The 56410-nt window shown below is 57.5% G+C and carries 54 protein-coding genes (2 of these 54 only partly in view); 38 read left to right on the plus strand and 16 right to left on the minus strand.

All coding sequences use genetic code 11. From position 1 onward, the window contains the following. The 3 genes in view from xdhC to xdhA are tightly spaced (at most 13 nt apart) and all read right to left on the minus strand, a layout consistent with a single transcriptional unit that may run on beyond the window. Positions 1-63, minus strand: the 5' portion of a protein-coding gene (gene xdhC, locus ABLO27_RS26595; RefSeq protein ID WP_353037130.1) for a xanthine dehydrogenase accessory protein XdhC. It extends 792 nt beyond the left edge of the window; only the first 63 of its 855 coding nucleotides appear in the window; its start codon is at positions 61-63; its stop codon lies beyond the left edge, outside the window. Between the two features lie 4 nt (positions 64-67). Further along, positions 68-2410 (minus strand): xanthine dehydrogenase molybdopterin binding subunit, encoded by a 2343-nt coding sequence (gene xdhB, locus ABLO27_RS26600; protein ID WP_353037131.1) that lies wholly within the window; start codon positions 2408-2410, stop codon positions 68-70. 13 nt (positions 2411-2423) lie between these two features. Further along, positions 2424-3887, minus strand: a complete 1464-nt coding sequence (xdhA, locus tag ABLO27_RS26605) for a xanthine dehydrogenase small subunit (protein ID WP_353037132.1) — start codon at positions 3885-3887, stop codon at positions 2424-2426. 228 nt (positions 3888-4115) lie between these two features. Between xdhA and ABLO27_RS26610 the strand changes: the two genes are divergently transcribed. Continuing rightward, on the plus strand, positions 4116-5018 hold the full coding sequence (locus ABLO27_RS26610; RefSeq protein ID WP_353037133.1) for a LysR family transcriptional regulator: 903 nt from the start codon (positions 4116-4118) through the stop codon (positions 5016-5018). Positions 5019-5622: 604 nt separating this feature from the next. On the opposite strand, the gene ABLO27_RS26615 is transcribed toward ABLO27_RS26610, so the two are convergent. Next, a complete protein-coding gene (locus ABLO27_RS26615) occupies positions 5623-6885 on the minus strand; it encodes a urate hydroxylase PuuD (RefSeq protein ID WP_353037134.1) in 1263 nt (420 codons plus the stop codon). A gap of 106 nt (positions 6886-6991) precedes the next feature. Here ABLO27_RS26615 and ABLO27_RS26620 point away from each other — a divergent pair, with 106 nt between their 5' ends. Continuing rightward, positions 6992-7909 carry a LysR family transcriptional regulator gene (locus tag ABLO27_RS26620; RefSeq protein ID WP_353037135.1) on the plus strand — a complete coding sequence of 306 codons (918 nt, stop codon included), beginning with the start codon at positions 6992-6994 and terminating at the stop codon, positions 7907-7909. 98 nt (positions 7910-8007) lie between these two features. On the opposite strand, the gene ABLO27_RS26625 is transcribed toward ABLO27_RS26620, so the two are convergent. Then, on the minus strand, positions 8008-8586 hold the full coding sequence (locus ABLO27_RS26625; RefSeq protein ID WP_353037136.1) for a YceI family protein: 579 nt from the start codon (positions 8584-8586) through the stop codon (positions 8008-8010). 152 nt (positions 8587-8738) lie between these two features. On the opposite strand from ABLO27_RS26625, the gene ABLO27_RS26630 reads away from it, so the two are divergent. After that, a complete protein-coding gene (locus ABLO27_RS26630; RefSeq protein WP_353037137.1) occupies positions 8739-9215 on the plus strand; it encodes a MarR family winged helix-turn-helix transcriptional regulator in 477 nt (158 codons plus the stop codon). A 94-nt stretch (positions 9216-9309) separates the two neighbouring features. Here ABLO27_RS26630 and uraH read toward each other — a convergent pair whose 3' ends face one another. Then, positions 9310-9663 (minus strand): hydroxyisourate hydrolase, encoded by a 354-nt coding sequence (uraH, locus tag ABLO27_RS26635; RefSeq protein ID WP_353037138.1) that lies wholly within the window; start codon positions 9661-9663, stop codon positions 9310-9312. Between the two features lie 150 nt (positions 9664-9813). Here uraH and puuE point away from each other — a divergent pair, with 150 nt between their 5' ends. The 4 genes from puuE (at position 9814) to ABLO27_RS26655 (ending at position 14466) form a co-directional block, all read left to right on the plus strand. Then, entirely contained in the window at positions 9814-11229 is a 1416-nt protein-coding gene (gene puuE, locus ABLO27_RS26640) for an allantoinase PuuE (RefSeq protein ID WP_353037139.1), read from the plus strand. Beyond that, positions 11226-11735 (plus strand): ureidoglycolate lyase, encoded by a 510-nt coding sequence (locus tag ABLO27_RS26645; RefSeq protein ID WP_353037140.1) that lies wholly within the window; start codon positions 11226-11228, stop codon positions 11733-11735. The genes puuE and ABLO27_RS26645 overlap by 4 nt, the downstream gene beginning before the upstream one ends. Before the next feature lie 77 nt (positions 11736-11812). Then, positions 11813-13249: a nucleobase:cation symporter-2 family protein gene (locus ABLO27_RS26650; RefSeq protein WP_353037141.1), complete on the plus strand. Its 1437-nt coding sequence runs from the start codon at positions 11813-11815 to the stop codon at positions 13247-13249. Positions 13250-13695: 446 nt separating this feature from the next. Continuing rightward, on the plus strand, positions 13696-14466 hold the full coding sequence (locus ABLO27_RS26655; protein WP_353037142.1) for a KilA-N domain-containing protein: 771 nt from the start codon (positions 13696-13698) through the stop codon (positions 14464-14466). Positions 14467-14621: 155 nt separating this feature from the next. On the opposite strand, the gene ABLO27_RS26660 is transcribed toward ABLO27_RS26655, so the two are convergent. From ABLO27_RS26660 to bhcA, 5 genes are all read right to left on the minus strand, one after another. Next, entirely contained in the window at positions 14622-15605 is a 984-nt protein-coding gene (locus ABLO27_RS26660) for a type I glyceraldehyde-3-phosphate dehydrogenase (RefSeq protein ID WP_353037143.1), read from the minus strand. A gap of 13 nt (positions 15606-15618) precedes the next feature. Then, complete coding sequence (gene bhcD / locus ABLO27_RS26665) at positions 15619-16584, minus strand: iminosuccinate reductase BhcD (RefSeq protein WP_353037144.1); 966 nt, start codon at positions 16582-16584, stop codon at positions 15619-15621. 129 nt (positions 16585-16713) lie between these two features. Continuing rightward, a complete protein-coding gene (gene bhcC / locus ABLO27_RS26670; protein WP_353037145.1) occupies positions 16714-17889 on the minus strand; it encodes a 3-hydroxy-D-aspartate aldolase BhcC in 1176 nt (391 codons plus the stop codon). Between the two features lie 17 nt (positions 17890-17906). Continuing rightward, positions 17907-18863 carry a beta-hydroxyaspartate dehydratase BhcB gene (bhcB, locus tag ABLO27_RS26675; RefSeq protein WP_353037204.1) on the minus strand — a complete coding sequence of 319 codons (957 nt, stop codon included), beginning with the start codon at positions 18861-18863 and terminating at the stop codon, positions 17907-17909. Positions 18864-18874: 11 nt separating this feature from the next. Next, entirely contained in the window at positions 18875-20065 is a 1191-nt protein-coding gene (gene bhcA, locus ABLO27_RS26680; protein ID WP_353037146.1) for an L-aspartate--glyoxylate aminotransferase BhcA, read from the minus strand. Between the two features lie 168 nt (positions 20066-20233). Here bhcA and bhcR point away from each other — a divergent pair, with 168 nt between their 5' ends. Continuing rightward, positions 20234-21082 (plus strand): HTH-type transcriptional regulator BhcR, encoded by an 849-nt coding sequence (gene bhcR / locus ABLO27_RS26685; protein ID WP_353037147.1) that lies wholly within the window; start codon positions 20234-20236, stop codon positions 21080-21082. Here the strand turns inward: bhcR and ABLO27_RS26690 are convergent. Further along, positions 21063-21935, minus strand: coding sequence for a bifunctional allantoicase/(S)-ureidoglycine aminohydrolase (locus tag ABLO27_RS26690; protein WP_353037148.1), 873 nt, complete (start codon positions 21933-21935; stop codon positions 21063-21065). The genes bhcR and ABLO27_RS26690 overlap by 20 nt on opposite strands. 341 nt (positions 21936-22276) lie before the next feature. On the opposite strand from ABLO27_RS26690, the gene ABLO27_RS26695 reads away from it, so the two are divergent. Both ABLO27_RS26695 and ABLO27_RS26700 read left to right on the plus strand, forming a co-directional pair. Then, positions 22277-23035, plus strand: a complete 759-nt coding sequence (locus ABLO27_RS26695; RefSeq protein ID WP_353037149.1) for a substrate-binding periplasmic protein — start codon at positions 22277-22279, stop codon at positions 23033-23035. 164 nt (positions 23036-23199) lie between these two features. Next, a complete protein-coding gene (locus tag ABLO27_RS26700) occupies positions 23200-24834 on the plus strand; it encodes a methyl-accepting chemotaxis protein (protein WP_353037150.1) in 1635 nt (544 codons plus the stop codon). A 91-nt stretch (positions 24835-24925) separates the two neighbouring features. On the opposite strand, the gene ABLO27_RS26705 is transcribed toward ABLO27_RS26700, so the two are convergent. Continuing rightward, positions 24926-25522 (minus strand): helix-turn-helix domain-containing protein, encoded by a 597-nt coding sequence (locus ABLO27_RS26705; protein WP_353037151.1) that lies wholly within the window; start codon positions 25520-25522, stop codon positions 24926-24928. 285 nt (positions 25523-25807) lie between these two features. Between ABLO27_RS26705 and ABLO27_RS26710 the strand changes: the two genes are divergently transcribed. The 8 genes from ABLO27_RS26710 (at position 25808) to ABLO27_RS26745 (ending at position 35109) form a co-directional block, all read left to right on the plus strand. Continuing rightward, entirely contained in the window at positions 25808-27406 is a 1599-nt protein-coding gene (locus ABLO27_RS26710) for an ABC transporter substrate-binding protein (protein ID WP_353037152.1), read from the plus strand. Positions 27407-27496: 90 nt separating this feature from the next. Next, positions 27497-28438, plus strand: a complete 942-nt coding sequence (locus tag ABLO27_RS26715) for an ABC transporter permease (protein WP_353037153.1) — start codon at positions 27497-27499, stop codon at positions 28436-28438. A 56-nt stretch (positions 28439-28494) separates the two neighbouring features. Beyond that, on the plus strand, positions 28495-29301 hold the full coding sequence (locus ABLO27_RS26720) for an ABC transporter permease (protein ID WP_417714863.1): 807 nt from the start codon (positions 28495-28497) through the stop codon (positions 29299-29301). Continuing rightward, the gene (locus ABLO27_RS26725; RefSeq protein ID WP_353037155.1) at positions 29298-30299 is read left to right on the plus strand and encodes an ABC transporter ATP-binding protein; all 1002 of its coding nucleotides are present in this window, start codon (positions 29298-29300) and stop codon (positions 30297-30299) included. Before ABLO27_RS26720 ends, ABLO27_RS26725 begins: the two co-directional genes overlap by 4 nt. Then, entirely contained in the window at positions 30296-31291 is a 996-nt protein-coding gene (locus ABLO27_RS26730; RefSeq protein ID WP_353037156.1) for an ABC transporter ATP-binding protein, read from the plus strand. Before ABLO27_RS26725 ends, ABLO27_RS26730 begins: the two co-directional genes overlap by 4 nt. Continuing rightward, positions 31284-33116, plus strand: coding sequence for an aminopeptidase P family protein (locus ABLO27_RS26735; RefSeq protein WP_353037157.1), 1833 nt, complete (start codon positions 31284-31286; stop codon positions 33114-33116). Before ABLO27_RS26730 ends, ABLO27_RS26735 begins: the two co-directional genes overlap by 8 nt. 233 nt (positions 33117-33349) lie before the next feature. Beyond that, on the plus strand, positions 33350-34336 hold the full coding sequence (gene denD / locus ABLO27_RS26740; RefSeq protein ID WP_353037158.1) for a D-erythronate dehydrogenase: 987 nt from the start codon (positions 33350-33352) through the stop codon (positions 34334-34336). Continuing rightward, positions 34333-35109: an SDR family oxidoreductase gene (locus ABLO27_RS26745; protein ID WP_353037159.1), complete on the plus strand. Its 777-nt coding sequence runs from the start codon at positions 34333-34335 to the stop codon at positions 35107-35109. Before denD ends, ABLO27_RS26745 begins: the two co-directional genes overlap by 4 nt. Positions 35110-35190: 81 nt before the next feature. Here ABLO27_RS26745 and ABLO27_RS26750 read toward each other — a convergent pair whose 3' ends face one another. Continuing rightward, a complete protein-coding gene (locus ABLO27_RS26750) occupies positions 35191-35727 on the minus strand; it encodes a DUF2165 family protein (RefSeq protein WP_353037160.1) in 537 nt (178 codons plus the stop codon). Between the two features lie 169 nt (positions 35728-35896). Here ABLO27_RS26750 and ABLO27_RS26755 point away from each other — a divergent pair, with 169 nt between their 5' ends. The 6 genes from ABLO27_RS26755 to ABLO27_RS26780 all read left to right on the plus strand — a co-directional run bounded on the left by ABLO27_RS26755 (position 35897) and on the right by ABLO27_RS26780 (position 41707). Then, positions 35897-36574, plus strand: coding sequence for a FadR/GntR family transcriptional regulator (locus tag ABLO27_RS26755; RefSeq protein ID WP_353037161.1), 678 nt, complete (start codon positions 35897-35899; stop codon positions 36572-36574). A gap of 83 nt (positions 36575-36657) precedes the next feature. Further along, positions 36658-37854, plus strand: coding sequence for a CynX/NimT family MFS transporter (locus ABLO27_RS26760; protein ID WP_353037205.1), 1197 nt, complete (start codon positions 36658-36660; stop codon positions 37852-37854). A 93-nt stretch (positions 37855-37947) separates the two neighbouring features. Beyond that, a complete protein-coding gene (locus ABLO27_RS26765; RefSeq protein WP_353037162.1) occupies positions 37948-38667 on the plus strand; it encodes a spermidine synthase in 720 nt (239 codons plus the stop codon). A 129-nt stretch (positions 38668-38796) separates the two neighbouring features. Beyond that, positions 38797-39642, plus strand: a complete 846-nt coding sequence (locus ABLO27_RS26770; RefSeq protein ID WP_353037163.1) for a Rossmann-like and DUF2520 domain-containing protein — start codon at positions 38797-38799, stop codon at positions 39640-39642. A 333-nt stretch (positions 39643-39975) separates the two neighbouring features. Beyond that, complete coding sequence (locus ABLO27_RS26775) at positions 39976-40539, plus strand: EF-hand domain-containing protein (RefSeq protein ID WP_353037164.1); 564 nt, start codon at positions 39976-39978, stop codon at positions 40537-40539. 106 nt (positions 40540-40645) lie between these two features. Continuing rightward, entirely contained in the window at positions 40646-41707 is a 1062-nt protein-coding gene (locus tag ABLO27_RS26780; RefSeq protein ID WP_353037165.1) for a hypothetical protein, read from the plus strand. 59 nt (positions 41708-41766) lie between these two features. Here ABLO27_RS26780 and ABLO27_RS26785 read toward each other — a convergent pair whose 3' ends face one another. Continuing rightward, positions 41767-42315 carry a cysteine hydrolase family protein gene (locus ABLO27_RS26785; RefSeq protein WP_353037166.1) on the minus strand — a complete coding sequence of 183 codons (549 nt, stop codon included), beginning with the start codon at positions 42313-42315 and terminating at the stop codon, positions 41767-41769. A 95-nt stretch (positions 42316-42410) separates the two neighbouring features. On the opposite strand from ABLO27_RS26785, the gene ABLO27_RS26790 reads away from it, so the two are divergent. Further along, positions 42411-43355 (plus strand): GlxA family transcriptional regulator, encoded by a 945-nt coding sequence (locus ABLO27_RS26790; RefSeq protein ID WP_353037167.1) that lies wholly within the window; start codon positions 42411-42413, stop codon positions 43353-43355. Positions 43356-43403: 48 nt separating this feature from the next. Here the strand turns inward: ABLO27_RS26790 and ABLO27_RS26795 are convergent, their stop codons facing one another. After that, on the minus strand, positions 43404-44063 hold the full coding sequence (locus ABLO27_RS26795) for a GntR family transcriptional regulator (RefSeq protein WP_353037168.1): 660 nt from the start codon (positions 44061-44063) through the stop codon (positions 43404-43406). Between the two features lie 155 nt (positions 44064-44218). On the opposite strand from ABLO27_RS26795, the gene ABLO27_RS26800 reads away from it, so the two are divergent. The 13 genes from ABLO27_RS26800 to ABLO27_RS26860 form a co-directional block, all read left to right on the plus strand. After that, positions 44219-45019, plus strand: a complete 801-nt coding sequence (locus ABLO27_RS26800; protein ID WP_353037169.1) for a transporter substrate-binding domain-containing protein — start codon at positions 44219-44221, stop codon at positions 45017-45019. A gap of 158 nt (positions 45020-45177) precedes the next feature. After that, positions 45178-45840 carry an amino acid ABC transporter permease gene (locus tag ABLO27_RS26805; protein WP_353037170.1) on the plus strand — a complete coding sequence of 221 codons (663 nt, stop codon included), beginning with the start codon at positions 45178-45180 and terminating at the stop codon, positions 45838-45840. 10 nt (positions 45841-45850) lie between these two features. Further along, positions 45851-46513, plus strand: a complete 663-nt coding sequence (locus ABLO27_RS26810; protein ID WP_417714860.1) for an amino acid ABC transporter permease — start codon at positions 45851-45853, stop codon at positions 46511-46513. Next, complete coding sequence (locus ABLO27_RS26815; RefSeq protein ID WP_353037171.1) at positions 46510-47232, plus strand: amino acid ABC transporter ATP-binding protein; 723 nt, start codon at positions 46510-46512, stop codon at positions 47230-47232. The genes ABLO27_RS26810 and ABLO27_RS26815 overlap by 4 nt, the downstream gene beginning before the upstream one ends. 86 nt (positions 47233-47318) lie before the next feature. Beyond that, positions 47319-48278, plus strand: coding sequence for a dihydrodipicolinate synthase family protein (locus ABLO27_RS26820; RefSeq protein ID WP_353037172.1), 960 nt, complete (start codon positions 47319-47321; stop codon positions 48276-48278). Next, positions 48269-49201 (plus strand): proline racemase family protein, encoded by a 933-nt coding sequence (locus ABLO27_RS26825; RefSeq protein WP_353037173.1) that lies wholly within the window; start codon positions 48269-48271, stop codon positions 49199-49201. The genes ABLO27_RS26820 and ABLO27_RS26825 overlap by 10 nt, the downstream gene beginning before the upstream one ends. Before the next feature lie 13 nt (positions 49202-49214). After that, positions 49215-50645: an aldehyde dehydrogenase family protein gene (locus ABLO27_RS26830; protein WP_353037174.1), complete on the plus strand. Its 1431-nt coding sequence runs from the start codon at positions 49215-49217 to the stop codon at positions 50643-50645. 194 nt (positions 50646-50839) lie between these two features. Further along, entirely contained in the window at positions 50840-51901 is a 1062-nt protein-coding gene (dctP, locus tag ABLO27_RS26835; protein ID WP_353037175.1) for a TRAP transporter substrate-binding protein DctP, read from the plus strand. Between the two features lie 62 nt (positions 51902-51963). Then, positions 51964-52503, plus strand: a complete 540-nt coding sequence (locus ABLO27_RS26840; protein WP_353037176.1) for a TRAP transporter small permease subunit — start codon at positions 51964-51966, stop codon at positions 52501-52503. After that, on the plus strand, positions 52500-53810 hold the full coding sequence (locus ABLO27_RS26845) for a TRAP transporter large permease (RefSeq protein WP_353037177.1): 1311 nt from the start codon (positions 52500-52502) through the stop codon (positions 53808-53810). The genes ABLO27_RS26840 and ABLO27_RS26845 overlap by 4 nt, the downstream gene beginning before the upstream one ends. 2 nt (positions 53811-53812) lie before the next feature. Further along, entirely contained in the window at positions 53813-55060 is a 1248-nt protein-coding gene (locus tag ABLO27_RS26850; RefSeq protein WP_353037178.1) for an NAD(P)/FAD-dependent oxidoreductase, read from the plus strand. Positions 55061-55070: 10 nt separating this feature from the next. Further along, positions 55071-56174, plus strand: a complete 1104-nt coding sequence (locus ABLO27_RS26855) for a cis-3-hydroxy-L-proline dehydratase (RefSeq protein ID WP_353037179.1) — start codon at positions 55071-55073, stop codon at positions 56172-56174. 9 nt (positions 56175-56183) lie between these two features. Continuing rightward, positions 56184-56410 carry the 5' end (the start) of a trans-3-hydroxy-L-proline dehydratase gene (locus ABLO27_RS26860; RefSeq protein WP_353037180.1) on the plus strand. 799 nt of this gene lie beyond the right edge of the window, so the window shows 227 of its 1026 coding nt (coding positions 1-227); it begins with the start codon at positions 56184-56186; its stop codon lies beyond the right edge, outside the window.

Here is a 56410-nt window from a genome sequence, read left to right on the forward strand (position 1 = left end):
CACGCGAACGACCGGGCTGTTCGCGCTGAAGAATGTGGTGGCTTTGGTGATGAGCGTGCTCATGGTCCTATCCGCCGTTTCTCAGACGCTCGACCGCAAGCAGAACCCGTTCCGGCGTCGCCGGGGCGTCCAGTCGCGGGCATTCCCGGTAGTCAGCAACACTGGCAACCGCCATGGACAGGGCCTCGAACACCGAGATGCCGAGCATGAACGGGGGTTCGCCCACGGCCTTCGACCGTTTGATCGTGCGTTCCTTGTTCACGGACCACTCGGCCAGCGACACGTTGAACTCACGGGGCCGATCCGAGGCCAGCGGGATCTTGTATGTGGAGGGCGCATGCGTGCGCAGCCGTCCGGCGTTGTCCCACCACAGTTCCTCTGTGGTAAGCCAGCCCATGCCCTGGATGAACGCACCTTCAACCTGCCCCTTGTCCAGGATCGGGTTCAGGGAACGGCCGACGTCATGCAGGATGTCGGTCCGCTCCACGCGGTATTCTCCGGTAAGCGTGTCGACGGAAACTTCCGAACACGAAGCGCCGTAGGCGTAGTAATAGAAAGGACGCCCCCGTCCGGCTGCACGGTCCCAATGGATTTTCGGCGTTTTGTAAAAGCCGGCTGCCGACAGATGCACGCGTGCCAGATACGCCTGACGAACCAGGTCGTTGAACGAAATGGCATCCTTGCCGATCTGCACCATGTTGTTGCGGAAGCTGATTGTTTCCGGCTCGGTGTTCCAATGCTCGGCTGCAAAGGTGACAAGACGTTCCTTCAGTTGCTCGGCCGCATTCAGCGCCGCCATGCCGTTGAGGTCGGTTCCCGACGAAGCCGCGGTTGCGGAGGTGTTCGGAACTTTTTCCGTGGTGGTCTTGGTGATCTTGATGCGTTCGAAATCCACCTGGAATGCATCGGCGACAACCTGGGCGACCTTGGTGTTGAGGCCCTGGCCCATTTCCGTGCCGCCATGGTTCAGATGGATCGATCCGTCATTGTAGATGTGGATCAATGCTCCGGCTTGATTGTACCAGGTGGCCGTGAAGGAAATGCCGAACTTCACCGGGGTGAGGGCGATGCCCTTGCGGATGATCTTCGACTTGGCATTGTGCTCCAGAATGGACTGGCGACGAGCCTGGTAGTCGGAGTTCTCTTCAAGTTCCTTGATCAGGCGCGGCAGGATGTTGTCCTCGATCTCCTGGTGATAGGGGGTCAGGTTCCGTCCGTCGGTCTTGTCGCCATAGAAATTGGCCTTGCGAATTTCCAGCGGATCCTTGCCGAGCGCGTAGGCGATTTCTTCGATCATGCGTTCGGCTGCCACGACGCCCTGAGGCCCGCCGAACCCACGGAAAGCGGTGTTGGAAACCGTGTTGGTTTTCATGGGCTGGCTGCGCAGCAGCACATTCGGATAGTAATAGGCATTATCCGCGTGAAAGAGAGCGCGGTCCGTCACAGGACCGGAAAGGTCCGAGGAGTAGCCGCAACGGGCCGCGAAGTTTCCTTCGACCGCCTGAATGCGGCCGTCATTGTCAAAGGCAACGTCATAGTCGACGACGAAATCGTGGCGCTTGCCGGTTGCCGTCATGTCCTGATCACGATCCGGTCGGATCTTCACCGGACGGTTCCACTTCTTTGCGGCAACGGCTGCAACGGCGGCAAACAGGTTCATCTGGCTTTCCTTGCCACCGAACCCGCCACCCATGCGCCGGACGTTGACGGTCACGGCGTTGGACGGAACACCGAGGACATGCGCCACCATGTGCTGCGCTTCGCTCGGATGCTGCGTGGAGCAATGCACCACCACGTCGTCGTCTTCTCCCGGAAGCGCAAAGGCAATATGGCCTTCCAGATACATGTGGTCCTGGCCGCCGATCTGCATCCGGCCTTTCAGCCGGTTGTCTGCGGCCTCAAGTGCAGGAGCGGTCTCACCGCGTTCCAGCTTCAACGGAGCGGTGACAAAGGGATAATCCGCTTCCTGGGCACTGACCGGATCGAGAGCGTGAGGAAGGACGTCGTAATCGATCCTGGCAAGTTCGGCGGCGCGGCGGGCAGCGTCACGGTTTTCTGCAACAACAGCGAAGAGTGGCTGGCCGTGGAACTCGGTCTTTTCTGTCGGAAAGACCGGTTCATCTTTCTGGCCGGTCGGGCTGATGTCGTTGTGACCCGGAATATCGTCTGCGGTCAGCACACCAATGACGCCCGGAGCTGCCAGAACGGCGGAAAGATCCATGTCTTTCAATAGGCCGTGGGCAACGGTGGAAACACCCAGATAGGCATGCAGCGTGCCGTAGGGTTCGGCAATGTCGTCGCAGTAATCCGCGCGGCCGGTCACATGCTTCTCGGCACTGTCATGACGGCGGTCGACGTGAACGGCGCCGCTGATGGTCTGATCGGTGTCAGTGATTACGTCGTGTTTCATCGATCTCTCTCAGTCACGCGGAAAGCAGTTCGACCGGCTCGCCAGTCTGTTCGTCATGGGAAAGGAAGAAGCGCTGCAGCAGGTTGCTTGCGACGCTCGTCCGGTATTGCGCGGAGGCTCGCCAATCGCTTAGTGGGCTGAAGTCGGCTTCCAGGGCTTTTCCTGCCGCTGCAAACGTGGCCTCATTCCATGGCTGACCGCGCAGTGCTGCCTCTGCCGCCTCGGCGCGCTTGGGCGTACCGGCCATTCCACCGAATGCCAGGCGGCAATCGGAAACAACCCCGTTCGCGACGGTGACGCTGAAACCGGCGGCAACCGAGGAGATGTCTTCGTCACGGCGCTTTGAAATCTTGTAAGCGGCATTCAGCTGGCCGGGTTCGGCGCGCGGTATGACAATGGCTTCCACGAATTCGTCAGCCGCCCGGTCCTGTTTGCCGTATTCGATGAAGAATGCTTCCAGCGGCAGCGTCCGGCGGGACTTGCCCTTGCGAAGCGTGATGACGGCGCCAAGAGAGATCAGGACCGGCGGCGTATCGCCGATGGGTGAACCGTTGGCAATGTTGCCGCCGATGGTGCCCATGTTGCGGACCTGCTGGCCTGCAATGCGATCCCAATAGGCATCCAGGTGCGGGAAGACCTTGCGAATGGCTCCCTGGGCTTCCGAATAGGTGACGCCTGCGCCGATTTCCAATGCGCTGTCCGTCAGTTTGATCGATTTCAGTTCGTCAAGATTGTTGATGAACACCGCCGGGCCGATGGGACGCATGAATTTGGTGACCCAGAGGCCGACATCTGTCGAACCCGCAACGATCGTGGCATTCGGCCACTCGCTGAGAACGTCGGCAAAGTCGCTGACATTTGCCGGTACGATTGCCCGGTTGTCTTCCGGACCGGTTATGACCCGGCGACCATCGTCAAGTGCCCTGAGGCGATCTGCGATTGCTTCGCGTTCAACCGTCAGGAAGTCATTTGCCGGAGTGCCGTAGCGATTGGCCGCCATCGCTGCCGCAATGATTGGCTGGTAGCCAGTGCAGCGGCAGAGGTTGCCCTGGATTGCCGTTTCGACCTCTTCTTCGGTCGGTTCGGAATTTTCCATCCAAAGCGCATAAAGCGACATGACGAAACCGGGTGTACAGAAGCCGCACTGGCTGCCATGGAAGTCGACCATCGCCTGCTGGATCGGATGCAGACCGCCATTCTCGCCGCGCAGGTGCTCGATGGTGACAACGTGACAGCCATCGAGAGAGGCAAGAAAGCGGATGCAGGCATTGACGGTTTCATACTTCAGGACGCCGCCGTGCAAGCGGCCAACGAGTACGGTGCAGGCACCGCAATCTCCCTCGGCGCAGCCTTCCTTGCTTCCGGTCAGGCGGCGCTCCAGGCGAAGGTAGTCCAGCAGCGTCTTGTCCGCCGGGACATCCTGGACAGCCACATCGGCGCCATTCAGCAGAAACCGGATTTCGTTACGGTGGTTCATCGCGTCCTCGGAGTTTTCTCGTCTCGGTTGGCGACGGTACTGCTCGGGACTGCTGCGAAAAATCCGACTTATCCGGAAATTATTTCAACATTTTATTGAAAATGACCACGCGGCATCCATGCGAAACTGCCATTCATGCCCATATGAGGAATACCGGCGCGTTGTTGGCAGAGCCAGGACAAGACACTGCAACAACACGCGATTTAAGGACAAGAGGGAGAGCGTCAGATGGCCTATCTGGAAAGCCTGCGGGTCTTCACGCGTGTTGTCGAACTCGGCAGCATTACCTCCGGCGGACGCGACCTGAGATTGACACCTGCTGTCGCCAGCAAGCGCATAAAGGAGCTTGAAAAGCACCTGGGCGTGCGTTTGTTCAACAGGACAACCCGCTCTCTGACGCCAACTGAAGTCGGCAAGGTCTTCTACGATTATGCTGTGAAAGCGCTTGAATCGATCGAGGATGCCGAAGCTGCCGTCGCAAGTTTTTCAGACACGCCGCGCGGGGTCATCAGAGTGACTGCACCGCTTGGTGCTGGCAGGCGGATCATCGCGCCACTCGTGCCGCGCTTTGTTGAGGAATTTCCTGCGACGGAAGTGCATATGCGCCTTTCCGACCGTAAGGTCGACCTGATGTCGGACGGTCTGGACGTGGCGTTTTTCATCGGCACGCCGCAGGACTCAAACCTGAAGCTTCGCAAGATCGCCGATTGCCAGCGGGTGCTTTGTGCGTCTCCCGGCTATCTAAAAAAGCATGGCACACCGAAATCGCCTGATGATCTCCTGAGTGAGGATCATAATTGCCTGCTGCTGCGCTATCCGCGTTCACCTGAGTATTTCTGGGTTCTGAAAACGGAAGAGGGACCGAGAAAGCTTCAGGTCGCTGGCAAATACGATGCCGATCACGGCGACGTCCTCACCGACTGGGCTCTGTCGGGATATGGCATCGTCAACAAGCCTCGCTTCGATGTTGCTCAATATCTGCAGAGTGGAGATCTCGTCGAAGTTCTTACCAACACGCCCCCTCTGCCAACCATCTTTGGCTGCCTCTATCCTCATCGGCGCCTGCAGGATCCCAAGATCCGGCACTTCGTCGACTTCGTCATCAAGCACGCGGATGTGGGTGCTGACTGAACCCGCGAGTGTGGACTCCCGCGGCGGGTATCCTCGACTTGATGTTTAGCCTTGGGAGATTGTTGATACTTGTTCGGCGACATAGCTGACAGGCTTTAAATAGCGTTTAGATCGATTTGAGCGACAGGAACAGGGCGAGCCTGTTCTCGCAAAGGGCACCGCGTTCCCCCGTCATGCCGGACAGCGTGGCGCGAAAGCGCTATCGCTTGATCCGGCATCCAGACGTAAGTGTGAGCGTAGCGAACGCCGAAACCGATTAAGTCGACAGATTTGAAGAAGGCCGCACTTCCAGCGCGAAATTTATCTGGATTCCGGATCTGCGTTCGGCTTTGCCTCACTTGTCCGGAATGACGATCCGAGTGTTGGAAGGCCTGGATGCTGAGGTGGCCGAGCAAACAGGCAGGTTACCTGCCGATTGACGTTCGGGCTGCAGCGCAGTTGAGACCCGGGATCCAGCGCTGACGTCTACCACGATCTCATTTCCCGTCAGATGGCGGCTGGATATGTGTGGGCGCAGGGAAACCGGGAAGCATTGACAGTCCAAATCAAAAAAAGCGCTCTCCCTTGCAGGAGAGCGCCTTGTCCGTTTCGTGTCAGCAGGGCCTTACCTTGAAGCTACGCCGAAGGGCAGATCTCTCTTGGCATTGCGGTACCACTCGATCACCTTCTTGCGTTCGTCCTCTTCCATGAAGGAGACGTTTGCAGGAGGCATGGCATTGGTGACGCCTGCCTGGAGATAGATCTGCTGAGCGGCGCGGGCAACGTCTGCCTTTGTTTCCAGAACGATGCCTTTCGGTGCCCAATGGATACCCTCATAGAACGGCTCCCGGGCATGGCACATGGCGCAGCGACCGGGCACGATGGCCATGACATCGTCAATGCCTTCCGCATTGGCATAGACCTGCTCAATCGGTGTCAGGGCGCGCGATTCTGAAACATCGTAGCTGTCCTCGCTCCACATCGGAGCCATGCTGAGGTGAATGATGCCGACGAACAGGATCGCGGTGACCAGCCAGGTCCAGGTCGGATTGCCGGCGCCTGCGTGGTTGGTGTTGAAGTAATGCCGGATCGAGACACCCATCAGGAACACCAGGGCAGCGATCACCCAGTTGTATTCGCTGGCAAATGCGAGCGGGTAGTGGTTGCTCAGCATCAGGAACACGACCGGCAGCGTCAGGTAGTTGTTGTGGGTCGAGCGCAGCTTGGCGATCTTGCCGTATTTCGGGTCAGGCGTCCGTCCTGCCTTCAGGTCTGCCACGACGATCTTCTGGTTCGGGATGATGATGAAGAAGACGTTGGCCGACATGATCGTTGCCGTGAAGGCGCCAAGATGCAGCATCGTCGCCCGGCCGGTGAAGATCTCGTTGTAGCCCCAGCCCATCGCAACCAGCATGATGAACAACAGGATCATGAGCAGCGTCGGGCTGTCACCAAGTTTGGACTTGCAGAGGAAGTCGTAGACAAGCCAGCCGATGCTGAGCGAGGCGGCCGAGATCAGGATGCCCTGCCACAGAGCGAGATCAGCCTTTTCAGGATCGATCAGGTAGAGTTCACCGCCGACCCAGTAGATGATCATCAAAAGGCCCGCACCGGACAGCCAGGTCGAGTAGCTCTCCCATTTGAACCAGACCAGGTGATCCGGCATGTTTTCCGGCGCGACCAGATATTTCTGGATGTGATAAAAGCCGCCGCCGTGAACCTGCCATTCCTCCCCGTGCGCACCGACAGGCAGATGCGGCACCTTGCGCAGGCCAAGGTCAAGCGCGACGAAATAGAATGACGAGCCGATCCACGCCATTGCGGTAATGACATGCAGCCATCGGACGGCAAATGCCAGCCAATCCCAGATGATGGCGATATCCAACATGATGTCTCCTCCGAAACAGAATTCTGAGCTGAACCTAGCCGATCTTTAAATTTTCTGGTATCTCGGCATAATCCTAGCAGTTTCAAAAAAATCAGAATAATCAGCGATGGCCTATCTGGAAAATATTCGGACTTTCCTGCGTGTTTATGAACTCGGCAACATGTCGGCCGCTGCGCGCGACCTTCGAATATCGTCCGCCGTGGCCTCGGCGCGGGTGTCTCAGCTGGAAGAACACCTGAATGTCCGGCTGTTTCAGCGCACGACGCGGGCCCTCAGTCCAACGGAGCACGGCAACCTTTTTTATCGCGGCGCGACCAAGATCATCGAGGCTGTTGAAGAAGCCGAAGCCGAAATTTCCAACGTGACCCTGTCTCCACGCGGGACATTGTTCGTGGCCGCCCCGATAGGCATGGGGCAGCGGTTGATTGCACCGGTCATCCCCAAGTTCAAGGAAGCTCATCCGCTTATCGATATCCGTCTGAGACTGTCCGACCGTAAAGTCGATCTGACGGGAGAGGGGCTGGATGCAGCCTTCTTCTTGGGGCTACCGGAAGATTCCAACCTGAAAATCCGCAAGATTGCCGATTGTTCTCGTATTCTGTGCGCTTCACCAGACTATCTGACACGCAAGGGGACACCATCCAGCATCGAGGATCTGTCTTCAGGTCAGCATGATTGCCTGAACATGCGCTATCCCGGAGCCCCGGAATTCCAGTGGCCGCTGCAAACGGAGGAGGGGGTCAAGCGTGTCGCTGTGTCCGGCCCGTTTGAATCGGATCATGGCGATGTCCTGACCGGCTGGGCGCTGGACGGATATGGGATTGTTTTGAAGCCGGTTTTTGAAGTGGCTGACTACCTGGCCTCTGGCCAGCTCGTTCCGGTACTGGAAAACGAACCGCCAATTCCGGTGCAGATGGCCTGTCTCTATACGCACCGTAGGCGCCAGGACCCCAAGGTCCGGCTGTTCATCGACTACATGGTCACCCATATTCAAAGTGCGCTAGCGGAATTGTCCGGCAAGTAGGGAGCTTGCATGTGGCAGAAGAAACAAAAAAAGCCGCCCGCAGGCGGCTTTCGACAATTCTCTACAGCGTAGCTTGGTGACGTTTGCCGGCTGTCTGGTTACTGGGCCCGCATCTCGGTCGAAATGCGAATGGTGATCGGGCCGGTGGAGAACGGACCGACGCCGAATTCCATATGGTCGAGCGTCGTGGATGCCTCGAAAGCAATCCATTCGCCTTTGTAGTAGTCGAGGCTGGCACCGACCGGATGCGGTCCGATGTGAGTGAGTTTCGTATCCAGAGTAACCGGCTTTGTGGTTCCGTGGATGGTCAAGTCGCCCGTCACCTTGGCCGTGTCTTCACCGGTCCGTTCGACACCCGTGCTGACGAAGGTGATTTCCGGATAGGTCGCCACTTCAAAGAAGTCCGCGCTGGAAAGATGTTCATCCAGAGGCTTGAAGCCGGTCGCAAGGCTGTCGGCCTTGATGGTCACGTTCAACTTGGCGTCTTCAACATTTTCCGGGTCGATATCCAGTGTGCCGTCAACGGTGGTGAATTCACCGGACTGGGTGGAAACACCTGCATGCGACCACAAGAACTGAACTTCGGTGTGACCCTGATCGGTCTTGTAGGTTGCGGCCATGCTGGCCGGTGCAGCCAACAGGGTTGCGGCGATGCAAATGGGGGCAAGTCTGATCATCGCAAATCTTTCCTTTTCATGTTCAATCCGGATTGCCTACGGTCGGATGGCATCTTGAATTTCGCTGCATCCGAAATAGATGCTATGACATCTATCAGAATGAAGGCCGGGAAAAAACCGGTCCCTTACCAGTTCACTGAAACTTGAAGACAATGAAGCCAAGCGACCGCGAAACCGAAATCTGGATCCTGCTCAACCGGGCTCACCGGCTTGCCCACCGCGAAATGGAAATTGAACTTCGAGAGAAGGGACTGCCACCACTTCGCGTTTATGATCTGCTGTGGGGCGTGGAAATGTCAGGCGATGAAGGCGTCCGCGCCTATGAATTGACGAAGTGGCTGTTGTTCGAGCAGTCCAACCTGTCGCGTCTGTTGGCTCAGTTGGTGTCAAAGGGGCTGATCCAGGAAACCGTGTTTGCCGAAGATCGCCGCGGCAAGATCCTGCACGTCACCCCCGAGGGTGCGAAACTGAGGAAGCAGATGTGGGAGGTCTATGGCCCCGGTATTCATCGACATATGAAGGAAATGGCTTCAGCGGCTGATCTGGAAGACTTCCTTGAGCACTTACTCGAGGCAGGAGGCGGTCCGATCGCGCGACCGGATGACTTACAGGCGAAAGAAAAAGTCTGAGCCCGTCGCCCACTGTTTTTGAGATCGCGACCATGTCCGGACAAGCGGGGACTGGATCCGCGCAGATACAGTCCCCGTCCGCTTCGACTTGGCCCTAACTACCCCGATAGGTCGAATAGCTGAACGGAGAAACCAGCAGCGGCACGTGATAGTGCGCTTCTTCGGACATGCCGAAACGTAAAGGCACCACATCAAGAAACTTCGGCTCATCAGCAGTGACGCCGCGTGCATCGAAATATGCGCCGACATGAAAGACGAGCTCGTAAGCCCCTGTTCTGAACTCATTTGCAGGAAGAATGTGACTGTCCGTGCGCCCGTCGTCGTTGGTTTCGAGGCTGCGGATATAGGTGCGCTCGTTTCCGGAAATTGCGTAAAGATCGATTTTGATCCCCTTGCCGGGGCAGCCATGCGCCGTGTCGAGCACATGTGTGGTCAGATATCCGGCCATATGGCCCTCCCTTGAAACTTCATTCGCGCGCATGATGATCCGGTGTGCCTGTAAAGGGCACATTCCGTTATCCGAAAGCACTTTCTTGAATTGCAAGAAAGTCATCTGCATTGTTTTGCTTTATAAGAAGAAAAAATACGGAGGTCAGTCTTGAATCGGTATCCTCGTAACTTGCGTGGCTATGGTCCCAATCCCCCCGATCCGCAGTGGCCGGGTGGTGCGAAGGTCGCTGTCCAGTTCGTGTTGAACTACGAAGAAGGCGGAGAAAACTGCGTTTTGCACGGAGACGCGGCCTCCGAGGCTTTCCTTTCCGACATTCCAGGTGCGGCCCAGTGGCCGGGACAGCGCCACTGGAACATGGAATCCATGTATGAATATGGCGCGCGGGCCGGTTTCTGGCGACTGCACCGCCTGTTCACCCGGGCCGGTATTCCCCTCACGATCTATGGCGTGGCGTCAGCTCTTGCCCGCAATCCGGAGCAGGTCGAAGCCATGAAGGAAGCCGGCTGGGAAATCGCCAGCCACGGCCTCAAATGGATCGAGCACAAGGACATGCTGCCTGAAGAGGAAAAGGCGGCGATCGAGGAAGCTGTCCGGTTGCACACGGAAGTTGTCGGGGAACGCCCGCGCGGCTGGTACACCGGCCGCTGCTCGGAAAACACCGTGAGACTCGTGGCGGAAGAGGGTGGTTTCGACTACATCTCCGATACCTACGATGACGACCTGCCTTACTGGCTGGAAATCGGCGATCGCGCCCAGCTGATCATTCCCTATACGCTCGAAGCAAACGACATGCGCTTTTCGGTGTCTCCGGGGTGGAGTGATGGTGACGACTTCTTCAACTATCTGAAGAACGCCTTTGACGTTCTTTATGCCGAAGGGCAATTCGATACACCGAAGATGATGTCCATCGGGTTGCACTGCCGCCTCATTGGCCGGCCAGGCAAGATCGCGGCTCTTCAGAAATTCATCGAGTACATTCAAGCGCGCGAAGGCGTCTGGTGCCCTCGCCGGATCGAGATTGCCGAGCACTGGGCGGCAAACCATCCGCCGCAGAAATCCTTGCGCCCCAGCCGGATGGACAAGCCGGAATTTGTCGAACAATTCGGCAGCATCTTTGAGCATTCGCCGTGGATCGCCGAGCGGGCATTCGACCTGGAACTCGGCCCGGCGCATGATTGCGCAGCAGGCGTTCTGAATGCGCTGTGCCGGAAGTTCCGGACAGCCAGCGAAGAAGAACGCCTGGGGGTTCTGACGGCTCACCCGGATCTTGCAGGCAAGCTCGCTCAGGCCGGGCGCCTGACGGCGGAAAGCACGTCCGAACAGGCAAGTGCCGGCCTGGACCTTCTGACGGATGAAGAGCGGGAGACATTTACCCGCCTTAACGACGCCTATGTCGAAAAGCATGGCTTCCCGTTCATCATTGCGGTCAGGGACAACAACAAGGCCTCCATCATGGAAGCCTTCAAGCGCCGGATCGACAATGACCGGGCGACGGAGTTCAACGAAGCCTGCCGCCAGGTGGAGCGCATTGCCTATCATCGGCTGAAGGATCTTCTGCCGTGACCGGAACCGTGGCCCCATCCGCCTTGACCGCGAAGCCTCTGACGAAGGAAGACTTTGCGCCCTATGGCGATGTCATCGAGGTTAGCGGCGCGCCCGACAAGATCATAAATCAGGGCAAATGTGGCAGGCATCACGACCTGGCGAAACTGGATTTCGGCACAGGGCAGGCTGGCATCAGCCTGTTCGACGCCGAGGCACGTAACCTGCCTTACACTGTCGAACTGGTCGAGCGGCACCCTGAAGGCAGCCAGGCATTCATTCCGCTTGATGGCGTCCCGATGCTCGTCATTGTCGCTGACGATGACAACGGCAAGCCTGCAAATCTTCGGGCCTTTGTCAGCCAGCCGGGACAATCGATCAACTTGCATAGAGGAACATGGCACGGCGTTCTGGCCCCGCTCGGGAAAGCGGGCCGCTACGCTGTTGTCGACCGTATCGGGGACGGAGCCAATCTGGAGGAACATTGGTTCTCCGATCCCTGGATTGTGGAGGCAGCCGAAGGATAAGACGCGCTTCTACTCCCGGATGACTTCTGCCCGCCAAATGAGGCGGAAGCGTCCACTTGACCTTCTGAGGAGTACAAATGGACAGCTCAACGATAGGGACCGCAGAACAACTGCGCGATCCCAACTACACGCCGCCTTTGGTGAAGGCGGTGCCGCTTGGCATTCAGCACGTGCTGGCAATGTTCGTGTCCAACGTGACACCAGCCATCATTGTTGCCGGTGCCGCCGGATTCGGGTTTGGCACAAACTCGCCTGATTTTCCGGAACTGCTTTACCTGATCCAGATGTCGATGGTGTTTGCCGGGGTTGCGACCCTGCTGCAGACAATGACACTCGGCCCTGTTGGTTCGGCCCTGCCCATCGTGCAGGGGACGTCCTTTGCCTTCCTGCCGATCATGATCCCGATCGTGGCGGGCAAGGGTGTGGATGCGCTTGGCGCACTGTTCGGCGGCGTGATCATAGGCGGCTTCTTCCACGCCGCGCTGGGTCTCTTCATCGGCAAGATCCGCTTTGCCCTGCCGCCGCTTGTGACCGGACTTGTCGTAACCATGATCGGTCTGGCGCTGGTCAAGGTCGGCATCCAGTATGCCGCGGGCGGCGTACCGGCAATCGGCACCCCGGAATACGGATCCCTGCTGAACTGGTCGGCAGCTGCGGTGGTCATCTTGGTGACGCTCGGGCTCAAGTTCTTCGCAAAGGGGATGCTGTCGGTTGCCGCGGTCCTGCTGGGCCTGATTGCCGGCTACATCTACGCCCTTCTGACCGGCATGCTGAGCTTCGAAGCGATTTCCGGGTCCTGGTCGAATGCCGCAGTATTCGCCCTGCCGCAGCCCTTCAAGTACGGCTTTGAGTTCTCACTGGCCGCCGTGATCGGCTTCTGTCTGATGGCATTTGTTTCCGCGGTCGAGACCGTCGGCGACGTTTCCGGTGTCACCAAAGGGGGCGCAGGCCGTGAGGCAACCGACAAGGAAATCGAAGGCGCAACCTACGCCGACGGTGTGGGAACGGCGCTTGCCGGCTTCTTCGGTGGTTTCCCGAACACCTCGTTTAGCCAGAATGTCGGACTGATTGCCATGACCGGTGTGATGAGCCGTCACGTGGTGACCTTCGGTGCGATCTTCCTGATCATCTGTGGCTTGATCCCGAAGGTGGGCAGCGTGATCCGCACAGTGCCGATCGAGGTGCTCGGCGGCGGCGTGATCGTCATGTTCGGCATGGTTGTCGCGGCAGGTATCTCCATGCTGTCGGACGTCAACTGGAACCGGCGCAACATGGTCATCTTCGCGATTTCCCTGTCCATCGGTCTCGGCCTGCAGCTGGAGCCGGGCGCTCTGCAGCATATGCCCGACACGGCGCGCATCCTGTTGACCAGCGGCCTTTTGCCGGCTGCGGCGATCGCTATCGTTCTCAACCTGGTGCTGCCGGAGGAGCTTTCCGAAGAATCCACCGAGGAAGTTTCCGGTGGTTTGGCAGGCCATGGCAAAGGTTCTCTGCCGCACGAAGATCCGGCGTAATCGCGTCAGGCATCCAAGAAAGAAAGGGCCGCGTCAGCGGCCCTTTTTGTTTGTGGAGTTTGTCGTTGTCATATCGCTGGGATTGATTCCCTCTTGCATGCGAATATCGCCGCGAAATCAATTGGGAACTTGTAGGCCGTTCTATTGGGTTTGCGATGGCGTATCTGGCTAGCAGTGTTTGGAAAGGTTGTTGGCAACACGCAGAAAGTTAAGGAGAAAATCACACAACCATCTTGAAACTTAGAGTGTCAATCACCAGAGTCCCAAGGTCACGTAAATTGCGTGACAAAAAGGAACGACCCGGCGGTGCGGTAACACCTAACCGGGCCATTTATCTCAACCTTGCGGTTGTTCGTGATCACTGGGACATATTGTATGTAACATGCGTTTTGTCAACAATTAATCCGAGCTACCGCATAAAGACATAACGAAAGGTTTATGTCCGCATGCAACAGCACTTTGAACTCATCCCCCATGAGGCGCAGGGAGAAATCATCTACCAACGCCCAAAAGATGGTTACATCAACGCAACCGGTATGTGCCAAGCGGCGGGGCGTCCTTGGAGTCGGTACTGGGATACCAACCAAGCAAAGGAATTCGCTAAGGAGTTATCATCCGATATCGGTATTCCGACATCGGAGTTAATTCAATCACTTAAGGGAGGAGATCCCCGCCTTCAGGGTACATGGGTACATCCGCAGGTCGCTATCCATCTTGCGCAGTGGCTTTCTCCGAGCTTTGCAGTAAAGGTCAGCAAATGGGTCCTTGACTGGATGTCAGGAAAAGCTGCTCCGTCCAGAGTGGAGATGCCCTATCACTTACGACGTTATGTCGCCAACCATCAAAACGTACCTTACGGGCACTTTTCAATTCTCACCGCGCTAACGCAAGCCCTAGTCGCTCCGCTTGAAATCATGGGTTACACTATGCCGGAACATATGATGCCCGACATCTCTCATGGCCGAATGTTCTGCAAGTGGCTTCGAGAAGAACACGGTATCGATACAGACGCACTACCGACCTACATACATGTATTTGAAGATGGACGGCGCGTCTCGGCAAAAGCATACCCTAATCGGCTTCTCCATCATTGGCTGGAGCATTTCAACGAAGAATGGTTGCCCAACCGAGCGGTCAAATACTTCACCGGTCGGGACAACAATGCGCTTGAATACTTGCCTAAACTGCTTCCGCCCTCGCCACCTGCAGCGGCCTAAAACGACAAAGGCGGTTGGTCGTTGCACCAGCCGCCACGACTTCAACTCTCTCCCATTCTGCTTAGAGCAAACAACGTTTGCTTGCGCATTTCGGTTAGGAGCCGAGAAGTGCTGTTAGGTAGTTTGATTATGTGGGTATAGTAATTTGGGCGCACTCACCGTCCCGCCATCAGCCTCGCCATATCGATCATGCGCGCGGAGAACCCCCACTCATTGTCATACCAGCCGAAAATGCGCAGCTGCCGTTCATTTGCTTCCAGCGTTTCGGGAAGGGCGATAACCAAGGATTCAGGCCTTGCACGCATGTCCGTCGAGACAACCCGGTCATTGGTGAAGCCGATGACAGGACTGTCCGAGAAGATGTTCTGCAGGGCGGTGTTGGCGGGAATGTCCAGAGATTCGGCAAGCGTCAGCGTCAGATCAACGGCAGACACGCTGATCGCAGGCACACGAACCGCAGCGCCGGACACTTTGCCTTCCAGTTGCGGCAGGACTTTTCCAACGAGCTTGGTGGCACTGGTGGTGGTCGGCACCATGGAAACCCCGCCGGCACGGCTGCGCTCCAAAGGTCCGCGCGGGGCGTCCACCATCGGTTGACTTCCCGTGTAGCAGTGAATGGTGGTCATGTGGCCGGACTTGATGCCGATGGCATCATCAATGCCACGCAACAGTGGCGCCAGGGCGTTGGTCGTGCAGGATCCGTTGGAGACAATGCGGTGGTCGCCGAGCTTTTCTTCATTCGCACCCAGGACCAGAGTGATTTCGGCAGCTGGAGACGGACCGGAGATCAGCACATTTGCGGCCCCGGCCTTCAAGCCCCGTTCGGCGACGTCTAGGGTGTCGGCCTTGCCCGTGCATTCCATCACGATGTCGACACCGGAAAGGTCGGCAACGGACAGGTCCGGCTCTGCGGTAAAGGGAATGGTCCGCCCATCCACCGTCAGGCATTCGTCGTTGAGAGAGACCTCGCCCGGATAGGGGCCGAAGACGCTGTCATACTTGAAAAGATAGGTGCAGGTTTCCAGCGGGGCGATGTCGTTGATCCGCACCACTTCGATCGTTTTGTCTTGAGGTAAACTGAGAACCTGACGCAAAACGGTTCGGCCGATCCGGCCGAACCCATTGATGACTATCCGCATTCCAAAGACCCGATTAAAAGTCCACTTCGATTGCGACGCCCTTCTTGATTGCCAGATCAACCGCGGCGGAGGTAACGGCAAGGTCCTGGAGACCGACACCGGTGCCATCGAACAGCGTTATCTCGCTTTCCGACGTCCTTCCCCGATGCGTACCATTAATTACGGCGCCAATCTCATTTATATTGTCCTTAGAGACAATTCCGTCTGCGACGGCATGTTGGCATTCGCCAATCGTTGCGGACTGGGCAACCTCGTCGGTAAAGAGCGTCGCCTTTGCGATCAGCTCCACGTCGACCTCCTGCTTGCCCTTGGTGTCGGTGCCCATGCAGGCGATATGGGTGCCCGCGCGCACCTGAGCGCCCTTGAGGATCGGTTTGAAGCTCGAGGTGATCGAGATGATGACATCCGCTTCAGCGCCCATCTGGTCCAGATCGACGGACTCGTAGGGCAAGCCCAGTTCGGACGCAGTCTCCTCAAGCCGGGACAGCATCTCCGGGTGAAAATTCCAGCCGATGACCTTTTCGAAGTTTCGCTGTTCAGCTGCCGCGCGCATCTGGAAGGCGGATTGATGACCCGCTCCGATCATGCCCAGCACCTTGGCATCCTTGCGGGCCAGGTGTTTGATCGAGACTGCGGATGCGGCCGCAGTGCGCAGGGCTGTCAACAGGTTGCCGCCAACCACCGCCTTTGCCTGACCCGTATCGGCATCGAACAGAAAGACCGTCGACTGGTGGTTGGTGAGGCCTCTCTCGGCATTGCCGGGCCAATAGCCGCCGGACTTCAGGCCGAGAGCGAGGGAAGAGCGGTCGAAGCCGGACTTGAAACCGTAAAGCGCATCGGCGTGTCCGATGGCTTCGCGAATGACCGGAAAATTGTAAGCCGCACCGCTCGACATGGCCGCAAAGATGTTTTCGATGGCTTCAAAGGCCTCTGCACGGCCAATCAGTCCGGCAATTTCCTTTTCAGGAACAATGATCATTTGGGTCTCCGATTGTAGGAACAGCGCCGACCTCTCTGTGTGGCCGCTTTAAGAGAAATCATCACAATCGTCATCCCGGCCAAGCGAAGCGCGAGCCGGGATGACAAAATCGAGGTATTTGCTATTGCCTCAGTAGGCTTTGCCGCGGGCGGAAACCGGCCAGACCGTTTCGACCTTGCCGTTGCGGACGCCGACATACCAGTCATGAACATTGGCGGTTGGATCACAATGGCCCGGAACCAGCTTCAGTTTCTCGCCGACTTTCAAGACGCCCTTCGGATCGGCAATGACGCCATGCTCGTCAGAACATTTGACGTATTCGACATCGTCCCGGCCGTAGATGAACGGCAGGCCGCTGTCGACGGATTGGGCCTTGAGACCGGCGTCGCAGATCGCCTTGTCCGTCTTGGCATGGCTCATGACCTGGGTGAGAATGAAAAACGCATTTTCCCATTCACCCTGGTCGATCCGGTTGCCGTCCTTGTCGAGGATCCGGCCGTAGTCGGCATCCATGAAAGCGTAGGATCCGCATTGCAGCTCGTTGTAAACGCCGGAGTTGGATTCAAAATAGTAGGAGCCCGTGCCGCCACCGGAAACCAGTTCCGGTTCAAGGCCGGCTGCCTTCAGGCCTTCGACGGCGTCCTTCACCATGGCAATGGCTATATCGAGTTTTTCCTTGCGTGCCTCGTAGCTGTCGAGATGCTGCATGGCGCCCTGATAGGCCTGGATGCCGGTGAATTTCAGATTGTCTGCCGCATCGACAGCCTTGGCGATTTCAACGACTGCCTCGGTTGAAGTCACGCCACAGCGTCCGGCACCGCAATCGATCTCGATGAAGACCTCAAGGGTCGTGCCGTGTTTGACTGCTGCTGCCGAAAGATCGGCGACATTGGCAAGGTCATCGACACACACGATCGTACGAGCACCAAGTTTCGGCAGGCGCGCCAGTCGGTCAATTTTGGCCGGATCGCGTACCTGGTTGGACACCAGAATGTCCTTGATACCGCCGCGGGCGAACACTTCGGCTTCGCTGACTTTCTGGCAGCAGACGCCAACAGCGCCGCCGAGACGTTCCTGCAGTTTTGCGACATCAACGGACTTGTGCATTTTGCCGTGAACCCGGTGGCGCATGCCGTGAGCCTTGGCGTAATCGCCCATCTTCTTGATGTTGCGCTCCAGCGCGTCCAGATCGAGCACCAGGCAAGGCGTCTGGATATCGGCTTCATTCATGCCCGGCAGGGCAGGGATGTCGTATCCGACTTCGTAGTTTTCAAAACCGGTATTTGTTTTGGTGTGAGCGTTCATTGGGTCAGTCTCCCGAATTAGAGCGTCCAGGGCAGTTTGTTCAGATCGACATTGCCACCGGTGATAATGACACCGACACGCTTGCCGGCGAAGACGTCTTTGTTTTTCAAGATAGTGGCCAGTGGCACGGCTGAAGACGGTTCCATCACGATCTTCATCCGCGCCCAGATCAGGCGCATGGCATCAACGATTTCCTGTTCCGAGGCAGTCAGCACGTCGGTGACGTGATTGGAAACGAAGTGCCAGGTCAGCTCCTTGAGCGGAACCTTCAGGCCGTCGGCCACGGTTTGCGGGGCGTCGTCGGCAATGATGTGACCGGCCCGGAAACTGCGCGCGGCATCGTCCGCCTGCTCCGGTTCTGCCGCATAGATCTTCACGTCCGGCGCCAGGTTGGAAAGGGTCAGGCAGGTGCCGGAGACCATGCCACCACCGCCGATCGGAGCAATCACCGCATCCAGCCCATCGGTCTGTTCCAGCAGTTCCTTGGAACAGGTTCCCTGCCCGGCGATAACGCGATGGTCGTTATAGGGGTGCACGAATTCCGCGCCGGTTTCAGCCTGAACTTCCGCAAACACGGCTTCCCGGCTCGTTGTCGAAGGCTCGCATTCGGTGATGATGCCACCATATCCGCGCACGGCATCCTTCTTGGCCTGCGGTGCCGTGCGAGGCATCACCACGTGACACGGAATACCACGGCGCCCGGCAGCATAGGAAAGGCTGAGTGCATGATTGCCCGAACTATGCGTCGCCACGCCCGCTTTGGCAGTTTCCTCGTCAAGACCGAAGACGGCGTTGGATGCCCCCCGAACCTTGAAGGCGCCTGCCTTCTGGAAATTCTCGCATTTGAAGAACAGTTCGGCGCCGGTCAGGTCGTTCAGGAACGATGAGGTCAGGACCGGGGTGCGATGAATGTGCGGCTTGATGCGCTCATGCGCCACCAGCATGTCTTCAAGGGACGGAATATAGGTGTTCATGGCGTCGGTTTTCACGCTGCCTCCTTGGAAGCAATTGCTCCCTCGTTTCGGTAGTAGTCCTGAGCAGCGGCAACACCGGAGCCAAGCTTGATGTCGAGACCAAGGTCAGCCATGACCATCTCGGCAGTCGCAAGACCCGACAGGGTCATGACGTCGGTCAGGCTGCCCAGGTGACCGATGCGGAAAACCTTGCCCGCAACTTCCCCGAGGCCAACGCCAAACGCGACACCGTATTTCCCGGCTGCATGGGTGACGATGTCGGTGGCGTTGAAGCCCTCGGGTGTCCGGATTGCACTGACAGTGTCAGAGTAGACCTCCGGAGAATTCGCGCAGAGTTCCAGGCCCCAGGCCCGGATGGCGGCCCGAACACCTTCCGCGATGCGATGGTGACGGGTGAAAACATTTTCCAGTCCCTCGCCCAAAAGCATGTCGCAGCTTTGCTTCAGGCCATTCAACAGGCCAACGGCCGGCGTGTAGGGATAGGCGTTTGATGCATAGGACTTCATCATGTCGCGAATGTCGAAGAATGTACGCGGCAGTTTTGCGGTCTCGACAGCCGCTTGCGCCTTTGGCGAAAACGCAACGATTGCGAGGCCGGCCGGCAGCATGAAGCCCTTTTGTGACCCGGTAACGGCGGCATCTACGCCCCATTCGTCCATGCGGAAATCCATCGAGGCAATGGAGCTGACGCCATCGACATAGAGCAATGCCGGATGGCCGGCAGCGTTCAGCGCGCGGCGAACAGCTGCAATGTTGGATTTGACGCCGGTCGCCGTCTCGTTATGGGTGGCAAGAACCGCCTTGATCTCATGGTTCTTGTCGGCTGAGAGAATTTCCTCATACCTGTCGGCCGGAAGCCCTGCACCCCACGGCGTTTCGACAATCTCGACCTTGAGGCCGTGCCGTTGGCACATGTCGATCCAGCGATGGGAGAACATGCCGTTGCGCGCTGCCAGGATCTTGTCTCCCGGGCTCAGCGTGTTGGTGATGACCGTTTCCCAGCCGCCTGTTCCGGTGGACGGAAAAACAAAGACATCGGCTATGTCGGTCTTCAGGACCTTTTTGACACCGGCGAGGGCGGGCTGAAGGATTTCTCCAAACAAGGGAGAACGGTGATCCAGGGTCGGCATGTCGCAGGCCTTGCGAAGGGCCTCGGGCATATTGGTCGGACCTGGAATGAAAACAGGATTTTGAAAGCTCATGGCCGTTTCCTTTCGCGGTTTCCTGAACGGTAAAGGACACGGCCTGAAGCACGCAATTTTTTTAAAATAATTTTTCAAAAACGAAAAAGAAGAAAAAACCTAATGTTGTCAAATAGATGAATTTTTCATATGATGAATTGATTTTTCGTTTTTTGGAGAGAATGTCTCATGGATGAGATGAAAATGGATCGTAATGCCAGCCGCCGAGCACGTGGCCGGCCTCGGGCCTGGGACGACAAATCCAGCCAGAATACGATCAAGTCGCTGGACCGTGCCATGGCGGTTTTCGAGCATCTGAGCACTCAGTCAGGGGTGTCCCTCTCAGCCCTTTCCGAGCAGCTCGGTGAATCCACCGCGACGCTCTACCGGATACTGTTCACGCTGGAAACGAGAGGGTTGGTGGAGTTCGACCAGGCGCAACAGCTTTGGCATATCGGACCTGGAGCCTTCATTATCGGGGCCCGTTTTCTTCGGCGGACCAGCCTGGTTGAAAGGGCCCGGCCCGTGTTGCGCAAACTGATGGAAGAGACCGGGGAAACGGCCAATCTGGGCGTTGAAAAATCAAGCAATGTTCTGTTCGTCAGTCAGGTCGAGACCCATGCGAACATCCGGGCGTTCTTTCCGCCAGGAACCTTGTCGCCTTTACACGCCTCCGGGATCGGCAAGGCACTGCTTGCCTTCATGGAAGAGGCTCAGTGTGACCGGATCCTGAAACGAAGCTCCTTGGAAAGATTCACAGAGCATACCTTGTGTGATCCGGCCGCGTTGAAGGATGACCTGGAAAAGATCCGGGCGCGTGGATATTCGATTGATGGCGAGGAAAAGAACCTCGGCATGCGCTGTATCGCAGCTCCGGTTTTTGACAATTACGGCGAAGTCGTCGCCGGTCTGTCGGTTTCCGGACCCACCAGCCGCGTCTCGGCTGACAAGATCGATGCCCTGGCAGCCTCGGTGAAAGAGGCTGCCAAAGCATTGACGACCGCACTGGGTGGGGAGGTCACTCAGCCGCGGACCTGAACGCCGCCTTGGTGCCCGCTTCAAAGCGCGAAGCAGGTCTCAGCGGCATGTGCCGGTTGACGTCCTTGTAAAGCAGGTAGCGAAACGGCCCGGGGCCGCCGGCATAGCAGGCTTGCGGGCAGAAGGCGCGCAGCCACATGTAGTCGCCTGCCTCAACTTCGACCCAGTCCTGATTGAGGCGGTAAACGGCCTTGCCCTGAAGCACGTAAAGTCCGTGTTCCATGACGTGGGTTTCCGCAAAGGGGATAACGGCGCCGGGCGCGAAACTGACAATGTTCACGTGCATGTCGTGGCGCAGGTCGGAAGGGTCGACAAAACGGGTGGTCGCCCACTTTCCGTCTGTGTCGGGCATTTCAGACGGCGTGATTTCACTTTCATGAGTGACGAACAGCTCGGGCCAGTCCAGTCCGTCAACGGCCTCATAGGCCTTGCGCACCCAGTGAAAGCGAACAGGTTCGGTTCCGTTGTTCCTGAATGTCCAGTCCATTTGCGGTGGCAGATAGGCATAGCTTCCCGGTCGCAGATCGTAAGTCCGACCTTCGGCGGTCAGCGCGGCCTCGCCTTCGACAACGAACAGGACGCCCTGCGCGGCAGGGTCTGTTTCGGGTCTGTCGGAACCGCCTCCCGGGGCGACTTCCATGATGTACTGGGAAAAGGTCTCGGCAAATCCGGACAAGGGCCTGGAAAGCACCCAAAGTCGGGTGTCATTCCAGAAAGGAAGGTTGCTCGTCACGATGTCTCGCATTGTGCCGCGCGGGATCACGGCATAGGCGTCCGTGAACACGGCACGATCGGTCAAAAGCGTTTCCTGCCCTGGATGACCGCCTTTCGGAGCGTAGTACGAATGAGACACGGGCCACCTTTCTTGTATCTATTGGTTTTCCAAGACTATGGCGCTCAAAACCCGTGGGGACCATGGGGCATGTGGAATGAGAACCTTTCGGAAAAACAATAAAATGGATACGCATTTAGCCGTATGCGATTGAAAATGGGTAGCCCGTCCAGATCATTTCAAATCACGTGATTTAAATCGATTTTATGTATTGGTAAATGCATCAAAGAGTTAATGAAGTGAAAATTGATTATCAGGTTTGATTTGAAAATCGTTCTTGCAAATACCTGAGGTGTATTTCTGAGAATATGTGTTTGCCTATTCATGATGATTCTCAAGATAGTTTGGGGGAGAGATATCTCATGAAGAAAATCGGCATAGCACTCGCATTTTTAGTTGGTTTTACATGGCCGTCTTTGGCATCGGAAAAGCTCACCTTGGGGACGGGTGACAGTCTGCCATTTGCGGGTGTCGGCGCAGAGGGAGATCCGGTTGGCATTCTGGGAGACACCAGCAGCAGGATTTTGCAGGACATGGGATATGATGCCTCCGCGACGCGGCTGCCATTTGCCAGGCTCTATCAATCCATTCACAAAGGGGAAATTGATGTGGCCATCGGTGTCCTGCGCACCGACGAGCGGGCGTCACAGGCACATTACAGTGATCCCATCCTGACAGCTTACAATGTCCTCGTGGTCAAAAAGGGAGAAGCATTCGACTTCTCCTCGCTGTCGGATCTCAGGGGCAAGAAAATCGGCGGACGCCGGGGTTTTGCCTATCCGTCCCTGGAGGCTCAGGGTGTTTCCGTTGAACCGGCAAAGGACGATGAGACCAACCTGAAAAAAGTGCTCGGTGGTCGTCTTGATGCAGCGGTGTTTTCCTCGATCGCGTCGCTTGCGCAATTGGACAAGAGTGCCACCCGTTCGCAGGTCGAACTGCTGCCGCTTGCCGTCGGCAGTGTGCCGCTCGGCATAGCTTTCGCGGATGAGAAATTCTCCGCTGAGGACCTTGCGCGGTTCAACGAATTGCTGACCAGCTTCAAAGCCTCGGACGATTACTCTGAGACACTCTCGAAATACGGCGTCACCGACTACGTCAAGGACTGGCCACTCGCCCAGTAAACCGCCGTGGCCCGGCATGCCGGGCCACGAAGCATACCGGGTGATCGTTACTTCAAGGGCTTGAACTGGATCTATTGGTGACGCCGAACCGCTTGTCGGAGCGGTTTTGTGCCGGCTTCCTTTCCCGCCTTCCTCACGATCACCCAGTTTATCCGGGGGAAATCATGAAATTCTGGCAATCGGTTAAGTTCACCACGACGGTACCCATCGTTCTGGTTGTCGCTCTGGCATTCGCTGTGTTTGCATATGTCTCGGCAATGCAGCGGGTTTCTGCGGTTCAGCAGGCCTACGAACAGCAAATCAAGATGAGCGCGAACCTGACAAATCAGGCGCTCGGAAACGCGATCTGGGATTTCGATCAGGACCTTGCGGACAGTCTGTTGGCACCGCTTCTGACAAACAGGGACTTTGCCTGGGCAGTGGTTCAGGAGGAAAACGGCAGCATCTTCGCTTCCCTGACCAGAAATGAGAATGAAGAAACCGAGCAGCTTGTGGCCCGAATCCCTGCGAACATGCGCACTGACAACGGCGACATGAAAACCGTGTTCTTCGAAGATGCGGACTATGAGATCGGTATCAAGCCGGTGGTTCGCATGGACGGAGATGAGGCGCAAACGCTGGGCTTTTATTACGTCGGTTTCGATAAGACAGCTATCCAAAGCGCACGCAATGAGGCCTTGTGGACCGCGCTAGTGGTCACGTTGATTGCGATTGCGGTGGTTTCAGCGGTTCTGGTTGCTCTCATCCGCAGGATAACGGGCCAGATCGGCAGTTTGTCGCGAACAATGACGGCCCTTTCGCAAGGCAATTTTCGTATCGAAATACCCTACGTGAAACGTGCCGACGAAATGGGGCAGATGGCGCGTACAGTCGAAGTTTTTCGCGACAACGGTTTGCGTCAGCGCGAGTTGGAGGAAGAGCAGCAGCAGACTGTCGAGAATGAGCGGCAAAGGCAGAATTGCCTCGAAGGGCTGATTGCCGAATTCCGTGACGACACCGGAGGGCTTCTGGAACCTGTCACTCGGTCCACCGAAAATATGGGCCGAATTTCAGGAACCTTGATGGAAATTTCAACTGTCAACGCGGAGCGGGCGGCAACGGTCGCGGCGGCGACCGAGCAAGCCTACGCAAGCGTTCAAACGGTGGCCTCTGCTTCTGAGGAGCTATCGTCTTCAATCGCGGAAATCTCCCGCCAGATCGGAGAAACAAGCGAAGTGGTCTCAGCTGCGAATACAAAGGCGACATCCGCAAACGAGCAGGTTGCCAGCCTGGCGGCTTCGGCCCAGAAGATCGGCGCGGTTCTGCAACTGATCCAGGAAATTGCCGAGCAGACCGACCTGCTTGCGCTCAATGCGACAATCGAAGCGGCCCGGGCCGGTGAAGCCGGTAAGGGATTTGCCGTCGTCGCGGCAGAAGTCAAGGAGCTCGCCAATCAGACCTCCAAGGCGACTGAGGAAATCTCTTCCCAGATCAATGCGATCCAGGGAGCTTCTGCCGACACGGTTGCCGCGATCGAAGAGATTGCCGAAGTGATGGTCCGGGTGAACGAATTCACCGGATCCATCACCGACGCGCTTGAACAACAGGGAAGCGCAACCGCGGAGATCAGCAGTTCCATTCAGGAAGTGGCCTCCGGTACGCGTGAAATCAGCGAAAACATGACCGGGGTAAAGTCTGCGGTCGACGAGACGTCGCAGTCGGCCGGGGACGTGTCTCGGACGTCTTCCGAAGTTGCTGAAAACACCGGCAAGCTTGCTGAAACGATTGATGGTTTCCTGACCAAGGTTGCGTCAGCTTGAGGGCAGTCCCGATGCCATGTCCCGATCATGGTGCAATCCTTGTCGGGACGGCATCTTGCGCATTCCTGAATGCGTTGGAGGCAAAGGGGCGTCAGCCGCCTGTGTGTTTGATGGGAGCCGAGCTGACCCACAATTCGACCGACTCTTCGTCCCCCAGAACCTTGGAGAAGTGCGGCTTGCTGGTGTCGTGATGGATGCAGTCACCCGGCGTCATGATGTGGACGTTGTCCCCCAGGTGATATTCCAAGCTCCCGGACAGCAGATAGCAGAATACCTCACCTTCATGCTGCATGTGCTCGGAGACATGTCCGGGCGGGCGATGGATGATGCAGGGATAGGTCAGGGCTCCGGGAAATCCGGGGCCGAGTTTTTCGTAAAGACGCTTTGATTTTCCAAGCACATAGGACTGGCGAGCGTCCTTTGAAACGTATTCGGAGTAAGGCTCGGGAACCTTGATCAGTTGCTCGAGGCTTGTCTGCAATGCGCCTGCTATGCGCATGAAGGAAGATAGAGACGGCGAGCTGATACCGCGCTCTACCTGTGACAGAAACCCGATTGTCAGATTGGTTGCCTTGGCGACATCCTCAAGCGTCATGCCGAGGGCCTTGCGTCGCTGCCGGATGACCGCGCCGTAATTTGGCGTGTCCTGTTCAGCTGCTGGTGTGGCTGCCTGCCCGCTTGTTGTCATCAAGGTCCTCCATTCCGGCGTTCCCTTATATCGCCTCGGATCGCTTATATCCAGCCTTCGTCAAATGGCAAAATTTATCAATACTAAAATTTTTTTTAGTGAATTTTAAGGTGAGCAAAAATCCAAATAACTACAAAAAATCAAAAACTTAAAAGAGTCAAAAATCTTTAGTGAAATCTAAAAATGTCAAAATTTTAGCAGATATACTAAAAAAATATCTTGCGGCGACATGCTGATTGGATAAGCTTCAACCCATCATGACATGTGCATCTGGGAGGACACACCATGAAGGCTGCAGCACTTGCCGTCGGGCTGGCAATGAGCACGGCTCTAGGCGCTTTTACAATTGGATCAGCCGACGCGGTCGAGCGCGGCGGTACACTGAATTTTGCAAGATATGACGGGTCGAAGCTTGTTGACCCGATCTACGCGGACCGAAACCCTGACATCTGGATGGTTGGCAGCTTGTTCAGCACATTGCTGGAGCCGACCGCAGACGGAACCGATCTGGTGGGGTCGCTGGCGGAAAGCTATGAAGTTTCAGCGGACGGCAAGACGGTGTCGCTTGTCCTGCGCGACGGTGTCAAATTCTCCGATGGCAGCCCGGTAACGGGCGAAGATGTGGTCTTCTCTCTGGATCGTGCCCGCAACCCGGACCTGGGTCCGTGGGCAGGGCTTCTGGCCGCAATCTCCTCGGTCACTGCAGATGGCGGCAATATCACCATCTCGCTGGAGAATCCGGACCCGGCGCTTCTGTCGATGCTGGCCACATTCAACACCGCAATCGTCTCCAAGAAGGCCTTTGAGGCGGCTCCGGGTGCAACCGATCAGGAAAAATCGGCTGCCCTGTTTGCCAAGGGCGGACCGGGCCTGGGCTCCGGACCGTTCTATCTGAGCGGATTTGAGCAGGGCGCGTCGATGGCTTTCACGGCCAACCCGCATTACTGGAAGCAGGGTGAAGATGGCAAGCCGCTGCCTTATATCGACGGGGTCAACTTCCAGATCATTCCGGACGACGCCACCCGCGTTCTCAAACTGACGGCTGGCGAAGTCGATATCGCAGAATTCATCCCGTTCTCGCGTGTTGCCGAACTGGATGCGGATCCGTCGATCAACATGAACCTCTTCCCCTCCACGAGGATCATCTATTCCCCGATCAACACGCGGGAAAAACGGGCTGACGGATCTCCGAATCCGCTGGCTGACAAGCGTGTACGTCAGGCAATCAACTACGCGACGAACAAGGAAGCTCTGATCGGGCTGGTCCTGCAAGGCGCCGGCAAGCCGATGTCTTCACCGGTGATGTCGTCCGCAACGCGTCTGGCCGTCGATATGAGCCCGCTTTATGGCTATGATCTGGAAAAGGCCAAGGCACTCGTGGCGGAAGCAGGGCTTGAGCCGGGTACAGAGGTGACGCTGACCACACTGGCTGGCTCTGCCGACGATGCCACCATTTTTGCCGCACTCCAGCAGATGTGGCAGCCGATCGGCATCAATCTCGTTGCCGAGCAGGTCGATGGTGCGACACGCGGTTCGAAGAACCGTTCAGGCGAGTTCGACATTCACACCTATGGCTGGGTGGATGATGTGAACGATCCGAGCCAGGTTACCGGCTGGCTGGGGTACTACCCGACCCGCAAGGCGGTTGGCACCGGTTGGAACAATGCCGATTTCAACGCCCTGTATGAAGCATCTTCCACCGAGATGGATCCTGAAAAACGGGCGGATCAGTACAAGCAGATGCAGGAAATCTATGCCGAAGCGGCACCGCTCCTGTTCATGTATGAAACGCCGTTTGCCGTCGCTGTTTCAGGCAAGGTGGATGGATACCTGCAAACGCCTCTCGGCAACAACGTTTTTGAAAACGTTTCGCTGGATCGCTGATCAGCAGGTATCGTTCAGGATGGAAGGTGAGGTCCCCTTGGGCATCCGGATCTCACCTTCCGGCATTCACAAGCACCAACGGCAAGAGAAATGGCCGGATTTCAATACACCCTGAACCGACTGGTTCTGATGATCCCGACATTTCTGCTTGTCATGATCATCATTTTTCTTCTGGTCCGGCTGCTGCCGGGCGACCCGGCTATCGCGATCGCGGGCGACAAGGCCTCCGACGCGGATATCGCCGCAATCCGCGAAAAACTTGGACTGAACGCGCCGCTCTTGGCCCAGTTCTGGTATTTCCTGACCAACACGCTTCAAGGTGACCTCGGAAGGTCGATCCTACTGCGGGCACCTGTCCTCGACGTTATTCTGGCGCGGCTGCCGACAACCATTTTCCTGGCTGTCTACGCAATCTCCCTGTCAATCCTGATCGCCGGGCCGCTCGCCTTCCTGGCAGCCGTCAATCGCGGCAGATGGCAGGACAATCTGATCAGGGCGGTGTTTCAGGTGGGGTTGTCCATGCCGGTGTTCTATATCGGCCTCATCCTGCTCACGTTCCTGGCGGCTCAGTTGCGCCTGTTCCCGGTTGGAGGCTATGGCGAGACATTCTGGGACAGGATGTATCATCTCTTCCTGCCCGCCGTGACGGTCGCGCTATACACTTCCGCGATCCTGATGAGAAACCTCAGGGCCGCGATCATCGAAGTTCTGGACGCGGAATATGTTCAGTTTGCGCGCGCCAAGGGGTTGCCCTCCAGGCTCATCCTCGGTCGCCACGTTTTGAAGAACGCCCTGATTTCAACTGTCACCCTGCTGGGGCTCTCGATCGGACAGCTGATGAGTGGAACGTTGGTAACCGAGACCGTGTTCGCGGTGCCGGGTGTCGGGCGGCTCATGCTGGAGGCGATCTTCGCCCGTGATTATCCCCTGATACAGGGGCTCACCCTGACTTTTGCCGTTCTGGTATCGCTGGTCTTCCTGTTGACGGATCTGTTCCAGAGTTGGCTTGACCCGAGGATGCGCCTGTCATGAGTGAGTTGTCCCTTTCTCAAGATGCTGCACCGGCTCAAAAACCGAGCCGGATAAGGATGGCGCTCCGCAAACCGGGCTTCATGGTTGGCGCGACGATCATCGGCACATCGACTATTCTGGCGTTGTTTCCAGGTGTGTTCGCTCCCTATGATCCGAATTTCATCGATTACACCGCCGTGCGCCAACCACCGAGCTGGCTGCATCCTTTCGGCACGGATTTGCTGGGACGGGACTCGTTATCACGCGTGATCTGGGCCTATTCGGTCAACATGCAGATGGCGGTTCTGGCCACTATCTTTGCGTTGACTATCGGCGTCGTGATCGGAGCGTTGGTCGGTTATTATCGTGGCATTGCCGACATGATTTTCGGCCGGGTGGTCGATGCCATCATCACTTTCCCGTTTCTGGTGCTGGTCATCGCGGTGGTCGCGGTTCTCGGACCCGGACTGGTCAACATGTATATCGCGATCACCCTTGTCGGCTGGGTCTACTATGCCCGACTCATGCGGGCCGAGGTCATTTCCCAGATGGGGAACGACTACGCGTCCGCCGGTATCGTGATGGGTTATTCGGACCTGCGCATCATTTTTCGCCACCTGTTACCCAACGCAATTACTCCGATTGTCGTCTACTGGATGACCGACATGGCGCTGGCTATCCTGCTCGGCTCTTCGCTCGGGTATCTCGGGCTTGGCGCGCAGCCACCGCAGGCCGAGTGGGGCGTGCTGATCGCCGAAGGGCGCAACTTCATTACCACCGCCTGGTGGCTCAGCCTCATGCCCGGCATCGCCATCGTGCTGACCGGGCTTGGATTTTCGCTGATTGGTGACGGAATTGCAGATTTGTTGAGGCCGCGCGGATGACCTTGAAAAGCGTGCAAACACCTCTTTTGGAGGTATCCGGCCTGTGCACCACCTTCGGGGGCGGCCAGGCATCCATCCCGGCGGTTCGTGACGTCAGCTTCTGCGTCAACAAGGGCGAAGTTCTGGGGCTTGTCGGTGAAAGCGGATCGGGAAAAAGTGTAACCCTGCGCTCGATCCTCGGCTTGTCGCGCCGCTACGGCACGACGACGGGTTCTGTCCAGTGGCGCGGGCAGAACATCGTCGAAACGCCCGAAGCGCAAATGCGAAAAATCCGTGGCGGTGAAATCGCCATGATCTTCCAGGAGCCGATGACGTCGCTCAATCCACTCCTGACCGTGGGGTTGCAGATCGACGAGACACTGAAAGCGCATACGGACATGAGCGCATCGGAGCGAAAGAAGCGGGCAATCGAAATGCTTGACGTTGTCGGCATTCCGGCCGCTGCGTCCCGGTTGGGTGAGTACCCGCATCAGTTCTCGGGCGGCATGCGCCAGCGGGTAATGATTGCGATTGCCCTTGCCGCAAGACCCAAGATGCTTCTGGCGGATGAACCGACAACCGCGCTCGACGTCACCATTCAGGCGCAGATCCTCGATCTGATCCTGTCGCTTGCGCAGGACTTCGACATGGGCGTCATTCTGGTGACTCACGACCTCGGGGTCGTGGCACAAACCTGCGACCAGGTTGCGGTGATGTATGCCGGCCGGATTGTGGAACAGGGGGCGGTTCGCTCCGTTCTTCGCGCGCCACAGCATCCCTATACGGTTGGGCTGATGCGCTCGGTGCCAGAAAACGTGCCCCCGCGAACGCCGCTCTATTCCATCCCGGGAACACCGCCTTCTCTTCTGTCCCTTCCGGCCGGATGCGCATTCGCGGCGCGTTGTACTCACAAGTCAGAGATCTGTGAAACGTCCAGGCCGGATCTTGTCGGCGCGGGCACCGGGCGCTCTGTCGCCTGTTTCAATCAGGTGAAAAGTGAGGGAGGGGCGGCCGCATGAGAGATCCCGTTCTCGAAATTCGCGACGTCAGTCTCAGTTTCAGGGGCAAGCGCACGGTTCTGGACGTCATCGGCAATCGGCCGGCCCGGAACGTCAACGCACTCAATGGCGTCAGCCTTGATCTGAAACGGGGTGAAACGCTCGGTGTTGTTGGAGAGTCCGGTTGCGGCAAGTCGACCCTTGCCCGCTGCATTGTCAGATTGCACGAACCGGGCGGCGGGCAGGTTCTGTTTCACGGCAAGGATGTCTTTTCCGCTGATGAGCGCAAGGACCGGACCTACAACCGTCGTGTCCAGATGATGTTTCAGGATCCCTATTCCTCGCTGAATCCACGCATGACGACGGGGCAGATTCTGAGCGAAGCCTTGCGTGTTCATGAAATGTGTGGCGAGGAAGAGCTGCCTGGGCGCCTTTCGGCCTTGATGGAGCTTGTGCAGCTGCCCCAGGATGCGCTTGAAAAGTATCCGCACCAGTTTTCAGGTGGTCAGCGCCAACGGATTGCGATTGCAAGGGCATTGGCGGTGGAGCCGGAAGTGCTGATAGCCGATGAGCTCGTTTCTGCACTTGATGTCTCGGTCCAGGCTCAGATCGTCAACCTGCTTCTTGATCTTCAGGAGCGGCTTGGCCTGACCATCCTGTTTGTTGCACATGACCTGCGTCTCGTGCGCCACGTTTCCAATCGGGTCGCGGTCATTTATCTTGGCCGGATCGTGGAGCTGGGCGACAGCGAAACCCTTTTTGCCAACCCTTCACATCCGTATTCGCAGGCGTTGCTCAGCGCTGCGCCCTCACTCGATCCGGACGACAAGGGCAAGAAAATTCATCTGGAGGGCGAACTGCCGTCTCCTCTGGATATTCCCCCCGGCTGCCCCTTCCATGTGAGATGCCGGCACAAGACCCCGAAATGTACGACTGAGTTGCCGCGGCTGCGCCCTATCCCGGGACGTGGGGCGGTTGCCTGTCATCATGCTGAAGAGATCGAGAATGCCTGAAAACCGCTCCGCCGTTCTGGCTGAACGCCTAACCGCACTGCGCGAGGAAATGAAAACACGCGGGCTGGATGCTCTCGTCGTGCCGCGCTTCGACGCGCACCAGGGCGAGTACGTCGCGCCTCACGATGAGCGACTTGGTTTTGTGACCGGATTTACGGGGTCGGCCGGGGTCGCGATCGTCATGCTTGACCGGGTGCGCCTGTTCGTCGATGGCCGCTATACGGTTCAGGCGCAGAACCAGTGTCCCGCCAATCTGATCGAACGTGATCACCTCTTTGAAAATCCCCCCGAATCCTGGCTTGCCGAGACGGCGCAACCCGAGTGGGTGATTGGCTATGACGCCATGCTGCTGCCGCCGAATTGGGTCAAGCGCTTCGAAGGTGCGGCCGCCACATCGGGGGCAGTGATGACGCCGCTGACCGGCAATCCGGTCGACGCGATCTGGGCCGACCAGCCGGCGGAACCCTTTGGCACCATCAGCGCATTTCCGCTCCAGTTCGCGGGAGTGTCCGCGAGCCAGAAGCGCGGCAATCTGCTGGAGCTGATGATGGCGGAAGAGGCGGATTTCCTGGTGGAAACCCAACCGGACAACATCGCCTGGTTCCTGAATGTCCGTGGTGATGACGTCGCCTACAATCCGATGCCCCAGTCTTTCCTGCTTCTGGACAAGACGGGAGCTGGGCACTGGTTCGTAAACCGGGACAAGTTTGAAGACGGATTGGATGACACGTTGCCGGACTGGCTGAAGCTTCATCCCAAGGATGCATTTCTTGACGTTCTTTGCGCCGAGGTGAAGCCGGGCAACAAGGTTATGCTTGATCCGGATTTCTCACCGGCCGCGGTGACACATCTGGTACGGGCAGCCAAGGCGGAAGCCGTCCATGGTCTGAGCCCGGTCACTTCGGCCAAGGCCTGCAAGAACGATACGGAACTGGAAGGGCTGAGGGCCTGCCATGTTGAAGATGCTGTCGCCTGGGTCGAGTTCGGATCCTGGCTGCAGAGCACCGTTCCCTCCCGCGCGGCGGCTGGCAATCCGGTGAGTGAGTATGAAGCGGAAGCAAAAATTCTCGAATTTCGTCAGGCACGACCGGGATTCCTGAGCGAGAGCTTCCACACCATCTCCTGCGCCGGTGCCAACGCCGCAATGTGCCACTACGCAGCGGATCCGGACGTTTCCGCGCCCGTTCTGCCGTCCGCACCATATCTTCTGGACAGTGGCGGTCAGTATGAAACGGGCACGACAGACGCGACCCGATCCTACAGTTTCGGCACATTGCCGGAGGGCTATGCTGAAGCCTACACCGCAGTCTACAAGGCGCTTTTCGCGCTTGCGACACTGCGGTTCCCGAAAGGCACGCAAGGGCATCATATCGATGCGATCTGCCGCCGCCCGCTATGGGATCTTGGTCTTGATTATGACCACGGCACCGGACACGGTATCGGTCACCGGCTGTCCGTGCATGAGCAGCCCCAGAGGATCGGCAAGCCTTACAATCCCATCGATCTGAGCACGGGCATGGTTCTGTCGATCGAGCCCGGTTACTACAAGGCCGGAGGGTATGGGATCCGCATCGAAAACCTCTTCGAGGTTCGCGAGGCTGATGACGGTTTCCTCTATTTCGAGAACCTCACCTGGGTCCCGATCCAGACGGATGCACTGATCCTGGATCGTCTGTCGGAAGCTGAAACCGATTGGCTCAACACTTACCACGCCAAGGTGGAAGAGCTGGTTGCTGCCAGATGTTCAGAAGACGCCAGACACTGGTTGTCGGGTGTATGCCGCCCGGTTGCGCGGCCCTCTTCCGACTGGCAGCAGGCCGTCTGAGATAGTCTAGGCACGGCATTGGGTGAGTGAATACCGGTGTCGTGCTTTACACTGCGTTGGCAGAGGTAGCCAATCAGCGTGCATATGTGCAATTGAGCCAACGATCTGGTTGAGCTCAAGCTTGTTGAATTCCTTCAGTTGTACAGGTGATACTGGCGCCGGATCTTCAGGCGGACCAGGCCTATGCGCACCAACCCGCCGAACGGGGCAGGACAACAGAAGGATCGCTGCGAATGCATGTACTCGTGACCGGTGCCGCCGGCATGCTGGGGCGCAAGCTGGTGGAAAAACTGTCGGCGGACCGGGCCCTGTTTGGCTCCGAGGTCAGCAAGCTGACCCTGGCTGATGTTGTGGCACCACCCATACCTTCGGCCGTGAAGGATATTGCCTCCGCACAAACAGTCGATTTGGCAACACCCGGGGAACCTGAGAAGCTGATCTCCGGCCGACCGGATCTGATCTTTCACCTGGCCGCTATTGTTTCGGGAGAGGCGGAAGTTGAATTTGACAAGGGTTATGCCATTAACATGGATGGCACCCGGATGATCTTCGAGGCCATTCGCCGCGAAAGTATGCGGGAACCCTATCATCCGCGCATCATCTTCGCGTCTTCCATTGCCGTTTTCGGTCAGCCGTTCCCACCCAGGATCGCGGATGACTTCTTCACCACGCCACTCACCAGCTACGGCACTCAAAAGGCCATCTGTGAACTTCTGCTCGCAGATTACAGCCGCAGGGGCATCTTCGACGGCATAGGACTGCGCCTTCCGACGATCTGCATCCGCCCGGGCAAACCGAACAAGGCAGCGTCCGGATTTTTCTCAAACATCCTGCGTGAACCTCTGGTTGGACAGGAAGCGGTCCTGCCGGTGGAGGACTCCGTTCGTCACTGGTTTGCAAGCCCGCGTGCAGCCGTTGGTTTCCTCGTGCACGCGGCCCGAATGGACACTGCGGTGTTGGGTTCACGCCGAAATCTCACTCTGCCGGGACTTTCTGCCCAGGTCAGCGAGCAGATCGATGCATTGCGGCGTGTCGCTGGTGAAAAGGCCATTCGCTTGATCCGCAGAGAGCCGGATCCGGACATTCAGAAAATCGTTGCCGGTTGGCCGGAAGATTTTGAGGCACAGCGGGCAAAAGAACTCGGCTTCGCGGCGGAAACGCGTTTCGACGATATCATCCGCATACATATTGAAGACGAACTGGAAGGTGCAGGGGCATGACGAAGGGTGCTGTTGACGTGAGAGGAAAGATTGCGCTTGTGACCGGAGGCGGTACGGGCGTCGGCAAAGCGGTCTCAAAAGCACTGAGCGCCGAGGGATGGCGGGTCGTGCTTTCAGGCAGGCGCGCGGATGTGCTCCGCAAGGCAGCTGCTGAAATATCCGGCGAAACGGGTCACGATGTGAGCTGGGTCGCGGCCGATGTCGGGGATCCTCAATCGGTGAGCGCGCTTTTCGACCAGATCCGCGATGAGTTCGGCCGTCTGGACCTCCTCGTCAACAATGCCGGCATCGGTAACTCCCCGGTTCCACTTGAAGAAATCAGCTACGAAGAGTGGAGCAACGTCGTCGCTGCAAATCTCACCGGGGCATTTCTTTGCACGCAGCACGCATTCCGCCTGATGAAAGAGCAATCTCCGCGTGGCGGCCGGATCGTCAACAACGGTTCGATTTCAGCAACGACGCCCCGCCCGAATTCCGCTCCTTATACGGCGACCAAACACGCCATTACAGGCCTGACAAAGTCTTCTGCGCTGGATGGCCGCCCTTTCGATATTGCCTGCGGCCAGATCGATATTGGCAATGCGGCAAGCGAGATGACGGCGAAGATGAGCGCTGGGGTTCTACAGGCCAACGGCGAAATTGCGAGCGAACCGACCATCGATCCGGCGCACGTCGGACAAGCCGTTGTCTATATGGCCGGATTGCCGCTTGATGCCAATGTTCTGACACTGACTGTCATGGCGACGTCGATGCCTTTTGTCGGGCGAGGCTAGTTTCAGCAAAGGCGATGGCTGGTGAACGCAGACAATGGAGGCGCAACGGTTTGATTTCACCAGCTCGCGGACGGGAACTTCTCATCGGCTATCCGGAGGGGCAATCGGCTCTTCAGATTTCTGGAAAATATAGACGCCTGACAAAAGCATCGTTGCATAAAACATGAAAGCGGATTGCTGCGCATTATAGGTTGGCGACCGCCACATCTGAAACCACTCGCCTGCAACCACCATGAATCCGAACAACCAGACGAGTAGCGCGGCAATGAGGCCAATGGCGTAAGGTGCCTTGGCCGCTTGGAAACTGCGAGAGGATTTCCCCAGCCGCAGTCCCATCAGGATTCCCGCAAAAGAAAAAAACACTCCTGCCACGGCTTCCCCGGCAATGATGGCAGCGTAGGCGAAGTGCTGAAGCGAAGGATTATCGACGGCCCGCCACGCAACGTTCGGGTTGTCCCGTGAGGTGCTCATCGACATGACGTTTTGTACATAGACCCAGTTGGTGCCGTAGTCGGCTACATTGCCGTATGCAGCCGCGAGAGCCCACATGCCAACGATCAAGGCAAGCAGCGCCTTGGAACTCCGAACCCAGAAACCCCAATCAGCAAATCTGAACATGTTGCCCTCTCGCCGATAAACCGCCCTCCACATCAGCACGTTCGCTAAACTGTGCCAAGCCTTCCAGGTCAGCGGCGGTACCGTCTTCTGCGCGAGCGCTCCAAGTGCAATGGACAAACTGACTGTGTCCCAATATAATCAAGTCATCTGATGATTTGGTGATCTAATTATGCATGCACTTGCCAAGACCAGTCTGGTCGATAGCGCCGTCGAGGCGATCCGCTCTGAAATCGTGGGGAGTCGCTGGCCGGTCGGAGAAAAGCTGCCGAACGAAGCAAAGCTCTCGCAGTTTCTTTCAATAAGCAGGGGGACTGTCCGCGAAGCGGTTCGAGTGCTGGTTTCGCAAGGTTATCTGGAGACGCGTCAGGGCTCCGGTACTTACGTTCTTTCCACTGCCGACGCCAGCCGTCCCCTGACAATGGCACGGCGGGCGAACCTGCGCGATCAGTTCGAAGCAAGACTCGCGCTTGACGCGGAAGCCGCACGGCTGACCGCCATTCGCCAGACACCGGCGGTGATTGCAGAGCTGCGTACCCTGCTTGAAAAGCGCGGAAACTTTGACGGTAGCGACAAGGCCGGGTTTGTTGCGCGCGACCTTGCGTTTCACAAGGCTGTGGTGGCTGCGTCCTGCAACAGTGTGCTCGTGCACATGTATGATTTCTTTTCCACGCTCATCAGCGAAACCATCGAGGCAACCCTGGGGGAGGAGCTGCAAGAGCCTGATATGGCATCTCATGCAGCCATAATCGATGCAATCGAGACCGGCGATCCGGAGAAGGCTGACGCTGCCGTACGTCGGTTCATGGCACCGGTCCTCAGGGACCTTGAACGATTGCTCGCGTCGTGACCCGGGTGGCCGCTGTCAGCCCTGAAGAGGCTGGTCTGGTCGACACCGGAAAGTCCCGTGTCGGTCCAGCTGTCGCGCCAAGCATCAAGCCAAATGTCCTGGCAAGGTTTCTGCTGGGAGCCAGTCTTGTGCTCATTGCATTCAATCTGCGCCCGGTCTTCTCCAGCGCTTCGGCTTTGCTTCTGGAGATCCGCGAAGGATTTGGTCTTTCCACCACCGGGGCAAGCCTGCTGACCACGCTTCCCGTGCTTTGTCTTGGCCTGTTTTCCCCCTTGGCGCCGCGTCTGGCAGCCAGGATCGGCACGGAGCGGACTTTGCTTGCCGTTGTTCTTTTGTTGGCTGTTGGAACGGCAGCAAGAGGCCTCTCTTCCGTTCCCCTGCTGTTTTTCGGGACGGCGCTTGCCGGAGCCTGCATCGCCGTCGGCAACGTGCTTTTGCCCGGTCTTGTCAAACGGGATTTTCCGGACAAGGCAGCGCTCGTGACCGGGTGGTACACAATGGCACTTTGCGCCGGCGCTGCCGGAGGGGCCGGGCTCACGATCCCGTTGAGAGATGCGTTTGGTGGTTCACTGGATGCCGCCCTGGCAGTTTGGGCACTTCCAGCCTTTCTGGTTGGCCTTCTGTGGCTTCCACAGGTTGTTCTTGCGAAGCGCTCCGCAAGAAAGGAAAAATTCGTCGTCAAGGGGCTTTGGAACGACAGGCTTGCCTGGCATGTCACCTTGTTCATGGGATTGCAGTCCGCACTTGCTTATTGCGTCTTCGGATGGCTTGTGCCGATCCTTAGGGCACGGGGACTGGACGGCGTTACAGCAGGTGCGATCGTTTCCGTCTCAGTCATGGTGCAAGCGGCATCCTGTCTGATTATCCCGCATCTTGCCGTGCGCGGTAAGGATCAGCGCCTGATCAACCTGGCTCTTTGCGCGCTCGCAGTCGTCGCGCTGCTGGGTCTTCAGTTTGCGCCGCTTTCAACGGTCTGGTTCTGGGCAATCCTGCAGGGCATCGGACAAGGAGGATTGATTGCGGTTGCTCTCACCCTGATCGTCCTGAGAACGCGAGATTCTCACAGCGCATCGCATCTTTCCGGAATGGCCCAATGCGTCGGGTACATACTCGCAGCTATCGGTCCGCTGATTGTTGGTCTCATTCGAAGCTGGACCGGCAGCTTTGCCTGGACGGCGGTATTGTTCGTGGCGCTTGGCCTCGGGGCTGCAGCAAATGGTTGGTTTGCGGGCCGGGCGGCCGTTGTGAACACACAAGTCGTAAGGGTGGAGGGCAGGTGAGCCGGTTCATCAGACTGCAAGCCCTGTAACAAGACCTGGTTGCGTTTCCAGATTGCTCTTTTCAAAGCGGCATTCTGACGTCATGGTGCCGTCATGAGCGCTATGTTTGAAGAACTGGATTATGCACCGACGCCGATTGGCGCGATCTCCTTGCGTCGACGTCATATTCTGGCGCTTAAAACAGATGTCTTTGAAATTCTTCTTGGTGAAGAACATCTGATGTCGAGCCTGTTCACCGCGTCCGAGGTGGCCCTTGCTGACCTGGGAATCGCGGCTTTATCTGGAGAAAATCTGGATGTACTGGTGGGGGGGCTTGGTCTGGGTTACACCGCACAGGCTGCTCTTGCGCATGATGCGGTTACGCGGCTGATGGTCGTTGATCTTCTCGAGCCGGTGATCCGCTGGCACAAGGAAGGCCTCGTGCCGATAAAAACCGAGTTGGCCGATGATCCCCGCTGTCGTTTGTTGCAGGGAGATTTCTTTGCACTGGCAACGTCGAAGGACGGTTTTGATGCGCACAGGCCAGGCCACCAATATGATGCCATTCTCATCGACATTGATCACACACCGGAGCGGTTGCTGCATGGTCAGTCCGAAGGGTTTTACACCGCCGATGGATTGCGTGATTTAAAACGCTTTGTGAAACCAGGCGGGGTCGTGGGCCTGTGGTCCGATGAAGCGCCGGATGCGGCAATAATCGCATTGCTTGCACAAGCGTTCGAAGAGGCGTGGGCCGAGCCGGTTGTCTTTGCCAATCCTTTGCAAGACGGACGAGAGATGACCCAGGCTGTGTACCTGGGTCGCAAAGTCTGATCGGGGGTCTGTTCCAGCGCCTCAAAACTTGAGAAACACACATTCAATGACCTGAGCGAGACCCTCGTGGCGTCGGCCATGTTATGTGCGCGCGGTTGGTAAGCTTGGTGCAAAACAGGGACATTCCATATGTCGCGAATGACAGTGAACCTCATCGGGGCCGGGCGCGTCGGTCAAACGCTGCTCGGTCTGCTGGCCGATGAGCCGAACTGCACAGTTCAGGATATTCTGAGCAACAGTTTTTCGTCGGCAGAAAAGGCGGTCGGCTTCGCTGGCGCCGGCCGCGCCGTGCAGAACTACACCGATCTCCGGCCCGCTGATCTCTGGATCCTGGCGGTTCCCGATACGCAGATTGCTGCAGCAGCGGAACGATTGGCGGATGTGCTTTCAGAACGTGAGGACGGAGCAGCGATTGCCTTTCACTGCAGCGGCTTCTTCGCCGCCGAGCAATTGGTGGCACTGCGAAAACTGAACTGGCACCTGGCAAGTGTGCACCCGGTTCTGACATTCGCGACGCCGGAGCTTGCCAAGAAGCAATTCAACGGCGTGCATTGCGGAATTGAGGGCGACGCGGCGGCTCTCGCGGTCATCAATCCGCTGCTGGAGCAGCTGGGCGCACAAACTTTCCCGATCAGTTCTGAAAGCAAAAGCCTTTATCACGCCGCAGCCGTGTTTTCGAACAACTTCACGGTCGTTTTGCAGGCGATTGCCCGGGAGGCCTGGGCTGAAGCAGGTGTGCCGGACGACATTGCCGTGAAACTGAACAATTCCATGTTGCGAGCAACTTATGAAAACGTCTTGGTGGAGGGGCCGCAAAAGGCTTTGACAGGACCCGCGGCACGTGGTGACGAGTTTGTGGTTTCCAGGCAGGGGGAAGATGTTGCCAGGTGGCACCCTGAGGCTGGCAGTGTCTACAGGGAGATGAGCGTGCTTGCCGGTAGGCTTAAATCCGACGGCACAACGCGGAAGCAGTGACTTCCTTCAAAATTAAACCTTTGCGTGAGAGAAAAATCACAGGAATGTCCTGGAGTTTTCATTTGTCCGGACACGAAAATACTCAAGTCCGGATGCTAATCTGCTAGCATTCGCTAACGACCTGAGCCTTGGTCTGTGAAGCACCCCACCAACTCTCATACCGACGACATGCGCAAAGAAAAAAAGTCCGAGACGCTCGAAATTCGTTTGAGCCACCGGGAAAAGACCGACTTCGCCAGCAGAGCTGCCGAGCGGGGAGAAAGCATGAGCGCAGCGATGCGCCGAATGATTGCCGAGGATGGAGTGCCTTGTTCCAAACCAAAGGAGGTCCCAATGCTCAGGAAGGCATTTCTTGTTCTTGTACCATTGGCCGTTGCCGTGTCGCTTGTCACGGCTGTCTTATACTCAATCAATGGGGCGCAGGCGCGAACGGATTTCGAAGGCAATTTCCGCGCCAAGGATGCCAATGGAGATGGCTTTGTCGATCGGGATGAACTGATTGCGGTCATGCAAAAACGCTTAGAACAGGTTGACCTGCCGCCCGCTTGCGAGGGAACGGAACTGGCCCGCAGATGGACTTTCCCTCCGGAAACTTTGGCTGACGGCGAAATAGAATTTGCCGACGGAAACGGTGACGGCAGACTGACGCTTCGGGAAGTCGTTGCTGCCTTTGAGCGCCAACGCGCTGATCAGTTCGTGCAGGTGGATGCCGACTCGAACGGGTATATGACCCGCGGGGAGTTGGAAAGGGCCATGCGTGCCGACGAGGTGAATGTCAGCGAGAATTGCCGAAAGGCGATTGGAATGCACGGCGCTTACAAGGCAGCGGAACACATCGCTTTCATGGACCGAGACGGTGACCGGCAAGTGAGCTTGCGCGAGTTTGTAGATCACTAGGTCATACAGTGAAAAACAGGCGGCTCGGCCATACTTTCGCCCTCCTACCGTACTGCAGTCCAGTCGGTCCGTTCCGGGCCGGCTTTTCTGAAAATGGAGCATTTCAATGAACTTGGCTTTTGTCGCCAGTGTTGCTCTTGCGCTTGGTGTTTCCCTTCAGGCTGTTTCAGCGCTGGCGTGGGACAATCCCGGCGACCGCTATCTGGATGCGCACAAGAAATATGCGGATGCGAGCTGTCCGATTGAAACAGGCCGCATATCGCACTTTGTCTATTTTGCCCGGGATCGTGAGGCTGTCCGGGACCATTCACTGCTGACCAACGACAATTTTGTCGGCGCACAGATCATGTACCCTTGGCGGCAACTCGAGCCCGCCGAAGGAGAGTATGACTTTTCGGCCATTCGAGAGGATGTCGACTATCTGGCAGCTTATGGAAAGCGCCTGTTTCTCCAGCTTCAGGATGCGTCTTTCACGCCGGACTACAAGCCTGTACCGGATTACCTATTGGGGGCCGACTTCGGTGGTGGCGCGGTTCCGCAATATGCCGAAAACGGCAACGTGGAAGGATGGGTTGCCAAGCGTTGGGACAATCGGATCCAGGCCCGCTTCGCAGCCCTGCTCAATGCGCTCGGGGAAGAATTCGACGGAGAGATCGAGGGCATCAACCTTCAGGAATCGACCATCGGCATTTCCACAGAGACAGATCCTTCGTTCTCCCCGGCTCGTTATGCTGAAGGCTTGAAGACGAATATGCGGGCGATGAAGGCTGCGTTTCCGGTTTCCACAACGATGCAGTACGCGAACTTCATGCCCGGAGAGTGGTTGCCGTGGGAGGACGAAGGCTATCTCAGGAGCATCTACGAACTCGGTGAGGAAATCGGGGTTGGTCTCGGTGGGCCCGATCTCATGTTCAAGCGCAAGGGTGCACTCAATCACACGATCGCGATGATGCACGAGCACGATTTCACGGCGCCATTGGGCATCGCGGTTCAGGATGGAAACTACATCGGTCAGACGGCGTCTGATGATGTGGTCCAGGACCGCACCAACATCGTTCCGATTCTGCATGCGTTCGCGAACGACTTCATGAAAGTCGATTATATGTTCTGGGTCGATCAGGAACCTTATTTTGAAGAGGACGTCCTGCCCTGCTTTTCTTCTGAGTGACGGCTGGCCAGCAACCGCGCATCCATGGTGCGCGGTTGCTCCTGAGGCCCCAATTGCACTCAGGCAGCCAGATAGGCGTCGGTCGTCAGGACCGTGGCATAGGCAAAACCAAGCGCTGACATATAGGCCTTGTGAATGCTGTCTGCAGGTATTGTGTCACCGTTGAACTCAAGGTCACGGGAAGAACAGGCATCTTCCACGACTGTAACGGCATAGCCAAAATCGGCGGCGGCGCGAGCTGCGGCGTCGATGCACATGTGGCTCATGTCTCCGGCAATGGTGACGTTTGTGACACCGTTGTCATCCAGAAGCTGCTTCAGGTTTGTTTCCCGGAACGAATTGACATGGTGCTTGAGTACGGTTGGCTCGCCTTCGGCAGGCTGCATGGAGGGATGAAAGTCGGCACCAGGTGAGCCAGCCTCGAAGAACGGCGCATTCTCTCCCGTAAACTCGTGACGGACGTGGACAACCAGCTCGCCCTTGTCACGGGCCTGATCCAGCAAGCGTCGGGCATTGGCCGCGGAGTCTTCAATTTTGTGCAGTTCCCATTTGCCGCCGGGAAAATAGTCGTTCTGGATGTCGATCAGGACAAGCGCGGACTTGGACATGAGTATCTCCTTGTTTGTGGTGAGTGCCGATATACGCGGTGCCGCACTGAAGGTGTGATTGGCGGAATTGACATAATTCGGGTTAGATTTGACAAATGACATCCAGTGCTCAGACCATTCGGATTGGCATCGCAGCCTATCCCTGCGCCCAGCAGGCCGCAGTCCTGGGGCTGAAAGACCTGTTTGAGGCGGCAGACAGGTTTCAGCAGACCGAAGCTGCAAATCCGCGATCGTTCCAAGTTGAATTGATAGATTGCTTTTCGCCCGACAGCTTTGAAGTTCTCGACACCGTCATTCTGCCGCCTTGTCTGGGAGCTCGCCCTGAGGGTGAGGACCTGGCGGAAGTTGCTCGCTGGGTTGCCTGGCAACATGCTCACGGTGGACTGGTGTGTTCGATTTGCGCAGGAGCCTTTCCCCTTGCTGCTTCCGGACTATTGAACGGTCGCCAGGCAACAACGCATTGGGCGTTGGCGGAGGATTTCGCGCGTTCATATCCTGAAGTGCAACTGGATGCCGGCCGGCTGATCATCGATGATGGCGATGTCATCACCGCTGGTGGTTTGATGGCCTGGACAGATCTTGGCTTGAGGCTGGTTGTCCGTTTCATGGGGCCGGCGGTGATGCTGGAAACGGCAAGATTTTTCCTGATCGATCCGGGGGAACGTGAGCAGAGTTACTACAATCTCTTTTCACCAAACCTGGCCCATGGCGATGCCAGGGTGCTCAAGGCGCAGCATTGGTTGCAGGCCAATTACCAGTCGGCGGTGACGGTTCCGCAAATGGCTGCAGCCGCCGGACAGGAAGAACGCACTTTCCTGCGCCGTTTCCATGCAGCGACCGGGTTCAATCCGTCCGAGTATCTGCAGCGACTGCGCATCGCAAAGGCACGGGAGCAGTTGGAACTGACCAATGCGAGCATTGAGTCCATTGCCATGGACGTGGGGTATCTGGACGTTTCGGCGTTTCGCAAGCTGTTTCAGAAAATCGTCGGCCTGTCGCCGAGCGAATACCGCAGACGCTTTGCTCCTGCCGGCAGTTGAACCGTGAGGCTTGTGACGGCTGCTTCTGAGCCGCCTTGATAGGTTTTCTCAGCTCAGCGGCAGGTGCGCCAGAAGCGATTTCTTCGCACCCTGGATATGGTCTCTGGTCAGCTTGGCGGCCTGCTCGGCGTCACCTTGTTCACACGCTTCCAGAATACCGAAATGCTCACGCCCGGCACGTTCCATGCCGTTGCTCATGACCAGCTGAGCACGGATCTGTCGTTCAACACGGTCGATGGCATTGTGGGCGATTTCCAGAAAGAACTTCAGATCGCTGGCGCTGTAGAGCGTTTCATGAAAGTCCCGGTTCAGGTCTCCCCATTCCATCGGATCGGAAGAGGCGGAAAAGGCGGCGCATTTGTCACGAGCCTTCGTCAGCAGTTCCTTGGACATCAACGGCACTGCGTTCCGGATGATTTCTGGCTCCACGAGAGCCCTCAGGTCGAAAATCTCTTCCGTCTCCTGAGGTGACAGTCCCGCCACGACGGCGCCCTTGTATCGCTGTGTCTTCACCAGCCCCTGTTCTTCAAGGCGGGAGATCGCTTCCCGGACCGGAATACGGCTGGTGTTGAAAAGACGCGCAATTTCGTCCTGGCGCAGCGGTTCGCCTTCTTCCAGCTGGCCTCCGATAATGGCTTTCCTGAGGGCGTCGAACACAATTGAAGACGCCGACGCCGTTGCGGAAATATCCATCGATTTCAGTTTCATAGCAACGTCTCTCCTTGCTCCGTCTTTTACGGGAAGGACCCGATTTGGTGAAGCGGAAATTCGCATTGAATATTTTATATTGAATATTGGATCCAATTTGGTTTATCAATGTCTCGCCTGACGAAAATCTTCGGGAAATGAAGAGGGGAAAAACCATGCTTAAGAAAATTGCGGCTGCTGCCGCTTTGACGCTTGTTGCTGCTCTGCCGGTAAAAGCCGATACGCTTGACGATGTCGTCGATCGCGGAACGCTGCGTTGCGGCGTCGTGCTCGACTTCCCGCCGATCGGCTACCGCGATGCCAACAACGAACCGGCCGGTTTTGACGTCGAATATTGCAACGATCTTGCTGCTGCACTCGAAGTTGATGCTCAGATTCTTCCGGTAACCTGGGCCGAGCGCCTGCCGGTTATCGTGACCGGTCGCGCCGATGTCGTGTTCGGAGCGACTTCCGACAGCCTGGCGCGTGCCCGCACCGTCGGCTTCACCATTCCCTACGCAATCTATTATGCACAGGGCGTCGTGAACGCTGAAAGCGGCATCAAGACCTTTGAAGATATCCGCGGCAAGCGCGTCGCCGCTGCCATCGGCACAGTGCCCGAGCAGGAGTGGCTGAAGATCGCCAAGGAATGGGGTGAAGAGAACCTTTACCAGGGTTATCAATCCGAAAACGAAGTCTTCCTGGCCGTTGCCCAGGGAAAGGCTGACATCGGCATCACAACCAACACTGCGGTGAAGCCGATTACCGAGCAGTACGACACGGTCGATGCCGGGCCGCGTATGCCCTGGACGACCGACTACACCTCCGTCGTCGGCAAGCGTCAGGACGTGACCTGGCTGAACTTCCTGAACCTGTTCGTGACCCATCAGGTTCGCTCCGGCCGTTACGACGAACTGTGGGGCAAGTATGTCGGCGGTGAGGCTCCGGAACTGCGTATCCCGGGCGTGATGTACTAACAGCCCATTCAGGTGCGCCCGGCGGCACAGAGCAGGCCGGGCGTGTCTTATACTTCTGTTCTCCAGTGAATTCAGGCGTTTACCCTAACTAGGGTCCTGAAATCGCAAGCAGATGCATCCCGTCCTTGTCTGGCGGGGTCTGGCGGGGCAACTCTAGAATGTTTGACTACAATTTCCATTGGCGGCCGGTGATGAAAAGCCTGCCGGACCTTCTGGAAGCGGGACTGCTGACCCTGCAGGTCGCAACGCTTTCAATGATTATCGGCATAATCATCGGTCTGGTGCTTGCTCTCATCCGCATGCATATGCGCGGTCCGCTCTATTGGCTGGCAAGTTCCTGGGTCGAGCTGGCCCGCAACACGCCGGCTCTGTTCCAGCTGTTTTTCTTCGGCTTCGGCCTTGGAGCTTTCGGCATACACCTCAGCCCCTTTGCCATTGTGCTTTCGGGTCTCAGTTTCAATTGTGCCGGATATCTGGCGGAAAATTTCCGCGGTGGTTTCCAGGCCGTTCCGGACACGCAGCTTCGCGCGGCACGAAGCCTCGGCATGACAGCCTGGCAGGCCTATACGCGTATCGTCATCCCGCAGGTGTTCCGTATCGTTTATCACCCGTTGACCAATCAGATGGTCTGGGCGGTGCTGATGTCCTCGCTCGGCATGCTGGTCGGGTTCCGCGAACTCAGCGGCGAGACTCAGTTCTTTGCCAGCCGTACGTTCCGCATCTTCGAATATTTTGCGATGACCGCAGTGATCTACTACGTCATCGTCAAATTCATCCTGGCGGCCTCGCGGCTCCTGGCCATGCGTTTGTTCCGGTACTGAGGAGGCCAAGTTGCAGGAAACAATTAGCTTCTTCAGCGGCTTTAACATCAATGACCTCTGGTTCATGGGCGAGGCGGCACTGCGCACATTGTGGATCTCGGCCCTGTCGATCTCCATAGGCACGGTTCTCGGTGGTGTGTTTGGATGGTTGCTTTACGAGGGCAAGCTGACAGCCGCACTGACGCTGGCGCCGGTGCTCGACGCGTTCCGCTCAGTGCCGCTCATTATCCAGTTGGTGCTGTTCTACAACTTCGCGCCCATCATAGGGCTCAATCTGGACCCGTTTGGCTCGGGTGTGGTGATCCTGACGATCTACACCGCAGCTCTTGTTGCCAATGTCGCACGTGGTGGAATTGAAGCGGTCGAACGACCCATGCGCAGAGCAGCGCGATCACTCGGCATGAGCTACTGGCAGGACATGCGCTACGTCGTGCTGCCGATCGGTGGGCGCGCGGTTTTCCCGGCCTGGACGGGCGTTGCGCTTGGCGTGATGAAGGACAGCGCGCTGGTCTCCGTGCTCGGTTATGTCGAGCTGCTCAAGGCCAGCCAGATCCTCATCACACGAACACAGGAACCCTTCCTGATCCTGACAATCGCCGGCTCTTTCTATTTCGCGCTGTCCTTCCCGATCTCGCGCTATGCCGCAAAACTTGAAAAAAGGTGGGCCCAATGATCGAGATACGTGGCCTCGAAAAATACTTCGGTGCGCTCCAGGTTCTCAAAGGTATCGACCTGAATGTCGAGAAGGGCGAAGTGCTGTCCGTGATTGGCGCGTCCGGTTCCGGCAAGTCGACGCTGCTTTATTGCATCAATGGCCTGGAACCGATCCAGAAGGGATCTGTCATCGTGGATGGCACGGACGTTCACGCCAAGGGTACGGACATCAACAAGCTGCGCCAGAAGCTTGGAATGGTCTTTCAGCAATGGAACAGTTTTCCGCATCTGACGGCCTTGGAAAACGTTGCTCTTGCGCCCAAAATCGTCAAGGGCAAGTCGAAGGCCGAAGCACAGTCGATCGCCGAGAGCCAGCTGAAGCATGTCGGCCTTGGCGACAAGCTGAATGTCTACCCGGGAGCTTTGTCAGGCGGCCAACAGCAACGGCTTGCGATTGCACGTGCTCTGGCGATGGAGCCGTCCTACATGCTGTTCGATGAAGCAACTTCGGCGCTCGACCCCGAGCTGGTAGGTGAAGTGCTCGACACCATGCGCCTTCTGGCAGAAGAAGGGATGACGATGATCTGCGTGACCCATGAGATGGGATTTGCCCGCGATGTCTCTGACCGCGTGGCCTATTTCCATCAGGGCGTGATGGAGGAAATCGGTCCGCCCGAACAGATTTTCGGCGAAGCTGAATCCGAAAACACCCGCAAATTTCTTGCAAACGTGCGCTGAATCGGCGCGAACTTTTGTGACATCAGGTCCCTGGCCCGCGCGGCGCGGAACATCTGAACAGCGGACCTGCCCTTAAGGAGTAAACTATGTCCTCGAATATCTTTTCCGGCTGCATGCCAGCCCTGATGACACCGTGCAAGGCGGACCGCACGCCTGACTATGATGCACTTGTCAAAAAAGGGCAGGAGCTGATCGCAGCAGGCATGTCCGCAGTGGTCTATTGCGGGTCAATGGGCGACTGGCCGCTTCTGACCGACGAACAGCGCATGGAAGGCGTCGAGCGTCTGGTCAAGGCCGGTGTACCTGTCGTTGTCGGCACAGGTGCCGTCAATACCAGGTCTGCGGTTGCGCATGCAGCTCATGCCGCCAAGGTTGGCGCTCATGGTCTGATGGTGATCCCGCGTGTCCTGTCACGCGGTGTTTCCATGACGGCGCAGCGTCACCACTTCAGCGCAATCCTTGCGGCTGCACCGAACCTTCCCGCTGTCATCTACAACAGCCCCTACTATGGCTTTGCCACCCGGGCTGACCTCTTCTTCGATCTGCGCAAGGATTTCCCGAACCTGATCGGCTTCAAGGAGTTCGGCGGTCTGGACGATCTTCGTTATGCGGCCGAAAACATCACCTCGCAGGACGACCAGGTCACGCTGATGGTCGGTGTCGACACTGCCGTTTATCATGGCTTCGTCAACTGCGGTGCAACCGGTGCAATTACCGGCATCGGCAACGCCATTCCGAAACAGGTCCTGCACCTGGTGAACCTTTGCAAAAAGGCTGCCGAAGGCCATGCAGAGGCCCGTCAGAAGGCCAAGGAACTGGAAGAAGCACTCGGTGTTCTGTCCAGCTTCGACGAAGGTCCTGACCTGGTGCTCTACTACAAGCACCTGATGGTGTTGAACGGCGAAGAAGAATACCGCCTGCATTTCAACGAAACCGATGCCCTGAGCGATGCGCAGCGCAACTACATTGAATCCCAGTACAAGCTCTTCAACGACTGGTACGCCGACTGGTCCCGGCAGGGCGGAGTCGTTGCCGAATGCGCGTAATCGACAGTCATACAGCGGGTGAACCGACCCGTGTGGTGATCGAAGGCGGACCTGATCTCGGTTCAGGTTCGCTGGCTGAGCGCGCGGCGCAGTTGGAAGCGGAGCATATCGATTTCTGCGCTTCAGTGGTGTTGGAGCCGCGCGGGCACAACGCGATTATCGGTGCCTTGCTGCTGCCTCCCACCCGGGAGGACTGTGTTGCTGCGGTAATCTATTTCAACAATCTGCAGAACCTTGGCATGTGCGGTCACGCGACCATAGGGCTGGCGGTCACGCTTGCGCATATGGGCCGGATCGAACCGGGACGGCACAAGTTCGAAACGCCGGTCGGTGTCGTTGAAGTGCTGTTGCACGATGCCAATACCGTCTCCGTGGTCAATGTGGAGAGCTACCGCCTGCACAAGGACGTTTCGGTGGAAGTTGAAGGCGCTGGCCGGTTCACCGGTGACGTCGCCTGGGGTGGCAACTGGTTCTTCCTGGTCAAGGAAAGCCCGATCGCGCTCAAGGCTGCCAACATTCTTCCCCTGACCGATCTGACCATGAAGATCCGGTCGGCCCTGGAAGCAGCCGGGAAAACCGGTGCGAACGGCGCCTGGATTGATCATGTGGAGCTGTTCGGGCCTCCCGAGGATGCCGCTGCCGACAGCCGCAACTTCGTTCTTTGTCCGGGTGGGGCCTATGACCGCTCGCCCTGCGGCACGGGGTGTTCGGCAAAGCTCGCCTGCCTTGCCGCGGACGGTGTTCTGGCACCGGGTGAGGACTGGGTACAGGAAAGCGTTATCGGCAGCACATACCGGATCAGCTATCAGCTGGGCGAAGAGGGCGGTGTCATTCCGACCGTCACCGGGCAGGCCTTTGTAACTTCCGATGCCAATCTGATTTTTGACCCTGCGGATCCCTATCGCCTGGGTATCCGCTCCTGAATGGGGTGACGTCATGGACTACAAGAACCTTGTCGGTGGCAGCTGGGTAGAAACCAGCGACAGTACGCCAAATGTAAACCCTTCGGACATCAGTGACGTTCTGGGGCACGCGGCCCGAGGAGATGTCGCACAGCTGGACCAGGCGATCGAAGCGGCAGACCGTGCTGCTCCCTCCTGGGCAGCGTCGACGCCTCAGCAGCGGTTTGACGTGCTTGATCTTGTCGGTACTGAAATACTGGCCCGCAAGGAAGAGTTGGGAAGGCTCCTGTCTCGAGAGGAAGGCAAGACGCTGCCGGAAGGCATCGGTGAAGCCGCGCGCGCAGGACAGATCTTCAAGTTCTTTGCCGGCGAAGCTCTGCGTCAGGCAGGCGACAGGCTGGCGTCTGTTCGCCCGGGCATCGAGGTTGATGTCACGCGCTCGCCGCTCGGTGTCATCGGTCTGATTACCCCCTGGAATTTCCCGATCGCGATCCCGGCATGGAAAATCGCTCCGGCAATTTGCTACGGCAACACCGTGGTCCTGAAACCGGCCGAACTGGTTCCGGGCTGTGCGCATGCGCTGGTTGAAATCCTCTCTCGCAGCGGTTTGCCGGAAGGTGTGGTCAATCTGGTCATGGGCCGGGGGTCTCAACTCGGCCCCCGCCTGATCGAAAGCAGCAAGGTCAAAGCCATTTCCTTCACCGGCTCGGTACCGACCGGTCGTGGCATTGCTGCGGCTTGTGGTGCCAGCCTGAAGAAGGTGCAGCTGGAAATGGGCGGCAAGAACCCGATGGTGGTTCTGGACGACGCCGATCTTGATGTTGCCGTTGACGTTTGCCTGAACGGAGCGTTCTTTTCAACCGGTCAGCGCTGTACGGCAAGTTCCCGTCTTGTCGTGACCGAAGGCATTCATGACCGGTTCGTTGCCGCGCTCGCAGAGCGAATGTCGGCTCTGAAAGTCGGCAATGCGCTTGAAGCAGGTGTGCAGATGGGACCGGTCGTTGATGGCCGCCAGCTGGAACAGAACCTTTCGTATGTCGATGTCGCAGCCGAGGACGGCGGCAAGGTTCAGGGTGGTGAGCGCCTCAACAGGGAAACCGAAGGGTTCTACATGGCGCCGGCTTTGGTGACCGAAACCTCGAATGACATGCGCATCAACCGGGAGGAAGTGTTTGGCCCGGTCGCGTCGGTCATTCGCGTGAAGGACTACGATGAAGCACTCAGCGTTGCCAACGACACGGAGTTTGGCCTCAGTTCCGGCATCTGCACCACATCGCTGAAACATGCGAGCCATTTCAAGGCCAATGCCCAGGCCGGAATGGTGATGGTCAACCTGCCGACCGCCGGGGTCGACTACCACGTGCCGTTTGGCGGCACCAAGGGATCCAGTTTCGGTTCCCGTGAACAAGGACGTTATGCGGCCGAATTCTATACGAGCGTGAAGACCTCATACCTTCAGCCGTAAAGCAATATCGGATCAGATTTCTGTGCGTTTTCAATCGATCTGATGAGATGAGTTTGCCTTAACCCATTTGAACACCAGGCAAATTCAACTCGTCAGGCGAGACCGGCCGGTTTTGCCTGACGGGATTTCAGCCAAGCACAACAATCGCCCGAAAAGAGGCGGATCTGTGCGGATTTCCATTGGAGGAGAATTACATGAAACGGCTTTTGAACATTGCCGCGGTCGTTGCCGTGGCAATCGCAACCCCGGCAAGCGCTGCCGACGTTGAGTGGAAGATGACCGCCGCCATCGGTGAAGGTTCGTTCTTTTATCAGAATTTCATGGAGCGATTTGCAAACAATGTCGACACGCTGACACAGGGGCGGGTCAGTATCAAACCGTTTGGCGCAGGCGTTCTGGCACCGGCCTTCAAGGCGTATGAAGTTGTGCAGGATGGTGTGGTCGAGGCCGGCCACTCCACCCCGTCCTATCTCGTCAATCAGGACCCGACAAACGCGATCTTCGCAAGCTTTCCGGGCGGCATGTCCGGCGAGGCAACTCTCCACTGGGTGTACGAAGGTGGCGGCGAGAAGCTGCTCCAGGACTTCCGCCGCGAGGAGATGGGATTGCATTCGCTGGTCGTCGGCATCGGTACGTCCGAGATCATGGCGCACTCGAATGTGAAGATCGAAACCGTCGATGATCTCAAGGGCGTCAAGTACCGCACATCTGGGGCTTTTGCCGCGGTTCTGCAGGAAAAGTTTGGCGGCGTACCGACCGTTGTGCCGGGCAACGAGATCTACACGCTGCTGCAGCGCAAGGGTGTTGACGCGATTGAATGGTCGACCCCGGGCGCAAACATCACCGAAGGCTTCCACGAGGTTGCACCTTACCTGATCATGCCTGGCGTTCATCAGCCGTCCTTCCTTTGGGAAGTGTTCGTGAAGCAGGAAACCTGGGATGGCCTGCCTGATGATCTGAAAGCACTGATCACCGCAGCCGCGAAGCTCACCACCTATGAAAGCTTCACCCACTTCGGCGACAAGGACATTCGGGCGATGGACGAATTCCGCAAGACCAAGGTGGAAATCGTCAACATGGTCCCGGCCGAAGCGGAAAAGATCCGCGAAGCAGGCCGCGATTGGGCCCGCGCGAAAGCCTCTGAAAAGATCGAGGCCGGTGACCGGCGCATGCAGGACGTTCTGGACAGCTACCTTGCCTACCAGGCGAGCTGGGCAGCCAACTCCGGCTACCTTGTCCGGGATGCTGCCGAGTAATCGGGATCAACAGACCTTGGGACTGCCGGCCAAGGCCGGCAGTCTGCTTGGCGGGGGGAAAGATGATTTTAATTTGCCGGGTCATAGATGGCCTGTCCGACTTGCTGGGGCTTGCCGGGCGTCTGGTCATATTCGTGCTCATAATTGCCATGCTCTATGAGGTTGTGGCGCGCTACGTTTTTAATGCACCAACCCTTTGGGCATTCGACATTTCATACATGCTGAATGGTTCCGTCTTTCTTCTCGGAGCCGCCTACGCTCTGCGCAAGGACGCGCATGTACGCATCGACTTCCTTTCGCAAAAGCTGCCGGTCCGTTTTCAGCAGTATCTGAACGGTGCGATCTATCTTCTGGTCATGGCGCCGCTGGTTTTGGCATTTGCCTGGATCGCGACGCAAAAGGCCTTGAAAGCCTTTTCGACCGGTGAGGTGGAAAGCGTCAGTCCTTGGGCACCACTGGTCTGGCCCTTTTACGGCGTCATTGCGCTCGGGCTTTTCGTCTTTTCATTACAGTTTATCAGTGAAGCCTTGAAGTATCTGTCCGGTCACAAACGCCCCGACTCCTCCGAAGGCGAACTCGAGGGAGCGGAGAGCGATCAATGATCCCGGTTTTGATGTTTCTTGCCCTGTTTGCGCTGGTGTTTGCCGGCGTCCCGGTGGCCTTCGCCCTGATCATCGTCTCCGTCGGCTTTGGTTATACGGTCTTCGGTGATCTGATTTTTCTTCAGCTTTACGGACCTCTTCTGTCGACGGCCTCGAATTTCGTCCTCGCCGCGATCCCGCTTTTCATTTTCATGGGTGCGATTCTGGAACGCTCGGGCATCGCCAAGCGCCTGTTCCAGGCCCTGCAGCTCTGGATGGGCGGACTGCCCGGCGGACTGGCCCTTTCAACGATCGCGATGTGCGCGATATTCGCGGCGGCATCTGGCGTCGTCGGGGCGGTTGAAATCGTTGTCGGGCTGATGGCCATTCCGGCGATGATGAAAGCCGGATACCGCAACGATCTGATTGCAGGCACCATTTGCGCCGGTGGATCTCTCGGTACCATCATTCCGCCATCGGTCATCGTCGTGGTCTATGCCTCGATCGCACAATTGTCGATCGGTCAGTTATTTGCCGCTTCCATTCTGCCAGGTCTGCTGATGGTCGTCTTTTTCATTGGCTACGTGCTGCTCCGCAGCATCCTGAAACCTTCGGATGCGCCCAAGCTGCCGATTGAAGAACGCTCCATTCCGGCGGCCGACAAGGTCCGGATCACACTGACCGCATTGCTGCCGCCGCTTGCGCTCATCGTCATGGTTCTCGGCTCTTTGCTTGCAGGGGCGGCTTCGGCGACCGAAGCTGCTGCGGTCGGAGCCGCCGGCACTGTCATTCTTGCTCTGATGTTCCGGGAACTGACGCCGAAGCTGCTGATCGATGCCTTGGGCGTCACCCTGCGCATCACGGCGATGATCATGCTGGTTGTCGCGGGCGGAACCATGTTCACCAGCATTTTTGCAGTCACCGGAGGCGGCGCGCTGGTGCGCGAGACCGTGGGGTCGATCGGCTACGGCAATGTAGGCACCATCGCCTTCTTCCTGTTCGTGGTGTTTCTTGCAGGGTTTGTCCTCGACTGGGTTTCCATCGTACTGATCTTCATTCCGATTTTCACGCCGGTGATCAACGCGTCCGGGATTGATCCTGTGTGGTTTGCCATGATGGTGCTTGTCGTCATCCAAACCTCCTATCTGACACCGCCGATGGCGCCTTCGATCTTCTATCTTCGATCGATAGCTCCGCGAAGCATGACATACGGACAAATGTACAAGGGCGTGTTGCCGTTCGTGGTCGCGCAGATGCTGGTACTTGTCGTTGTTATCCTGTTCCCTGAAATCGCCACCTGGTTGCCGTCCATACTGGTAGGACTTTGAATATGACTTCGACGCAGCACGACATCGTTGTGATTGGTGCCGGTATCATCGGCATCAGCACAGCCCTTGCTTTACAGGCAAAGGGTCATGACGTGCTTGTGGTCGACAGGAACGACGGCAAGGCGAAGGCGTCGGAAATGAATGCGGGGGCCTTCGCCTTCACCGACGTCGTGCCACTGGCAACTCCCGGCATCATGTTCAAGGCACCGAAATGGCTCCTGGATCCTCTGGGGCCCTTGTCGGTTCCACCGGCTTACGCGCTGAAGATCGCCCCCTGGATGCTGCGTTTCTGGCGCGCCAGCTGGCCGGACCGCTACAGGCAATCCTTGTCGGCGCAGTCTGACCTGATGAAACTGTCGCAATCCGCACTGGATCGGCAAATCGACAACACGAGTGGCGAAACTCTCTTTCGGCGTGAAGGGCAGCTGCAGCTTTACGAGGGCGAAGGTGAGTTTCGCGCAAGTCTGAAAACCTGGGACGAACGCAAGAAGCATGGCATCCGCTTCGATCTGTTGGAAAACGCTGAAGCGATTGCGGATATCCAACCCGGCATTCATCCGCGCTTTACCCATGCAGGGTTCACGCCGGACTGGATGAACGTCTGTGATCCCGCGCGCTGGCTGTCGCATCTGTTGCAGTCCTTCATTGACCGCGGAGGGCGGCTTGGCGATGCAGAAGTCATGGCCTTGAAGCCCGGTGAAGACGATGTTTCGTTGCAGACTTCTGAAGGAGATATTGCCGCAAGAAACGTGGTCGTGTGCGCCGGGGCCTGGTCACATCACCTTGCTCGTTCGCTCGGGGATCGCATACCGCTGGAAACAGAGCGGGGATACAACACAACGCTTGGGGACGGGGCGTTTGACCTCAGGACTCACCTGACATTCGGCGGGCACGGATTTGTCGTGACCAGAATCAATGGCGGGGTTCGTGTCGGCGGCGCGGTAGAACTTGGCGGTCTCGATCTGCCGCCAAACTACAAGCGCGCGGACATTCTTCTCAACAAGGCCAAAACCTTCCTGCCCGGTCTCAACACCGATGGCGGCAAGCAGTGGATGGGGTTCCGGCCCTCCATGCCGGACAGTCTGCCTGTGATCGATCGATCGCCGAAGGACAGCCGCGTCATTTACGCTTTCGGGCATGGCCACCTTGGCCTCACCCAATCGGCCGGGACGGCAGAACTTGTGGCTGCCCTGGCACATGAAACAACATCACCAATGAACATGAGCGCCTTTTCCGCGCGCCGCTTTTAAGGAGACCTCCATGAAGATTTCTGCGATCAACGTGTTTCAGGTGGGGCTTCCCCTGAAGGAAGGGCGCTACAGCTGGTCAAATGGCAATTTCATCGAGGTTTTCGACAGTACGGTGGTCGAAATCGTCACTGACGAAGGCTTGAAGGGGTATGCGGAATGCTGCCCGCTCGGCTCCGCCTATCTGCCGAGCTTCGCGCTTGGTGTCCGCGCCGGGCTGCAGGAACTGGCCCCCCATCTCATTGGCAAGGACCCGCTGAACATCGGTGAAATCAACCGCATCATGGATGCGGCCTTGCGCGGTCACCCCTACGCCAAGGCTCCGATCGATATCGCCTGCTGGGATCTCTTGGGCAAGGCAACCGGTCAGCCCGTCTACACACTTCTGGGCGGCGCTGCTCAGGAGGACGTTGTGCTTTACCGGGCGATCAGCCAGGAAGCACCGGATATCATGGCCAAGAAGATCGAAGGCTACGCTGCCGAAGGCTATACCAAGTTCCAGCTCAAGGTCGGAGGTGATGCCAACGATGACATCGAGCGTATCCATGCCACCCGCGCGGTTCTGAAACCGTCCGACTTGCTGGTCGCGGATGCCAACACCGGCTGGACGCGGCACGAAGCGGCGCGTGTGGTTGGGGCCATCGCCTCCCTAGATGTCTATGTCGAACAACCCTGCCTGACTTACGAGGAAAGCGTTTCGATCCGCCGACGGACAGGCCTGCCTTTCGTGCTTGATGAAGTGATTGACGGGCCGAACATGCTGGTTCGCGGGATTGCGGAAGATGCCATGGACTGCATCAACCTGAAGATCTCCAAGGTTGGAGGACTGACAAAGGCCAAGCTGATGCGTGATCTTTGTGTCCTGCACGGACTTCCGATGACCATCGAAGACACCTGGGGTGGAGACATCACCACCGCCGCGATTGCTCACCTGGCGCGTTCGACACCGGCGGAGTTCACTTTCTCTGCAACGGACTTCAACAGCTACGGTACTGTCGATATCGCAGAAGGGGCTCCGAAGCGTGTCAACGGCCGCATGACCGCAGCGGACCGGCCAGGTCTCGGCATTACCCCGATCTTCGAGGCGCTTGGGGATCCCGTCGCCCAATATTCCTGAGGTTGAAAGATGCGCAGCAGCAAAACACTTCACGTCATTTCCTGCCATGCCGAAGGTGAAGTCGGCGACGTCATCGTCGGCGGTGTCGCTCCTCCCCCAGGTGAAACGTTGTGGGAGCAACGCAGTTTCATTGCCAGGGATGAGACCTTGCGCAACTTCGTTCTGAACGAGCCACGCGGTGGCGTGTTCCGGCACGTCAACCTGCTGGTGCCACCGAAGCATCCGGAAGCGGATGC

Source organism: Roseibium sp. SCP15, from assembly GCF_040329435.1.
Classification (GTDB): domain Bacteria; phylum Pseudomonadota; class Alphaproteobacteria; order Rhizobiales; family Stappiaceae; genus Roseibium.

What these genes read in the sequence shown, in the direction of transcription:
- xdhB (WP_353037131.1), bottom strand. Translation starts at nt 2,410, where the DNA reads ATGAAACACGACGTAATCACTGACACCGATCAGACCATCAGCGGCGCC.
- xdhA (WP_353037132.1), bottom strand. Translation starts at nt 3,887, where the DNA reads ATGAACCACCGTAACGAAATCCGGTTTCTGCTGAATGGCGCCGATGTG.
- ABLO27_RS26610 (WP_353037133.1), top strand. Translation starts at nt 4,116, where the DNA reads ATGGCCTATCTGGAAAGCCTGCGGGTCTTCACGCGTGTTGTCGAACTC.
- ABLO27_RS26615 (WP_353037134.1), bottom strand. Translation starts at nt 6,885, where the DNA reads ATGTTGGATATCGCCATCATCTGGGATTGGCTGGCATTTGCCGTCCGA.
- ABLO27_RS26620 (WP_353037135.1), top strand. Translation starts at nt 6,992, where the DNA reads ATGGCCTATCTGGAAAATATTCGGACTTTCCTGCGTGTTTATGAACTC.
- ABLO27_RS26625 (WP_353037136.1), bottom strand. Translation starts at nt 8,586, where the DNA reads ATGATCAGACTTGCCCCCATTTGCATCGCCGCAACCCTGTTGGCTGCA.
- ABLO27_RS26630 (WP_353037137.1), top strand. Translation starts at nt 8,739, where the DNA reads ATGAAGCCAAGCGACCGCGAAACCGAAATCTGGATCCTGCTCAACCGG.
- uraH (WP_353037138.1), bottom strand. Translation starts at nt 9,663, where the DNA reads ATGGCCGGATATCTGACCACACATGTGCTCGACACGGCGCATGGCTGC.
- ABLO27_RS26650 (WP_353037141.1), top strand. Translation starts at nt 11,813, where the DNA reads ATGGACAGCTCAACGATAGGGACCGCAGAACAACTGCGCGATCCCAAC.
- ABLO27_RS26655 (WP_353037142.1), top strand. Translation starts at nt 13,696, where the DNA reads ATGCAACAGCACTTTGAACTCATCCCCCATGAGGCGCAGGGAGAAATC.
- ABLO27_RS26660 (WP_353037143.1), bottom strand. Translation starts at nt 15,605, where the DNA reads ATGCGGATAGTCATCAATGGGTTCGGCCGGATCGGCCGAACCGTTTTG.
- bhcD (WP_353037144.1), bottom strand. Translation starts at nt 16,584, where the DNA reads ATGATCATTGTTCCTGAAAAGGAAATTGCCGGACTGATTGGCCGTGCA.
- bhcC (WP_353037145.1), bottom strand. Translation starts at nt 17,889, where the DNA reads ATGAACGCTCACACCAAAACAAATACCGGTTTTGAAAACTACGAAGTC.
- bhcB (WP_353037204.1), bottom strand. Translation starts at nt 18,863, where the DNA reads ATGAACACCTATATTCCGTCCCTTGAAGACATGCTGGTGGCGCATGAG.
- bhcA (WP_353037146.1), bottom strand. Translation starts at nt 20,065, where the DNA reads ATGAGCTTTCAAAATCCTGTTTTCATTCCAGGTCCGACCAATATGCCC.
- bhcR (WP_353037147.1), top strand. Translation starts at nt 20,234, where the DNA reads ATGGATGAGATGAAAATGGATCGTAATGCCAGCCGCCGAGCACGTGGC.
- ABLO27_RS26695 (WP_353037149.1), top strand. Translation starts at nt 22,277, where the DNA reads ATGAAGAAAATCGGCATAGCACTCGCATTTTTAGTTGGTTTTACATGG.
- ABLO27_RS26700 (WP_353037150.1), top strand. Translation starts at nt 23,200, where the DNA reads ATGAAATTCTGGCAATCGGTTAAGTTCACCACGACGGTACCCATCGTT.
- ABLO27_RS26705 (WP_353037151.1), bottom strand. Translation starts at nt 25,522, where the DNA reads ATGACAACAAGCGGGCAGGCAGCCACACCAGCAGCTGAACAGGACACG.
- ABLO27_RS26710 (WP_353037152.1), top strand. Translation starts at nt 25,808, where the DNA reads ATGAAGGCTGCAGCACTTGCCGTCGGGCTGGCAATGAGCACGGCTCTA.
- ABLO27_RS26715 (WP_353037153.1), top strand. Translation starts at nt 27,497, where the DNA reads ATGGCCGGATTTCAATACACCCTGAACCGACTGGTTCTGATGATCCCG.
- ABLO27_RS26720 (WP_417714863.1), top strand. Translation starts at nt 28,495, where the DNA reads ATGGCGCTCCGCAAACCGGGCTTCATGGTTGGCGCGACGATCATCGGC.
- ABLO27_RS26725 (WP_353037155.1), top strand. Translation starts at nt 29,298, where the DNA reads ATGACCTTGAAAAGCGTGCAAACACCTCTTTTGGAGGTATCCGGCCTG.
- ABLO27_RS26730 (WP_353037156.1), top strand. Translation starts at nt 30,296, where the DNA reads ATGAGAGATCCCGTTCTCGAAATTCGCGACGTCAGTCTCAGTTTCAGG.
- ABLO27_RS26735 (WP_353037157.1), top strand. Translation starts at nt 31,284, where the DNA reads ATGCCTGAAAACCGCTCCGCCGTTCTGGCTGAACGCCTAACCGCACTG.
- denD (WP_353037158.1), top strand. Translation starts at nt 33,350, where the DNA reads ATGCATGTACTCGTGACCGGTGCCGCCGGCATGCTGGGGCGCAAGCTG.
- ABLO27_RS26745 (WP_353037159.1), top strand. Translation starts at nt 34,333, where the DNA reads ATGACGAAGGGTGCTGTTGACGTGAGAGGAAAGATTGCGCTTGTGACC.
- ABLO27_RS26750 (WP_353037160.1), bottom strand. Translation starts at nt 35,727, where the DNA reads ATGTTCAGATTTGCTGATTGGGGTTTCTGGGTTCGGAGTTCCAAGGCG.
- ABLO27_RS26755 (WP_353037161.1), top strand. Translation starts at nt 35,897, where the DNA reads ATGCATGCACTTGCCAAGACCAGTCTGGTCGATAGCGCCGTCGAGGCG.
- ABLO27_RS26765 (WP_353037162.1), top strand. Translation starts at nt 37,948, where the DNA reads ATGAGCGCTATGTTTGAAGAACTGGATTATGCACCGACGCCGATTGGC.
- ABLO27_RS26770 (WP_353037163.1), top strand. Translation starts at nt 38,797, where the DNA reads ATGTCGCGAATGACAGTGAACCTCATCGGGGCCGGGCGCGTCGGTCAA.
- ABLO27_RS26775 (WP_353037164.1), top strand. Translation starts at nt 39,976, where the DNA reads ATGCTCAGGAAGGCATTTCTTGTTCTTGTACCATTGGCCGTTGCCGTG.
- ABLO27_RS26780 (WP_353037165.1), top strand. Translation starts at nt 40,646, where the DNA reads ATGAACTTGGCTTTTGTCGCCAGTGTTGCTCTTGCGCTTGGTGTTTCC.
- ABLO27_RS26785 (WP_353037166.1), bottom strand. Translation starts at nt 42,315, where the DNA reads ATGTCCAAGTCCGCGCTTGTCCTGATCGACATCCAGAACGACTATTTT.
- ABLO27_RS26790 (WP_353037167.1), top strand. Translation starts at nt 42,411, where the DNA reads ATGACATCCAGTGCTCAGACCATTCGGATTGGCATCGCAGCCTATCCC.
- ABLO27_RS26795 (WP_353037168.1), bottom strand. Translation starts at nt 44,063, where the DNA reads ATGAAACTGAAATCGATGGATATTTCCGCAACGGCGTCGGCGTCTTCA.
- ABLO27_RS26800 (WP_353037169.1), top strand. Translation starts at nt 44,219, where the DNA reads ATGCTTAAGAAAATTGCGGCTGCTGCCGCTTTGACGCTTGTTGCTGCT.
- ABLO27_RS26805 (WP_353037170.1), top strand. Translation starts at nt 45,178, where the DNA reads ATGTTTGACTACAATTTCCATTGGCGGCCGGTGATGAAAAGCCTGCCG.
- ABLO27_RS26815 (WP_353037171.1), top strand. Translation starts at nt 46,510, where the DNA reads ATGATCGAGATACGTGGCCTCGAAAAATACTTCGGTGCGCTCCAGGTT.
- ABLO27_RS26820 (WP_353037172.1), top strand. Translation starts at nt 47,319, where the DNA reads ATGTCCTCGAATATCTTTTCCGGCTGCATGCCAGCCCTGATGACACCG.
- ABLO27_RS26825 (WP_353037173.1), top strand. Translation starts at nt 48,269, where the DNA reads ATGCGCGTAATCGACAGTCATACAGCGGGTGAACCGACCCGTGTGGTG.
- ABLO27_RS26830 (WP_353037174.1), top strand. Translation starts at nt 49,215, where the DNA reads ATGGACTACAAGAACCTTGTCGGTGGCAGCTGGGTAGAAACCAGCGAC.
- dctP (WP_353037175.1), top strand. Translation starts at nt 50,840, where the DNA reads ATGAAACGGCTTTTGAACATTGCCGCGGTCGTTGCCGTGGCAATCGCA.
- ABLO27_RS26840 (WP_353037176.1), top strand. Translation starts at nt 51,964, where the DNA reads ATGATTTTAATTTGCCGGGTCATAGATGGCCTGTCCGACTTGCTGGGG.
- ABLO27_RS26845 (WP_353037177.1), top strand. Translation starts at nt 52,500, where the DNA reads ATGATCCCGGTTTTGATGTTTCTTGCCCTGTTTGCGCTGGTGTTTGCC.
- ABLO27_RS26850 (WP_353037178.1), top strand. Translation starts at nt 53,813, where the DNA reads ATGACTTCGACGCAGCACGACATCGTTGTGATTGGTGCCGGTATCATC.
- ABLO27_RS26855 (WP_353037179.1), top strand. Translation starts at nt 55,071, where the DNA reads ATGAAGATTTCTGCGATCAACGTGTTTCAGGTGGGGCTTCCCCTGAAG.